The sequence below is a fragment of the Endozoicomonas sp. 8E genome (assembly GCF_032883915.1).
Taxonomy (GTDB): Bacteria; Pseudomonadota; Gammaproteobacteria; order Pseudomonadales; family Endozoicomonadaceae; genus Endozoicomonas_A.
Window position 1 is genome coordinate 6,643,240 of sequence record NZ_CP120717.1, and the last position, 57,671, is coordinate 6,700,910.

Below are 57,671 nucleotides of genomic sequence, written 5' to 3' on the forward strand. Positions count from 1 at the left end.
ATCTGCAAGCTTTTATCAACACCAATATCAACGACAGTTGCCGCTTCTGGCCTGATATTCATAGGCACGTCCATGACCTCAATCAGCCTTTGCCCCGACTCATGTTGGCATTGATCACAAGGACAGTTATCGCGAAGCCAGAAGTAATGAAATGGCTTATCGTGGAAAAACAGGTGATCACTGAACAGCTCAAGCATGGCATCCCCCTTAAACCCACGGCCTCACTTTTACTGAGTGTTTTGGCGATGAGTATTATTATTCTGACTTAAACTCAAACTTAGCGGACCATTCTTTAAGAACGGCATCGCGCTCATTGGCCATACGACCAAAATCAACGTCAGCCATGACAGCTTCAACATCGGGGTAATTTTTGACTTCGCCTTTCACGTCCTTGTGAGCGACAACCGGGTAAACCGTGTTGTAAAGCTCATTGGCTTCTTCAGAAACCGACCAGTCAGCCAGTGCTTTCGCTGCTTCGGACTTTGTATTGACCAGACCGATTGCCTCTAAATCCCAGCCAACACCTTGAGGCATCACAAGGTCTATTGGTGCGCCCTGAGTTTTCAATTTAGCGCCACGCAGAGCAAATGAAATACCAATCACCGTTTCTCCCTGGGCTGCTTCCACACAAGGCTTGGAACCAGAGTGAGTGTATTTGGCAATATTTTTATCCAGAGCCTCCATGTACGCCCAGCCCCTTTCTTCACCCATCGTTTGCAGCCAGGCAGCCACCTGAGTGTACCCTGTGCCGGAAGAGGCTGGATTAGGCATGACAATATGCCCTTTGTAGACCGGGTTCAGAAGGTCATCCCATTTTTCAGGTTTTGGCAAACCTAGTTTCTCAGCCTCTACGCTGTTGAAACAGATCGCATTAAAAAAAGCATCATGTCCGTACCAGGCTTTATCGCTTTCCGGATCCACCATACCGGATTTAAGCTCGGAGACACCTTCCGGGGTGTAGGCTTTAATAATGCCCCGATTTTTCAGTAGCGCCTGAGACGAAGCAGCCAGCCCCCACACCACATCAGCAGGAGTTCCTTTGCCTTCTGCCAGTATTCTGGCAGTGATTACTCCGGTAGAATCACGAACCCAGTTGATTGTGATATTCGGATGCTCTTTCTCAAAAGCCTCTTCGAATGTTGATAGCAGATCTGTTTCAAAGGCCGTGTAAACAGTCAACTCCTCAGGAGAATTAGCCAAAGAAGTGTTACTAACAACAGATACTGACGCCAGAGCCAGACCAGCCATCCATTTTTTCATAAGGTCATCTCCAACTAGCATCGACCTGAACCAACGACATTTTCTGGCATCACCTTACTCCGGATATGTTTCAATCAAATGAAACCTTTTTATCCATGCCTTAGTTATGACTCTCGGGGTTGGAAAAGCGCAAGAAAGGAAGATCACAAGGAGTACCTGTGACTGAAGACGACAAAAAAACCAGATAAATGGACACCTCAAAACCAGTTGGCTGTCATCATTAAAACGCCAGCATTAAATCAAGGGAAGTGTCACACAGGAGAAGAAGTGATGTTGAGCTTATGCCCGGTGGCTTCCGCATATTTTTTCAACATACCCAGACTCGGGAGCGTTTTACTGTTGGCACTCTCAAGTCGGCAGATACTGGTTTTCTGTGTACCTATTGCCTGGGCAATATCCTCTTGGGTCATTCCTGCTTCCTGCCGCATTCGAATCAGTTCACGACGGAGTGCAAAGAACTCTGCTTTTTCTTCCATCGCAGCCTGAACGTCTTCGCGCTCAAGCGCCTTCTTGCGAAATGCTTTATAACTTAAGTTTGCCATGCTGCACCTCTTTCATTCGCTTATATCCAAGGTCCAAGTCTTTTTTAGATGTTTTTTGAGTTTTTTTCTGAAACACATGCAAAATAACAACATGGTTTCCTTTCACACTGCAAAATAGACCCCTGCCTATTCCTTCAGATCCATTTGCCAAGTTGATTTTTTCATAAGGTGAGGCTGGCAAGATTGTTAACTTTGTCAAGTTCAACCATTGGCAAGGACGGTCGGCAAATTGGGATAAACCAGGGTCCGGGTTGAGCTTTTTCTTCGGACAGGTGGGTCATGGTTTCGCAATTCGTTGAGATGGTTTTCATCCATCTAACAGAGAAGCCAGCGGCTTAAAGCCACAAAAAAAACCCCGGAAAAATCCGGGGTTTTTATAGGGTGGTCTAGATTACCAGCGATTCAATATCACTCGATGATCTTGGCAACAACACCAGCACCTACAGTACGACCACCTTCACGGATAGCGAAGCGCAGACCGTCTTCCATCGCTACTGGAGCGATCAGGGTAGCTACGAAGTTAATGTTGTCACCAGGCATTACCATTTCAACGCCTTCTGGCAGTTCTACAGCACCGGTCACGTCAGTGGTACGGAAGTAGAACTGAGGACGATAGCCCTTAAAGAATGGAGTGTGACGACCACCTTCGTCCTTGGACAGAATGTAAACTTCTGCTTCGAACTTGGTGTGAGGTGTTACAGTTCCTGGCTTGATCAGACACTGACCACGCTCAACTTCTTCACGCTTGGTACCACGCAGCAGCGCACCAATGTTCTCACCTGCACGACCTTCGTCCAGCAGCTTACGGAACATTTCAACACCGGTAACAGTAGTCTTGGTAGTCTCTTTGATACCAATGATTTCTACTTCTTCACCAACAGTGATGATACCACGCTCAACACGGCCAGTTACTACAGTACCACGACCAGCGATGGAGAATACGTCCTCGATAGGCATCAGGAACGGCTGATCGATAGCGCGCTCTGGCTCAGGGATGTATTCGTCCAGGGTTTCAACCAGCTTCTTAACAGCGGAAGTACCCATTTCGTTGTCGTCTTTACCTTCCAGAGCCATCAGGGCAGAACCAGTGATGATTGGAGTGTCGTCGCCTGGGAACTCGTAAGTGTCCAGCAGTTCACGAACTTCCATTTCAACCAGTTCCAGCAGCTCTTCGTCGTCTACCATGTCAGCTTTGTTCAGGAATACCACGATGTAAGGTACGCCAACCTGACGAGACAGCAGGATGTGCTCACGAGTCTGAGGCATGGGGCCGTCAGCAGCGGAACATACCAGGATAGCGCCGTCCATCTGAGCGGCACCGGTGATCATGTTCTTAACGTAGTCGGCGTGTCCTGGGCAGTCTACGTGAGCGTAGTGACGGCTAGGAGAGTCGTACTCTACGTGAGCAGTAGAGATGGTGATACCACGCTCACGCTCTTCAGGAGCGTTATCGATCTGAGAGAAGTCTTTAGCTTCGCCACCCCATACTTCTGCACATACGCGAGTCAGTGCAGCAGTCAGAGTAGTTTTACCGTGGTCAACGTGACCGATGGTGCCGACGTTTACGTGCGGCTTCGAACGTTCAAATTTTTCCTTAGCCATTTCTCTTGACCCTTAGATAAATATCAATGGTTCGGGGTAGTGATTCTCGTGCAGCATTCTAACAGCCCTTTATGCCTGTTAGAACACCGCAGATACACTATTAACCCTGATTTTTAATGACCGCTTCAGCAATGCTGGCGGGAGCTTCGGCATACTCGCTGAATTCCATCGAGTATGTAGCACGCCCCTGAGTTGCTGAACGCAGATCTGTGGCGTAGCCGAACATTTCACCCAGTGGCACCTGAGCGTTAATAACCTTACCGGAAGGTGTGTCTTCCATACCCTGAACAATACCGCGACGACGGTTCAGGTCACCCATAACGTCACCCATGTAGTCTTCAGGTGTTACCACCTCAACCTTCATCATGGGCTCCATCAGAACAGGGTTAGCCTGTGGCGCGTATTTCTTCAGACATTGAGAAGCAGCGATTTTAAACGCCATTTCGTTGGAGTCAACATCATGGTAAGAACCATCATACAGACGAGCTTTCAGACCCAGCAGAGGGTAGCCGGCGATTACACCATTCTGCATCTGCTCTTCCAGACCCTTCTGAACAGCCGGGATGTACTCTTTGGGAATAACACCACCAACAATCTCGTTGACGAACTGAAGACCTTCTTCACCTTCTTCGGCCGGAGAGAATTCGATCACAACGTGACCGTACTGACCGCGACCACCAGACTGCTTGGCAAACTTGTGGTTAGCGTCAACGGTAGCTTTCAGCTTCTCACGGTAAGCAACCTGAGGCTTACCAATGTTCGCTTCAACTTTGAACTCGCGACGCATACGGTCAACGATGATGTCCAGATGCAGCTCACCCATACCGGAGATAATGGTCTGACCACTCTCTTCGTCGGTGTGAACACGGAAAGAAGGATCTTCCTGAGCCAGTTTACCCAAAGCGATACCCATCTTCTCCTGGTCAGCCTTGGTCTTAGGCTCAACCGCAACAGAGATTACAGGCTCTGGGAATTCCATGCGCTCCAGGGTAATAACGCTGTCCATGGCGCACAGTGTGTCACCTGTAGTCACGTCCTTCATACCGATCAGAGCAACGATATCACCCGCCAGACACTCTTTGAGCTCTTCGCGGTTGTTAGAGTGCATCTGAACCATACGACCTACACGCTCACGCTTGCCCTTAACAGGGTTGTAAACGGTGTCGCCGGAATTCAGGGTACCGGAGTAGCTACGAACGAAGGTCAGGGTACCCACGAATGGGTCGGTAGCAATTTTGAACGCCAGCGCAGAAAACGGAGCATTGTCGTCAGCTTCACGGGTTTCAACCGTGTCTTTACCGTCGTCCAGGATACCTTCGATGGCCTTAACTTCTTTCGGAGAAGGCATGTATTCGATGACAGCATCCAGAACGGCCTGTACACCCTTGTTCTTGAATGCGGAGCCGCCGAACACCGGAATAATTTCGTTAGCCAGGGTGCGAGCACGGATACCGGCCTTGATTTCTTCCTCGGAGAGTTCACCTTCTTCCAGGTACTTCTCCATCAGCTCTTCAGTGGCCTCAGCAGCCGCTTCAACCATGTACTCGTGCATTTCTGCACAGACATCGGCCATCTCGGCAGGAATGTCTTCATAGTTGAAGGTCATACCCTGGTCTGCTTCGTTCCAGATGATCGCTTTCATCTTAACCAGATCGACAACACCCTTGAACTCATCTTCAGAGCCAATGGTCATCTGCATGGGAACAGCATTTGCGTTCAGACGATCGCGCAGCTGATCCACTACCATCTGGTAGTTAGCACCGGTACGGTCCATCTTGTTAACGAAGACCATACGAGGTACTTCGTACTTGTCAGCCTGACGCCATACGGTTTCAGTCTGAGGCTGAACACCGGAGGAACCACACAGAACAACAACAGCGCCATCCAGTACACGCAGGGAACGCTCAACTTCGATGGTGAAGTCAACGTGTCCGGGAGTATCGATAATGTTGACACGATGCTCATCAAACTGAGCATCCATACCACGCCAGAAGCATGTAGTAGCAGCAGAAGTGATGGTAATACCACGCTCCTGCTCCTGCTCCATCCAGTCCATGGTAGCTGCACCGTCGTGCACCTCACCAATTTTGTGGCTCAGACCAGTGTAGAACAGCACACGTTCAGTGGTCGTTGTCTTACCCGCGTCAACATGGGCACAAATACCAATATTGCGATAGCGGTCAATAGGGGTTTTACGGGCCACGACTCAATCCTCTGATACTTAGAAACGGTAGTGAGAGAACGCTTTGTTGGCTTCAGCCATGCGATGCACGTCTTCACGCTTCTTGACAGCGGCACCCTTGTTCTCGGCAGCATCCATCAGCTCGCCAGCCAGGCGAAGATCCATGGACTTTTCACCACGCTTACGCGCAGCGTCTACCAGCCAGCGCATAGCCAGAGCTGTACGACGGCTTGGACGAACTTCTACAGGTACCTGGTAGGTAGCACCACCGACACGGCGGGACTTAACTTCTACTACAGGAGCGATGGACTCGAGCGCTTTTTCAAACTGCTCCAGAGGGTCCTTGCTGGTACGTTCCTGAACTTTGTCCAGTGCGCCATAAACGATCTTCTCGGCAACAGATTTCTTACCGGAAACCATCACATGGTTAATGAATTTTGCCAGGGTTTTGTTATGAAACTTTGGATCTGGCAGTACTTCGCGCTTGGCGACTACGCGTCTTCTTGGCATTGATAAGCCCTCTTTTCGGCCTTCAGGTAGCTCAGGAAAACTCCTGACCTTACTCTTATCAACCTACTGTTAAATTCTTGCTCTGATGAGCGTTCTCAAGTCTAGTCTCTGGACACTAGTTTCAAGCTACTGGTTCAAGACTTAGGCTTTTTGGTACCGTACTTGGAACGGCCCTGCTTACGGTCGTTAACACCCTGGGTATCCAGGCTACCGCGAACAGTGTGGTAACGAACACCTGGCAAGTCTTTTACACGACCGCCACGGATCAGAACAACACTGTGCTCCTGCAGGTTGTGACCTTCACCACCGATGTAGGAAGTCACTTCGAAGCCGTTGGTCAGACGCACACGACAAACTTTACGCAGCGCAGAGTTTGGCTTCTTGGGGGTAGTAGTGTAAACACGGGTGCATACACCGCGACGCTGTGGGCAGGCCTGCAGCGCAGGAACGTCGGTCTTTTTGACCTTACGCTTACGAGGCTTGCGAACCAGCTGGTTAATTGTTGCCATTGGCGAACTCCAGTCGTTTCTAAGTAAGTAAGAATCACCTGCGTCAGAGGAGTGCGCAGAAGATTCTTTGCTTCAACGGCAAAAGCCGGCGTAAAAACCGGCATCTACCAGCCCCTTCGAATACAGCTAGGGGCAATATAAAGCGGCGAAATTTTACGGAATGCTGGGAGTGGCGTCAAGTCTGTGGATAACACAAATCGTATAAAATGAAAGCTCGCGGGGGTAAAATCTCGTTTATTGCGACTCACTCCGTATGAACGAGTTGTGATAAAGTCCCGCCCATACCCTAGATCACCCTCAGGATTACCATGAAACGCGAACTGGCGATTGAATTCTCACGTGTGACCGAAGCGGCAGCCCTGGCTGGTTATAAGTGGCTTGGCAGAGGCGATAAGAATGCGGCTGACGGTGCAGCGGTTGAGGCCATGAGAGCCATGCTCAACAAAGTTCAGATGGATGGCGAGATTGTCATTGGTGAAGGCGAAATCGACGAAGCCCCCATGCTCTACATCGGTGAAAAAGTCGGCAAGGGTCAGGGCGAGAGTATTGATATTGCCGTTGACCCTATTGAAGGTACCCGCATGACCGCAATGGGTCAGAACAATGCTGTGGCCGTTCTGGCTGCTGGCGAGAAAGGTTCCTTCCTGAAAGCGCCCGACATGTATATGGAAAAACTGGTTGCTGGTCCTGGTGCGAAAAATGCCATCGACCTGAACCTTAGCCTTAAAGAAAACATCCATAATGTCGCCAAAGCGCTGCACAAGCCCATAGAAAATCTGACCGTTATCACACTGGCCAAGCCTCGTCACGACAGTGCCATTGAGATGATGCAAAAAATGGGCGTAAAGGTTTTTGCCCTTCCTGACGGTGATGTAGCCGCCTCTATTCTGACCTGTATGCCGGACAGCGAAGTTGACATGATGTACTGCATCGGCGGTGCACCCGAGGGCGTAATATCGGCAGCTGTGATTCGTGCACTGGGTGGCGATATGCAGGGTCGTCTGATGACCCGCGATCAAGCCAAAGGTGATACGCCTGAAAACAGGGCTGCCGGTGATGTTGAACGCAGCCGCTGTAAAGAAATGGGTATTGAGCCCGGCATTCTCTTGCGTCTGGATGATATGGCCAGTTCTGATAACGTGGTGTTCTCGGCCACCGGTATTACCAAGGGCGACCTGCTGGAAGGTGTTTCCCGCCAGGGTAACATCGCAGAAACCGAAACACTGGTGATTCGTGGCAAATCCCGTACGATCCGTCGTATCAAGTCTATCCACTATCTGGATCGTAAAGATGACGACATCAAGGGTGTCATCCTTTAACCTTGTTTTCCTCGGAGCCATTGTCTATTGAAAACAGAAATGGCTCCTCCCTTCTTTTGTTCATGGCTCTTGTCAATTAAATCTGGCACCAGTGACTGAGGGATGAGCCAGGAGAATATGCTTCAAAATTGCTCAGCAAATCATTTTAATGATTTCTTACGAGATAATTGGCAGCAACCTTGACAACAGACACGGCAGCTAAACAGAAAGCTGCGGGCTTTCCCATAAAGACAGAAGTAGCAACACCAGTAACAATACCAGTAGCAAGTTCGACAGTCCTTCCATGCTCCCATTCATGAGTACCCACGAAACCGCCGATAGTACAACTAATAAACATAGAAGCGCCAATCCCACCAGCATTGTTCTCATCTGCAACTACTGCAGCAACAGCTGTGGTAGCCCCGCCAGCAATCCCAACAAGAAGCGAGGGAGTTGGGTGAACAAGCATGTCAACAGTCTTGCAAATAAATTTAATAGTTCCTTCCAAAATAGCTACCATGCGTTCCTGCAATGGAATTTCCCCTATCTCTTTTAAATCAATATCAGTTAATTCTTTTCGACAGAAGTGGCAGTTTTTTTTGTCATTCCTTGCCAACCATTTCTGCATGCATGATCTACCAAAAGCATGCCCGCATTTTAGTTCGATGCTTTCGCAATTTACTGTGTCATAACATATTGCGCACTTAATATCATCAACTCTGCAATCACCATCCATAGCAAAACCCCCTATTATACTTTTGGCTTATTACATTATTAGATACTTATATTTGGTTTTAGTTCCTTATAAATACTTGGATTTTTAACTCGTTCTGTCATCAAGGTGTTTTTTCTCTCCCGAAAGGCGATAGATAATCCCCTTTAGGGCAATGAGGCAGGACATCAACAGGATCTTGCTCTACTGGCTGACGACACCCCGGCCACCGGAATTACCAAGGGCGACCTGCTGAAAGGTGTTTCCCGCCAAGGTAATATCGCAGAAACCGAAACACTGGTTATTCTTGGCAAATCCCGTACGATACGACGTATCCAGTCTATCCACTATCTGGATCGTAAAGACGACGACATCAAGGGTGTCATCCTTTAACCTTGTTTTCCTCCGAGCCATTGTCTATTGAAAACAGAAATGGCTCCTTCCTTCTTTTGTTCATGGCTCTTGTCAATTAAATCTCGGCAGCAGTGACTGAGGGGTCAGCCAGGAGAATATGCTCTCAAAATAGCTCAGCAAATCATTTTAATGATTTCTTACGTGATAATTGGCAACAACCCCGACAACAGACACGGCAGCTAAACAGAAAGCTCCAGGGCTTCCCATAACGGCATAAGTAGCAACACCACTAGCAATACCGGTAGCTAAACCCGTAGCAAAATCGACAGTCATTCCTTCGTACTGAGCATAGGTAGCCAAGTAACCTTCGGTAGCAAAACCAGCAATCATAGCCGCGCCTCTCCCAACATAGCCCTCATCTGCAACTGCTGCAACTGCAAATGCGGTAGCCCCGCCAGCAATCCCAATAAAAAGCGAGGGAGCCGGGTGAACAAACATGTCAACAGTCTCGCGAATAAATTTAATAGTTCGTTCTAAAATAGTTACCATGCGTTTCTGCAATGGAATTTTTTCTACCTCTATATCATCACCAGATAATTGTTCTCGACAGAGATGGCAGTTTATTTGGTTACTTCTTTCCAGCCCTAACTGCGTGCATGACCTACCAGAAGCATGTCCACAATTTAGAGTGCTTGGAGTATTGCTTTCACAATGGTTTGTATCTTGACTTATTGTTCTTATATCACCGTTAAGACTATTCATATCAAAGACCTCCTATTACATTTTTTGTTGGTTACAACATTAGATATTTAAATTTGGATTTAGTTCCGTATGAATACTTGGATTTTTAACTCGTTCTGTCATCAAGGTGTTTCTCCTCTCCCGGAAGGCGATAAATAATCCCCTTTGGGGCGATAAAGCATTGCACTGAGCAGTCGTGACAGGTAGCGTTGAATCATTGACTCAATGGATTGAGCACATGTCAACGACACTGCCGCGCCTCCTTATGATTTTTTTATCGCTTCTGCTTATCAATCTGGCCTGGGCATCGGAACCCGAGCTCTGGTATCAGAAGGTCTGGTGCGAAGGTAGAGGTGGAGAAGTTGAAGCCAGACTCGACGACGGTAGACGTGTCGATTGCATAACTGACCGTTACGCCATCGAAATGGATTTTGCCAACAAATGGCCTGAAGCCATCGGCCAGTCTCTTGCCTATGGAATGCTGACCAAAAAACAGGCGGGGATTGTGTTGATTCTGAGAAAACCATCCGACCATGAATACTGGGAACGCTTACAGCAGGTTTTGGAGCACTATAAACTACCAGTCACTACTTGGAAGCTTGGCCCCTGAAACCCTATTTTTTTCTTTAATGAAAAAAATTTAATGATTCACTCATCTTCCGGTTACCTGCTTTCGATTATTCTACGCCCACCTTTTAAACAAATGCCTATATCGATAGAAAACCGGAGACTCAAACCATGAATCCAACACTGTCTGCTTTCCTTGCTGCTTCAACGATTGCACTGACCACTGGCAACGCATTTGCTGAATACACCGGCCCCAGCAGCACACCCAGGATCAATGATGTTGCCACCATCATCGAAAGTCCGGTTGATGACTCCCAGGTAGAACTGACCGGTTACCTGACCAACAAAATCGACGATGAAACCTACACCTTTTCAGATGGCAAAGACAGCATTCAGGTAGAGATTGAATCCAGAGACATGCCTCAGGTGCAGATCAACGAAAAGACCAAAGTTAAGATTCTGGGTGAAGTAGAAAGCGGTGCTTTTGAAACAACCGAGATAGAAGTCGAAAAAATCACTGTCATCTGAACAGAGCTTCACTCTAGAAAAGGGTTGCCGGAATTCCTTTGGCAACCCTCAACCCTGTGAAGAGAAAACAATAATAATAGACAAAAAGGAACGTCTAATTAATCCACCTGATACACCAGTGTAGAACCAGAGACTTCATGACCGATAATCAATAAAGGCTTTCCAGTTGGACTGTCAGAGGCTTCCACAAACTTCATGCCTTCCGGAGAAACATCCCCCGCTTTTTCTGGCTCTCTCTCAGTATCGACAGAAAAATCACGGTTGTAGACATAGCTGACAAACTCTGCTTTTGCAGGATGAGTCACATCGTACATCAGGACACCGCCGGTTCGTTCCAGACCAATAAACGCGTACTGACGTCCATCAATCTCGCCCACAGCCAATGCCTCTGGCTCAGGACCTTTGTCGTCACTGCGGTTATCACCTTTGGTTTCTTCGTCATTATTGTTGAAGTGTTTACCCAGCACAGCTGCCGTCACTTCTTCAAAGTCACTGCCTGAGTCATAGACCAACTCACCTGTTTCGTTCCAGATAGAAAATGAGCGTGCTCCGTAGGAGTAAAGTTCTTCAAAATTGCCATCGTTATCCGAATCACCCAGTGTGTTGGTAATTTTCAGGCGAGCCAGCTTTTTCTGGTCCTTGGCTGCTTCAGCGTTAGGATGCTCACGGTCGACCTGAACTTTTTTGGCACGAACTTCTTCTGTGAATCCCAGACAACCGTCTTCGTCATCGTATTTCAACCCACCAGAATCCAGACACTGATCTTCAGAAGCAGTTTTGTACCAATAATCTCTGGCATCACCTTCGTTGGCTGTTACGACATAGGTTTTACCTTCTACGGAATAGGTAGCAATGGTATCTGGCTGATACATACCATAGACACCACTCCATTTCTGGAGGTTCACCCCCCCGTCTTTATTGCTGGCATCCATCGCAAACTGACCATAATCCTTGTAACCAAGGGGAACGATAGAATCAATGCGGGCATTGGCAATATCAACCAGTGCCAGAGCATTGTTTTCCTGCAGAGAGACGTACGCGGTTCTGGAATCATCAGAAACGGCTATGTACTCCGGCTCAAGATCCTGAGCCACAGAGGCATTACGACCAAAAACCCTGACATCCTCTGGCAGCTCGATGTTTCTGGAGTGCCCCTTGTTGAAAGCAGTGAAAGTAGCATGACGTGGTTCTTCCAGTTTGCCTTCCGAGGCAAGCTTGACGACACTCACCGAACCTTCCGGGTCAATTTTGTAATCCGATGAGGGTTCACCTTCGTTCGCTGTCAGCAGGTATTTTCCGTCGGGCGTAAAGGCCACCATATCAGGCAGTGCACCTACAACCTTATAGTCACTGAATACAGCGCCACCTTCGGAATCGAGCTTATAAAGAATAACAACGCCCTTCTTTTGTTTATCACTATTTTCAACAGCCACAGCCAGCAGATCACCATGAACAGAAACGCTATTGGCAGTGCCCAGCTTCATGCCGTCAATACTGGATTCAAGATTGATCTTGCCAACTTTTAACAGATTGGAGTCCATCGTCGGATTAGCCAGTGGCTGACCCTTGAGGGATTTACCGCTGAGAATATCAACGGTTTTATCAAGAGCGTTAACAACATAGATAGACTGACTGGCCTTATGCCAGGCCACAATCTCTGCGGCCCCTTTATGGTAACTGCCAGAAGCATATCGACCGATAGGTTCCATAGTAGGATGGGAAATTTCAGCGTTTTCCTGAACCATTGAACAGCCAGCCAGAATGAAGGGAGCAGCCAGAATGATAGCTTTGCGAGCGAGTTTCAGTTCCATTGAGGTTCCTGATTTTATTCAATTTGATCAGGGCTTTTTATAACGCTTGCAAATGACTGTTTAATGACATTTTTGGCGCAAAGACAGTTGAATTCAATCAACGTAGGCTTTGTTTCGTTCCAGCTTTGGAGAGGCGCTCGCAAAACTGCAATAATTCAAACCTGCCAGCTTAGAAAGCCTCTCTCGTGAGAATATACGCTAGTAGCGTATATTTAATAAATTAAAAGCCTCTTTGTCGAATCCACCATTTTTGCCAGACACCGGGCCGATTACCTGAGCGATGAAGCCTTCCGACTGTTTCAAACCGAGCTGATGGCTAACCCTGGCAAGGGGACATCATCCAAGGCACGGGGGGGATTGCGAAAGGTACGCTTTGCTGGCAAGGGTAAAGGCAGGTGTGGCGGCTTGCGGGTCATTTATTATTATCTGGATGAACATCAACGCTTTTATCTGCTAACCCTGTTCAGCAAAAATGAAATGACAGACCTGACTGCCAGCCAGGGGGGCAACAGTTAAGACTATTTATGGAGGCATGGCACAATGAGCAGTCGTGATTTATTCTCGGAACTCAGCTCAGCCCTTGCTGAAGCCAGGGAGCACTCAGAAGGCAAGTTGACGCTGAGAAGCCATCAGGTAGACGATAAAGGCGAGTTGAGCATCTCACCAGATGAGATTGTCAGTATTCGCGAAACGTTTAATATGTCCAGAGGCGTGTTTGCACGCTTGCTGCATACCTCTGCCCGCACCCTGGAGAACTGGGAGCAAGGGCGCAGTGTACCCAATGGTCAGGCCGTTACCCTGCTAAGGCTGGTACAGCGCCATCCTGAAACTCTTTCGTATATTGCGAGTCTTTGAACAACACTTTCAAGGAATTATGTTGCAATGGTGAGGGCCGGAACAATATCCCTAAAAAACAAACCCGGAGCAAACTCCGGGTTGTTCGCGCTCAGATAATAATCAGACTTCAAGCCTGCTCAGCAGTATTCCTTTCAACAGACTTTGGGGAAGCTTTAGTCAAACAAATAAAGCCTGCAATACCTGCTATCAGGGAGGCAATCAGAACCCCTGCTTTCGCCAGTACCAGGTCATTGGGGCTGCCAGCAAATGCCAATTCTGATATGAAGATCGACATGGTGAAACCAATTCCGCCCAAAAAGGCAACGCCGACAATATGCAGGAAGTTGCATTCATGAGGCAAATCACCCCATCCCATTTTCCAGCCTAACCAGGTGGCACCAGCAATACCAATTAACTTACCAAGCACCAGACCCAGAGTAACTCCGAGTGTGACGTTATTGAAAATCTCGGTATCTCCGGAGAATACATTAAAGGGAATACCGGCGTTAGCCAGGGCAAAAATAGGAATGACGATATAGGTAACAGGCAGGTGCAGACCCGTTTCGATTTTCTGCAGTGGAGCTTCTGCCAGACGCGCACCATTACCCAGAGCCCGAACGTAAGCCAGCACTTTTTCATTTCGCAGAACATCTTCACCTGGGCGGTAACTGCGATCAAATCGCCGAATCAGATTTTTTACCTGATAGCTGAATGCAACAGGGTCGTATTTGGGTTTAGCTGGTATGGCAAAGGCAGTAATAACTCCAGCCAGTGTCGCATGAATACCTGCTTCGTAGAGCTGCAGCCAAAGGCCAGCACCTATCAGCAGATAAGGCAGTGGACTACGGATACCGGAAGCGTTGAGAACCCATAACAATGCAGTAAATCCTGCAGCCCATATCAAAGCAAGCTGATTGATTTCGTTGGTATAGAAAACGGCAATGATCATGATAGCGCCCAGGTCATCCACGATGGCCAAGGCCACCAGGAAGGTAATCAGGCTTTTAGGAACACGACCACCCAGCAGCGCACAAGTACCGACAGCAAAGGCAATATCTGTTGCCATCGGAATGCCCCAGCCGTCTGCAGCAACGCCGCTCGGGTTGATGCCGGCATAAATCAGTGCGGGCACCACCATACCACCAATCGCCGCCATGATAGGCAATACGGCATGCTTGAGGTCGGAGAGCTCACCGACAAGAAATTCACGCTTGAGTTCGAGACCAACATGAAAAAAGAAAAAAGCCATCAAGCCATCATTGACCCAATGGTGAACAGACATCTTCAGACCACCGTCGCCGAAAGAAACTCCGGCGTAGGTTTTCAGGATCTGTTCATAAAGGGGGTACAGATTACTGTTCGCGATCACCAGAGCGATGACAGCGCAGATCATCAGAAGAATACCGCTGGTCGTTTGACGATGAATAAATTCTTCAAAAGGCGTGAGGATACGGTCAAATGCCGTCTCCCAGCGAGCGTTATAAACCTTGCCTTTTCGACCTATAAATTTTGTGAAATTATTTCCCGCCACAGCAACTCCTCAAGAGCATCAAGCCTGATGCCGTAGACTACATCATGCGCTTGTTGATGTCTTGTGAATGTTCAGTGAGTCTTTTATTTGCCTGTAGTCAGTCGTCTATTGAGGTTTTATCTCTAAACCTCTCAAGTTTAAAAAAGAGAGCTTTTCATCGTCCTGAGTCTGTTGCTGTTTAACACAGACACAGCAAGCTGTTTGTATCAACTCGATCCTCAAAAGTGCATTTCTTTATATTATTATCTTTATTATCTTTCTCGATAATTGGTAGAAAAATATAACGCCTGCTTCAGCCGCTTTATACAATCGGGTGAGCACAGCGAACGAACCGGCAGGATTTACTATGTGACTGCTTGGAAGTGTATTAGTGCTAATGTTGATTAACTTTGATCGAGGCCGAATCAAAGTAAAATTTTCAAGAGAGAATCACAGTGAAAAGATCAATGATAATATTTTTATTTATCTCGTTTATTTCTACTACTGCTGAAATAAAAAAGATTTCTAACAATCAATTTGAATACAAAAACAATCAAGGTGAAATAAGAAAAATTCTAATAGATAAACCAATAGGAATGGTGAAACATATAGCTGTCATAAGGCAAGCTATATTCACAAGATTTCTGATACGAACAAGCGATGGGAACCACTATCTACATCATGAAGCCTTCGAAGTACCAGACTCTCCATTAGCTGCACATTATAAGCAGCTCAGTGACAATCAACAAACACCATTTGTTACTACAGAGGGATTATATAACCTCGCAAGTGCAGGAACATTTCTTAACTCACAACAGCCTGCAACAGAGCCCAGGCATGTAATGATCACAACAGCTCTTATCGATGTGCAAAGAAGCAGTTCTGGCAATCAGTTATACATTCGTCCAATGCATGAAAATGACGCATTTGTCAGAGTGATGGGAGGCGTTTATTCCATTGTCTTTCAGGCTGATTTCGAATGAAATTTGCGGTCTAAGCTCAGTTTGCCTTTAAGCGCCCCAGAATGTCCTTTATTTGTCCTTTACATGTCCTATAATTGTCCAAATAGAATTTAAAGGACACACTTAAGAGACAATGATGACGTTAAGTATTGACGAGCAACTTCATGAAATCATTAAAGTTATAGAACTGAGTTCAAGAGGACTGGCTCGGAGAGAGATCTCAGTTTTACTTTCTTTTTCTTTAAATAACAAGACATTACAGAGGCGACTGAACAGCCTTTGTGCAAATGGTGTTATCGCAAAAGAAGGAAACAAAAGAACAACAAAGTACTACCCGGCTCATCTTTCCGGAACCGATAGTAAGAGACAAAATAAGGACAAATCGAGCTTAATTTTCAGCCCCAATAGCCAGAATGCTCTTTATTTGCTGGAAACACCGCTCCATGCCCGGACGAGAGTGTCCTATAACAGGGAATTTATCGAAGCTTATGTCCCTAACGAAACAAGTTATGTCCCTTATGACATTCGCAGACAGCTGTTCCTGGAAGGTAAACGCTTTGATCAACAGTTAGCCGCTGGCACCTATGCCCGTCAGATATGTCAGAGACTTCTGATTGACCTGTCTTACAACTCAAGTCGACTTGAGGGAAATACTTACTCAAAACCTGACACTCAGAAGCTGATTGAAAATGGCATTATGGCCGATGGAAAAATTCATGAAGAAACCGTGATGATTATGAATCACAAAGAAGCCATTCTGTTTCTCATTGAAAATGCAGAATTGATCAAACTCGACTGTTTTACCCTGTTCAACCTGCACAACCTCCTCTCCCAGGACTTACTGGCAAATCCACAGAGTTGCGGTAACATCCGAACAGTTACCCTCGAAATAGGAAAATCAAGTTACACGCCTCTCGAAAACCCTCATATCCTGAGAGAAATACTGGAACTGATACTGGTCAAAGCCAATAAAATAGAAGACCCATTCGAACAGAGCTTCTTTCTTCTGGTGCACCTTTCATACTTGCAGGCATTTGAAGATGTCAATAAACGCACCTCTCGCCTGACTTGTAATATCCCATTTATCAAGCAGAATCTATGCCCTCTAAGCTTTACCGATGTCCCCCGCGATGACTATATTGCCGCATTGCTGGCAATTTATGAATTTAATGACATTAGCCCTATGCTGGATCTATTTGCCTGGGCTTATCTTCGCTCCTGCAATCAGTACGAAGTTGTCAAAAAGTCACTGGGAGAGATCGATGCCTTCCGAGTCCAACACCGACAATTGAGAAAACATGTCATGGGTCAGGTCATCCGTGATAATTTACACCGTGAAGATGCGGCTCAACGTATCGAACAATTCTGCCTGAACAATGGCATCGGAGATGTTGAAAGGTTTATGGCTATGACAATGACCGACCTTAACAATCTCCATGCTGGCGCTATCATTGGCCTTGGAATATCAGAAAGCCAATTTTATATCTGGCTGGCTGGGAAATAGGCAGAAGCACTCGTTAAACCAACCTGCCCGAGTACCGGTAGCCATCGTTCTGCAAGCGCGTAATAGCAGGTTTGATGGTTTCAAGAAGACCTGCTCTCTTCGCTTTGATTAGCAAAGCTAAACTGCCAGTAATGTTCAGACCCATTCGTTCAGCCGCAGCTCGACCCATTTTTTCGTCGATCAAAAACAAGGCATCGTTTTTTTTGGCAAGGGCGATTGCCTGAGCCTCTCCTTTGTCCAGACAGGTGCTTAAAAGGCTTATCAGCTGATCTTGGCCAGGTAGATCAGGTTTTATCTGTAAAGTATTGTTGGAAATCGCCATCAAAATTGCGTCAGATCCAGGGGCTCCCTGTTTTGCCAGACACTCGTTTCTTACCGTTTCATCCATATGTCATCAGCAACAACAGGCAATACATCCAAAATATCCAGTATATCCAGGGCTGTCAAAGGGCTGCTATCAACAACAATTAGTGTCCTAAATGTTGGGTTTTTAGTGTGTCCAGGCATAACTATGAACTCAGAGAGTCCAAGTCGCGGTCAAGTTCATCAGGATCATAAACAACAACATCAATGCCCATGGTTCCCAGCACATGTATGAATTCCGTGAGTGATTTGCTGGCAATACGTGCTGCTTTTGCCAGAGTAAACAATCGGTTCTGGAACAGGTGGATAGCCAGATTGAGATCAATCCCCTGTTCCAAGAGCTTCTTTGTGAAAGGAATGCCAACCATAAGCGGAGTATCGCGTTTAGTGATCATTGCGAGCTGACCTGACTCGGCAGTACGGGAAAAATCACCACTGCGCTCACGAAGATCCCTAATCCCAAACATTTCCATAAAAGACACCCTCTCTGCTTGCAGTTATTTTGTGTCTACAAAAGATTGCACAAAAGTGAATGCTGTCTATTTCAGGCTGTTCCGGTGAGTTGCTATTGGTTGTCACGAAATTGCGTTGCATAGAAATAGCTTACCGTGTCTGCGTTAGAGCACAGCAGACTTCAGGCGAATAAAAGCCATCGTTGAACATTCACGAGACATCAACAAGCTCTATGAAAATAAGAAAGGCCACCCGAAGGCAGCCTTTCCAACTTAGCTCAACGTATAAAAACAGGCGTCAGCTTATTTTTACGCCTCGCCGAAGTTAAGAGCTTCAGACAGAGCCGCTTCAACTTCAGAAGCAGATACTTTGCTCGGTACTTCAAACTCAGGCTCTTCACGACCCTTACGACGTTCCTCGTGGTAAGTCAGACCTGTACCTGCAGGAATCAGACGACCCACAACCACGTTCTCCTTCAGACCACGCAGGTAGTCACGTTTACCGGTAACGGCTGCTTCAGTCAGTACTCTCGTAGTTTCCTGGAAGGAAGCCGCAGAGATGAAGGACTCGGTGGCCAGAGATGCTTTGGTGATGCCCAGCAGAACACGCTCGTACTTGGCAGGAATCCGATCCTGATCGCCCAGCTTCTCATTCTCTTCCAGAACAGTAGTCAGTTCTAACTGATCACCACGGATCAGAGAAGAATCACCTGTGTCGCTAACTTCAACTTTACGCAGCATCTGACGCAGGATGGTTTCGATGTGCTTGTCGTTAATCTTAACGCCCTGCAGACGGTATACGTCCTGGATTTCGTTAACGATGTAACGGGCTAGCTCACCGACGCCCAGCAGACGCAGAATGTCGTGGGGGTTGGTAGGACCGTCAGAAATGACCTCACCCTTGGTCACCTGTTCACCTTCGAACACGTTCAGGTGACGCCACTTCGGAATCAGCTCTTCATACGGATCGCTGCCATCGTTCGGGGTGATGACCAAGCGCTTCTTGCCCTTGGTCTCTTTACCAAAGCCGATGGTGCCGGTGATTTCCGCAAGGATAGAGTGCTCTTTAGGCTTACGGGCTTCAAACAGGTCGGCCACTCGTGGCAGACCACCGGTGATGTCCTTGTTACCGCCGGACTGCTGTGGAATACGGGCAACTACGTCACCAATTTCTACCGTCGCGCCGTCGGCCAGGTTCACCAGAGCATTCGCAGGCAGGAAGTACTGAGCGGTTACATCAGTATTAGGCAGCTTCAGTTCTTTGCCGTTGGCATCCAGCAACTGGATAGCAGGACGGATATCCTTTCCAGCAGATGGACGATCCTTAGGATCCAGAACTTCGATGTTAGACAAACCGGTCAGCTCATCTGTCTGAGTCTTGACGGTAATGCCTTCTTCCATACCCAGGAATTTAACAATACCGGACAGTTCGGTCACGATCGGGTGGGTGTGTGGGTCCCACTTGGCCACTATCTGACCGGCTTCTACGTCAACACCGTCCTTAACAGACAGAACCGCACCGTATGGCAGCTTGTAACGCTCACGCTCACGTCCGAATTCATCAGCAATAGCCAGCTGACCAGAACGGCTTACAGCAACCAGAGAACCGTCTTTACGCTCAACGTGCTTCAGGTTCAGCAGACGGGCAGTACCCTTGTTCTTAACAGAGATGTTGTCCTGTGCAGATGCACGGGATGCAGCACCACCAATGTGGAAGGTACGCATGGTCAGCTGGGTACCGGGCTCACCGATTGACTGGGCAGCGATAACGCCGACCGCTTCCCCTTTGTTAACCAGGTGTCCGCGACCCAGGTCACGACCATAACACTTGGAACAGATGCCGTAACGGGTTTCACAGGTAATTGGAGAACGAACCCTGACTTCGTCAACGTTCATCAGTTCCAGACGCTTAACCCAGGCCTCATCAATCAGGGTACCGGCAGGTACGGCGATTTCATTCTCTGCACCCGGCTTGAGTACGTCTTCAGCAACCACACGACCCAGAATACGTTCACCGAGAGGTTCTACAACTTCACCACCTTCGATGTGCGGTGTCATCTGCAGGCCACGGACAGTGCCACAGTCGTCTTCTGTCACTACCAGATCCTGGGCGACGTCTACCAGACGACGGGTCAGGTAACCGGAGTTCGCTGTTTTCAGAGCAGTATCCGCCAGACCTTTACGAGCACCGTGAGTAGAGATGAAGTATTGCAGTACGTTCAGACCTTCACGGAAGTTTGCGGTAATCGGCGTTTCGATGATGGAGCCATCAGGCTTGGCCATCAGACCGCGCATACCGGCCAGCTGACGAATCTGTGCAGCACTACCACGAGCACCGGAGTCGGCCATCATGTAAACGCTGTTGAAGGATTCCTGCTCTTCCTCTTCACCCTGACGGTTAACCACGGTATCGGATTTCAGGTTGTCCATCATGCGCTTGGCCAGCAATTCGTTGGCACGGGACCAGATGTCGATTACCTTGTTGTACTTCTCACCCTGGGTCACCAGACCGGAAGCAAACTGGTTTTCAATCTCACGCACTTCTTCGTTAGCGTCATCAATGATACGGCTCTTGTCACCCGGGATAACAAAGTCGTTAACACCAATGGAGGAACCGGAAATCGTTGCATAGTGGAAGCCCATGTACAGCATCTGGTCAGCAAAGATAACGGTTTCCTTGAGACCCACGTTGCGGTAACAGGTATTCAGCAGACGGGAGATCGCCTTCTTCTTCATGGTCTGGTTGACCAGTTCGAAAGGCAGACCTTCAGGTACGATTTCCCATAACAGGATACGACCAATGGTGGTATCTGCCAGGAAAGCATTGCTGTGCTCTACGCCGTCGTCGTCTTTGTACTTTTCAGCAACACGTACCTTGATACGGGCATGGAGATCAGCATGACCGGTACGGTAGGCACGCAGGGCTTCGTTAACGTCAACGAAGGCCATGCCTTCACCCTTGGCGTTAATACGGTCACGGGTGATGTAGTAAAGACCCAGTACTACGTCCTGAGAAGGTACGATAATAGGCTCGCCACTTGCTGGTGCCAGAATGTTGTTGGTAGACATCATCAGGGCACGGGCTTCCAGCTGGGCTTCCAGAGTCAGAGGTACGTGTACCGCCATCTGGTCACCATCGAAGTCAGCGTTATAAGCCGCACACACCAGTGGGTGCAGTTGAATCGCCTTACCTTCGATCAGAACCGGTTCGAACGCCTGGATACCGAGACGGTGCAGTGTAGGTGCACGGTTCAGCATCACCGGGTGTTCACGGATTACGTCAGCCAGAACGTCCCAAACCTCAGGGGTTTCACGCTCTACCATCTTCTTGGCAGCTTTGATGGTGGTTGCCAGACCTTTGGCTTCCAACTTGCCGAAGATGAATGGCTTGAACAGTTCCAGAGCCATTTTCTTGGGCAGACCACACTGATGCAGACGCAGGGTAGGACCTACGGTGATTACAGAACGGCCAGAGTAGTCAACACGCTTACCGAGCAGGTTCTGACGGAAACGGCCCTGTTTACCCTTGATCATGTCAGCCAGGGATTTCAAAGGACGCTTGTTGGAACCAGTGATAGCACGACCGCGACGACCATTATCCAGCAGCGCGTCTACAGACTCCTGCAGCATACGCTTTTCATTGCGGACAATGATGTCCGGAGCATTAAGATCGAGCAGACGCTTCAGACGGTTGTTACGGTTGATCACACGACGGTACAGGTCATTCAGGTCGGACGTCGCAAAACGACCACCATCCAACGGCACCAGAGGACGCAGATCGGGTGGCAGAACCGGCAGCACAGTCAGAATCATCCACTCAGGGTTGTTACCTGATTTGTGGAATGCTTCCAGCAGTTTCAGACGCTTGCTCAGTTTCTTCAGTTTGGTTTCGGAGTTGGTCTGAGGAATTTCTTCACGCAGCATGTCAACTTCTTCACCCAGCTCGATGTCTGCCAACAGAGCCTTGATGGCTTCAGCACCCATACGGGCATCAAAGTCGTCACCAAACTCTTCCAGAGCCTCGTAGTACTGCTCATCATTCAGCAGCTGGTTCTTCTCCAGGGTCGTCATACCCGGATCAATCACTACGTAAGACTCAAAGTAAAGTACCCGCTCAATATCTCGCAGGGTCATGTCCAGCAACAGACCGATACGGGATGGCAGGGATTTCAGGAACCAGATGTGAGCAACAGGGCTAGCCAGTTCTATGTGACCCATACGGTCACGACGAACTTTCGCCAGGGCCACTTCTACACCACATTTTTCACAGATGACACCACGGTGCTTAAGACGCTTGTATTTACCGCACAGGCACTCGTAGTCCTTGACCGGACCAAAAATCTTGGCACAGAAAAGGCCGTCACGCTCAGGCTTGAACGTACGGTAGTTGATTGTTTCCGGCTTTTTAACTTCACCGTAAGACCAGGAACGTACCATTTCTGGGGAAGCCAGACCGATACGAATCGAGTCAAACTCTTCAGTTTGGCCCTGAGTCTTGAGTAGATTCAGTAGGTCTTTCAAGATCGCATCTCCTCGATCCACCCGCCGGCCAGACTAGGCCCGACCAGCAGATTTCACGTATTCGTTATTCGGTGTCCAGCTCAATGTCGATACCCAGAGAGCGAATCTCTTTCAACAGCACGTTGAAGGATTCGGGCATTCCGGCTTCCATTCGATGATCACCATCGACAATGTTTTTATACATCTTGGTACGCCCGGTCACATCATCAGACTTAACAGTCAGCATTTCCTGCAGGGTGTAGGCAGCACCGTAGGCTTCCAGTGCCCATACCTCCATCTCACCGAAACGCTGACCACCAAACTGGGCCTTACCACCCAGCGGTTGCTGGGTAACCAGAGAGTAAGAACCTGTAGAACGTGCGTGCATTTTATCATCAACCAGGTGGTTGAGCTTCAGCATGTACATGTAGCCCACAGTGACAGGACGGTCAAAGGCATCGCCAGTACGGCCGTCGTGCAATCTTACCTGACCTGTGTCGCTCAGGTCTGCCAGACGCAGCAGTTCCTTCACTTCAGACTCTTTGGCTCCATCGAATACTGAAGTAGCCATCGGTACACCGCCGCGCAGGTTGTTGGCCAGCTCCATGACTTCTTCGTCAGTGAACTTGTCCAGCTCCTCAACACGTCCGCCACCCACTCCGTTGTATACCTGATCCAGGAATTCACGGACTTCAGCGACTTTCTTCTGGGACTCGATCATGCGGTTGATCTTGTGACCCAGACCACGCGCCGCGGCACCCAGGTGAGTTTCCAGAACCTGCCCTACGTTCATCCGAGACGGTACACCCAGAGGGTTCAGTACGATATCAACCGGATTACCTTCTTCATCATAGGGCATGTCTTCGACAGGCATGATGATGGAGATAACACCCTTGTTACCGTGACGACCCGCCATTTTGTCACCGGGCTGGATACGACGCTTGATAGCCAGGTAAACCTTGACGATTTTCAGGACGCCAGGCGCCATGTCGTCACCGGTCTGCAGCTTTTTCTTCTTGTCTTCGAAGCGCTCGTCGAGCTGTGCACGACGTTCTTTCAACTGTTCTTTAGCCAGATCCAGCTGTTCATTCAGCGCTTCGTCAGACATGGACAGACGGAACCACTGTTCGTGTTCCAGACCATTGAGGAACTCGTCAGTGATAGTGTTGCCCTTGCTCAGGCCAGGACCACGGTCAACAGGCTGACCACGCAGAGCTTCACGCAAACGGTCGAAGGTATCTTCTTCGACGATACGGAACTCTTCGTTCAAGTCCTTGCGGTATTCGTCCAGAGCCGCCTTTTCGATGCCCTGGGCACGACTGTCTTTTTCAACGCCGTCGCGGGTGAATACCTGTACGTCGATAACGGTACCCTTGACAGAAGTTGGCACACGCAAAGAAGTATCTTTAACGTCGGAAGCCTTCTCACCGAAGATCGCACGCAGCAGTTTTTCTTCCGGAGTCAGCTGGGTTTCGCCTTTAGGAGTTACCTTACCGACCAGAATGTCACCGGCACCAACTTCAGCACCAACATGAACAATACCGGCTTCATCCAGTTTGTTCAGCGCAGACTCACCGACATTAGGAATATCAGAAGTAATTTCTTCTGGTCCCAGCTTGGTGTCACGAGCGACACAGGTCAGTTCCTGAATATGGATCGTGGTGAAGCGGTCTTCCTGTACGACACGCTCGGAAATAAGGATCGAGTCCTCAAAGTTGTAACCGTTCCATGGCATGAACGCTACACGCATGTTCTGACCCAGAGCCAGCTCACCCATGTCTACAGATGGGCCGTCAGCCAGAATATCACCACGGGCGATGGTTTCACCGGCACGAACCAGAGAACGCTGGTTGATACAGGTATTCTGGTTAGAACGGGTATACTTGGTCAGGTTGTAGATATCGACACCGGCTTCACCGGGCTGCAGCTCGTCGTTGTTGACACGAACAACAATCTTGGCAGCGTCAACGGTATCAATCACACCGCCACGTTGAGCAACAACACAAACACCGGAGTCAGAAGCTACGTTACGCTCCATGCCGGTACCTACCAGAGGCTTGTCGGCCCGCAGGGTTGGAACGGCCTGACGTTGCATGTTCGATCCCATCAAGGCGCGGTTTGCATCGTCGTGCTCGAGGAATGGAATAAGGGATGCTGCAACGGAAACCACCTGCTTGGTCGAAACGTCCATGTACTGGACTTTTTCAGGCCCCATCAGAGTAAATTCGTTACGATGACGAACGTTAACCAGTTCTTCCGTCAGGTTATTACTGTCGTCCATCTTGGCAGAGGCCTGAGCGATAACGTACTCACCTTCTTCGATGGCAGACAGGTAATCGATCTCATCCGTTACTTTACCATCCACAACTCTGCGGTATGGCGACTCCAGGAAACCATAGTCGTTAGTACGGGCATAGGTTGCCAGAGAGTTAATCAGACCGATGTTCGGACCTTCAGGCGTTTCGATAGGGCATACACGACCGTAGTGGGTCGGATGTACGTCCCGAACTTCAAAACCGGCACGCTCACGGGTCAAACCCCCTGGGCCGAGTGCTGATACACGACGCTTGTGAGTCACCTCGGACAGCGGGTTGTTCTGGTCCATAAACTGGGACAGCTGGCTGGAACCGAAGAATTCCTTGATAGCCGCTGCAACAGGCTTGGCGTTGATCAGATCCTGAGGCATCAGGCCTTCAGACTCTGCCAGACTCAGACGTTCCTTAACGGCACGCTCAACACGAACCAGGCCGACACGGAACTGGTTTTCAGCCATTTCACCCACAGAACGGACGCGACGGTTACCCAGATGGTCGATATCGTCACAGATACCCTGACCATTTCTGATGTCTACCAGCGTCTTCAGAACATCAACAATGTCAGCGTTGTCCAGAACACCGGAACCGATGTCTTCTTCACGACCCAAACGACGGTTGAATTTCATACGACCTACTGCAGAGAGGTCATAACGCTCTGCAGAGAAGAACAGGTTACCAAACAGGGTTTCTGCTGCTTCTTGAGTGGGTGGCTCGCCGGGACGCATCATGCGGTAGATTTCTACCAGAGCTTCCAGACGGTTTGTAGTAGTGTCACTGCGCAGCGTGTCGGAAATGTATGAACCGCAATCCAGTTCATTGATGTACAGGGTTTCAACCTGTTTGATACCAGCTGCCAGCAGCTTTTCGTATACTTCCAGAGTAATTTCTGTGTTGCAGTCAACAATGATCTCACCGGTCGCGGAATCTACAACGGTTTTGGCCAAAACCTTTCCGAAAATATACTCAACAGGAGCTTCCAGCTGTTCAATATTGGCTTTTTTCAGCTGACGGATGTGACGCGCAGTAACACGACGCCCCTGTTCAACCAGAACATTACCTTCACCGTCTTTAATGTCAAAGCTTGCAGCTTCACCACGCAGACGCTCGGCGGCAAACTCGGTACTGACATTTTCAGAACCGATGCTGAAATCTACAGTATCGAAGAAGTAATTCAGGATCTCTTCATTACTCATGCCCAGGGCACGCAGAAGGATCGTAGCAGGCAGCTTACGACGACGGTCAATACGCACGTAGAGCATGTCCTTCGGATCGAACTCGAAGTCCAGCCATGAGCCACGGTAAGGAATGACACGGGCGGAGTACAGCAGCTTGCCTGAAGAGTGTGTCTTACCACGGTCGTGGTCAAAGAATACACCAGGAGAACGATGAAGCTGAGATACGATAACACGCTCAGTACCATTGATTACAAAAGTACCGTTCTCAGTCATGAGCGGAATTTCGCCCATGTAAACTTCTTGTTCCTTGATATCTTTGATTGCCTTGTTGGCAGAATCTTTGTCATAAATGATCAGGCGCACTTTCACACGCAGAGGTACTGCGTAAGTTACACCACGAAGTTGACATTCCTTGACATCAAACGCAGGAGTACCGAGCCTGTAGCTCACGTATTCCAGCGCCGCATTTCCAGAGTAGCTTACGATTGGAAATACGGATTTGAATGCAGCATGAAGACCGATGTCTTCACGTGCGGTCGGCTCTTTTCCGGACTGCAGCAGCTTGTGATAAGAATCAAGCTGAATCGCCAGAAGATAGGGCACATTCATGACATGCGGCAGTTTGCCGAAGTCTTTGCGGATGCGTTTTTTCTCTGTATACGAGTATGCCATCAGCGTTCCCCAGCTTGGTCACCTGGTTCTGGCTTCAGACCGTCTGGTCTGGCCATCTAGGTTTATTGAGGGCGGGTGGCCCCCTTTTGATACCCAATTAAAAAACGGTGATTTCAACCGTTACCGTTGCATGAGCTCTAGCGTCCAGAACGAAAGTGGGACTTTCATTCTGAGAATCTGACCGGTAATTGCGCTCTGATGGATCTTGATCTGAGCTGTCGATTTCCGGTAAGGCTCCCACTCTGCCAATGACACTGCAACTTTCTCGGATTGATGAAGACTCAATTCTGCGGCAACACATGGTGCAACCTGTGCCACTACCGATCTGGACCCCATCAATTTATTGAGCCATCGAACACTGCCATCCAGCAAGGAACGATATAGCTCATACAACGGAAAAAGGCCGGTGCCATAAAGGCACCAGCCACCTGAGTCTATTATGCAATAGGCTCTGGATATTTCAACGCTGTCGTAGAATTACTTAACTTCTACGGAAGCGCCAGCTTCTTCCAGCTGCTTCTTCAGGTCTTCAGCTTCATCCTTGCTCACACCTTCTTTCAGAGGAGCAGGAGCGCCGTCTACAACAGCTTTAGCTTCTTTCAGACCCAGGCCAGTCGCGCCGCGAACAACCTTGATTACGTTTACTTTCTTGTCGCCAGCAGCAGTCAGAATTACGTCAAATTCAGTCTGTTCGGCAGCAGCAGCGCCAGCGTCGCCAGCAGCAGCAGGAGCAGCAGCAACTGCAGCAGCAGCAGAAACGCCGAACTTCTCTTCCATAGCTTCAACCAGCTCAACAACGTCCATTACGGACATTTCAGCGATTGCATTCAGGATATCTTCTTTAGACAGAGCCATTGTATGTCTCCAAAAATCTTTTTTGGGGTAAAACCCCGGAATTCATTAAATAAGAGAAAAACCAGCCCGCTGGAGAGCACCCGAATCAAGGGCTTTCCAAGCGCTAAGGGCTTCCCATGCGCTAAGGGCTTTATGCCAGCCAAAAGGCTTAAGCGGCTTTCTTTTTCTCGTCTGCAACAGCTGCCATTACACGTGTAATGCTGCTTGGGAACTCGTTCAGAGTTCTTGCCAGCTTGGTTACAGGTGCAATCATTACACTCATCAGCATCGCGCGAGCCTGATCCAGAGTAGGCATCTTGGCCAGAACATCAATCTGTTCTGCGCCCAGAAGCTGTCCAGAGATGGACAGAGCCTTAACTTCCAGAGCATCGTTCTCTTTAGCGAAGTCCTTAATCAGACGCGCGGCAGCGCCCGGATCTTCCTGAGAGAAGGCCAGCACAGTTGGACCAACCAGAGAATCTTGCAGGCACTCAAAATCAGTACCTTCAACAGCGCGCCTGGCCAGGGTATTACGTACAACCTTCAGGTATACGTTACCTTCACGAGCCTGCTTACGCAGTTGAGTCATCTGGTCAACCGTGAGACCACGGTAGTCCGCGATTACAGCCGACAGAGCGCTTTGTGCAGCCTCGCTGACTTCGGCGACAATCGCCTTCTTGTCTTCGAGTCCTAACGCCATTGGCTTTACTCCAAATTATGAACTTAACACCCGGCTATTCAGCCATTGAGTAACCGGGCAGTTACAATACGGTGAAGGGTTAATAACAAAATACTAAAACAGTCTTTTGTATTACTCACCGTCTACGCAGGAAATTAAGCGTCGATCTTTTTGTCAGGCCTCCTGGCCCAACCCTGATTTAACAGGCACAAATCTTCACACCTACGATCTTTGACGGCCTCCGAAAACCAGAGACCCCAAAGTCTTTCGGACACTGCAGATATCCTGCCTGCAGCTTTCCACTATTCATTTACCAGCTCAGGGCTGACTATCAGATCAGAGCTGTTTTCAGCAAAGCTGTGAATGTTAGATATTCAGGGAGCTCATGTCGATAGTCAGACCCGGACCCATGGTAGAGGACAGAGTGACCTTCTTCATGTAAACACCCTTGCTGGAAGAAGGCTTCAGCTTCTTCAATTCAGCCAGCAGTGCTTCAGCGTTCTCTTGCAGGGAGCCCGCTTCAAAATCGATCTTACCGATGCCTGCGTGGATAATACCGTTCTTGTCAGTACGGAAACGAACCTGACCGGCTTTGGCGTTTTTAACCGCTTCAGCAACATTTGGAGTAACGGTACCCACTTTTGGGTTGGGCATCAGGCCGCGTGGCCCCAGAATCTGGCCAAGCTGACCTACAACGCGCATCGCATCCGGAGAAGCGATAACTACGTCAAAATTCATTTCGCCCGCTTTAACCTGAGCAGCCAGATCGTCCATACCAACGATCTCAGCACCAGCTTCTTTAGCTGCTTCAGCGTTAGCACCCTGTGTGAATACAGCAACACGAACGTCTTTGCCAGTACCTGCAGGCAGAACGGTAGAGCCACGGACAACCTGATCAGATTTACGAGGATCCACACCCAGGTTCACAGAAATCTCAACAGATTCTTTGAACTTAACGCTGGATACTTCTTTCAGAACGTTAGCAGCTTCTTCGAAGGAGTAAGCCTTTTCAGCTACAACCTTCTCAGCAATCATCTTGGCGCGCTTGGTCATCTTAGCCATTATTCCACACCCTCCACGTTGACACCCATGGAACGAGCAGAACCAGCAATGGTACGGACTGCCGCATCTTCGTCTGCTGCAGTCAGATCAGGCTCTTTAATCTTGGCCACTTCCAGCAGCTGCTCACGAGTAGCAGCACCCACTTTTTCAGTGTTAGGGCGACCGGAGCCTTTCTTCAACTTCAGAACTTTCTTCAGCAGTACAGATGCAGGCGGAGTCTTGGTCTCAAAGGTGAAGCTACGATCGCCGTATACGGTAATTATTACCGGAATCGGCATACCAGCATCCATCTCTTGAGTCTTTGCGTTGAACGCCTTACAAAACTCCATGATGTTCACGCCGTGTTGACCCAGAGCAGGACCAACAGGTGGTGAAGGATTAGCTTTACCTGCAGGAACCTGCAGTTTGATGTAAGCTTCGACTTTTTTAGCCATATCAACCTCAACAATGGGTCATCGCTTTAGCAGTTATTACCGGCTTTCACCAGAAGCATCCGCCTCAGCTACCCGTTCCGGGCTTACGCCCTTCAGATAAAAACCCCGCACTGCTTACGCAGCACAGGGTCTTGAATTTTTTAAAGCCTGTTATGCCTCAAGACCCGCTCAAGACTGATCAAACTTTTTCAACCTGGACAAACTCCAGCTCAACCGGTGTAGAGCGACCGAAGATCATTACTGCAACATGCAAACGACTCTTCTCATAGTTGACTTCTTCCACCACACCATTGAAGTCTGCAAACGGCCCATCAATAACTCTAACCATCTCACCAGGTTCGAACAACGTCTTGGGACGTGGCTTCTCAACACCTTCCTGAACACGCTGCAGTATGGCATCCGCTTCTTTTTCGGTGATAGGCGCAGGCTTGTCCGCCGTACCACCAATAAAACCCATGACTCGAGGAGTATCTTTAATAAGATGCCAGCTATCTTCGTTCATTTCCATCTGGACTAATACATATCCAGGGAAGAATTTACGCTCACTTTTGCGCTTCTGACCGTTTCTGATTTCAACCACTTCTTCGGTAGGCACCAGAATCTCACCAAAGAGATCCTCCATACCGTGAAGCTTTACGCGCTCAATCAGCGAACGCATCACCTGCTTTTCGTAGCCGGAGTAGGCATGAACCACATACCAACGTTTCGCCATTATTTATCCCTATCCAATCAGGCTGCTGATGATCCAGCCTAGCAGAGAATCAAGCGCCCACAAAATGAGCCCCATAATAACAACCACAGCTACAACGATCAGCGTGGTCTGAACAGTTTCCTGACGAGTTGGCCAGACTACTTTGCGAATCTCAACCTTAGCTTCTTTGACCAGCGTCCAAAAAGCATCACCTTTTACAGTCTGAAGCGCAACAAACCCGGCCACTACAGCCAGAACCACCAAAGCCAGCGCTCTGTAGAGAACAGAATACTCACCAAAGTAAACATTCCCACCAACACCAGCAGCCAGCAGAACTGCCACTAGAGCCCACATGAGGCCATCCAGTCGTCCTTTAGATGCTACTTCAGGTTTTCCACTCATCGGTTGACTTTCTCTATTCGGAAAAGCTTTGCCAGAAAAAATACTGACATAACATAGAAATGGCAGGCCAGGAGGGAATCGAACCCCCAACCCCCGGTTTTGGAGACCGGTGCTCTACCAATTGAACTACTGGCCTGTATCTTTGAGCAGTCTTGTGATACCTACCCCGATACAAGGACCGATCTATTATAATCGACCCCAATCAAGCTGAAAAGTCTTATTCTTTTTTAAACCTCATAATCAGAGGCAACGAACAGGAGGAATTCACCCCCTTTACATTATATGGAGCTCTTGAGCAGATTTGAACTGCCGACCTCACCCTTACCAAGGGTGCGCTCTACCAACTGAGCTACAAGAGCACTTAAATCAGAATTAATGGAGCGGGTAGCGGGGATCGAACCCGCATCATCAGCTTGGAAGGCTGAGGTTCTACCATTGAACTATACCCGCAAAGCAGGACCTACATCATGCAGTATGCCCACTTATCAAGCCAACTTACAAGAAAGAAGACTTAGAGATCTGGTGGTGGGGGCTGGATTCGAACCAGCGAAGCTTTCGCGTCAGATTTACAGTCTGATCCCTTTGGCCGCTCGGGAACCCCACCAAGTGCTGCGCTATTCTATTCAGGAGCAATTCAATGTCAAGCCCCTACCCTGCCAACCATGCAGAAAGCTTGTCTTGTTTAGCCGCCCTGAAGCGCAGGCGTATATTAGTGAATCGAATCGTCGGATGCAACGCTTTTGCAGTTTTTTTCCAGCATTTTCAGATCTTTGTACTCGTCAGCCTGCCTCTCCCAAAAACCAGCACTTAACTTCTTTGCTTCTGAATCTGTCATCTCCAGCCAGAACGTTTCAGGCTCACGGGGTAACTTTTTGATAGCAGGCTCATAACCCGCTTCTTGTACACGACGACTGACTTCATTCGCCGAAACTTCTTTACTGAATAACCCCAGAGATATGCCATTAGCCAGCTCACCCTGGGTAATCACAAAACTGTCTATTCCCTGCCCCTGCAACTCTCTTAATAACCTTATTGCTGACTGCCGATTACTTCGGGGGGGAATATGCACCCAGTAGTCAGCAAGTACTACCTCGTTGTCAGAACGCTCCCTGCTTGAAACCCCCAGAGAAAAGAGTTTTTGCTGAAGATGGTCTGCTTTTGCAGAGGATTCAAAAGGCCCCACAACAAGACACTGGGCTTCAGCGACTTTCTTTGCCGTTTTTTTCTCCCGCGTTTGCGCAGGGAGTTCTGATGCTATTTCAGAGAGCAGCATCAATCTTTTACCTGCCTGCACAGGAACTTCGGCATCTGCTTTTACAGCCCGGTAGGGCTTATGGGACTGATGATAATAGCCCCAGACAAAATAGCCGGCATTGGCGAAGATTAGAACCAGGACGATCCAGCGCATACTAAAAACCGAATTTTGAAAGTTAAACTCTATTAATAGCTTCTATAAGTAGCTTCTATATACAGTATGACTTCCCATTAATTTTAAATCTGGGTAATTAATAAACATTATTGTCTTTCAGAGGCAATCGAGAGTCCATCCAGAACCAGCTCTTCAATCAGCACCTGTTCTATTTCTTCCTTTATGTGAGTTTGCAACAAAGGAGCATCGCCTCCGGTCAGAAACAAACGGGCGCCAGGCCATTTGAGACAGGTCTCGTTAATGAAAGCTACCGCCATGGCCAGAACACCATGATTAATACATTCTGAAGTGACGGTTCCCAATGCGGTTGCTTCTGCAGGATGCTCAATGTTACCGAGATTGGCCGTATTGACGGCCAGAACTTTTTTCATCAAACGGATACCAGGAACAATGAATCCTCCCTGGTGGTTTCCCTGACCATCAATCACATCCACTGTAATAGCTGTACCACAACTAACAACGACTTTAGTATTGTCGAGAGAATGAGCATGTGCCGCCAGCATGGCCAGCCACCGGTCTACACCCAACCTTTCTACTTCTTTATAGATAACTGTAAGACCAGAAAAGCTTTTCCGGGTTTTAGCAATAAATGGCTCCACGCCGGTAGCTTCTGACAAAATGCGCATTAACTGCTCTAATCTTGCGTTCCCTGAGACTGTTGAAATAGCAATAAAATCAAGAGCCCCCAACTCTTTCAGAAGCAGGGACAAGATAATCTGCCAGTCAGCATCATTATGAATGAAGCCCGATTGAACGGAAGCACCACCGGCCATCAGACGCCATTTAAGCCGAGTATTTCCGGCATCCAGCTGCAGCTGTCTATTCATGAGCTCGTTCATGATTGGCGTAATGACACTTCTCCACCATTAAAAATATGAAGACCAGAAACTGTCTTGAGCAGCAGCCCCCCCTGATCATCTACTCCCATATAACGCCCTGTTACGGATCGGTTAGAAGCCATTAATGTAACTTCTTTGCCACGAAAGGCGTCGTATTCGCACCATTGCTCCCTGAAGAGTCTGAAGCCACCTTGTCCAAATCCATCAAGCAAATGAGTCAGGGTATTGATTAACTGCCCTGCGAGCGCATTTCGGCTCACCGTCTTGCCACACACCCGGAAAAGGTCAACAGTCGGCTGACCCACTGACTCCAGCTGCTCATCACTTAAACGGACATTAATGCCTATTCCGATCACCACTTCACACTCACCCGTAGGATCTCCATGGACTTCCAGTAACACACCACAGAGTTTTTTACCCTGCCAGAGAACGTCATTGGGCCATTTAAGCTTTAATTCTCTGGCTCCCAATGTTTCCAGTGCTTTCACAACGGCCAGACCTACCGCAAGACTGAGCCCCTCCAGCGAAGCCGTTCCCTCGCCGCTCCGCCAAAGGGCAGACAAGCTTATTGTTGAACCAAAAGGACTGCTCCACACTCGACCCCGTCGCCCCCGCCCTTTTGCTTGATACTCCGCCAAACAAAAACAGATGACTCCGGCAGGAACCGGCCCCAGGTTACGAACAAGGTCATTGGTTGATTCCGTAATAAAGCAGGTATGGACTTCAGATTTATTTCGAACGTCTACATCCAGAGTGCTCTCAATCTTTTTATTATCAAGAAGCTCAATACCACTGCCGAGACGGTAACCTTTACCTCGCACAGAATCCAGTATCAGGCCAAGCTCTTCAACCGCTTTCAGTTTTTTCCAGACGGCTGCCCGACTGATCCCAAGCTGCTCACCCAGATCTTCACCGGAATGAAACTGCCCGTCCGCCAACAAGCCCAGTAATCTGTCCATCAACCACTCCCAACAACTGTGAGCTGATAATATGCGCTTCATTCCTGCTGCTCAAATCATTCGGCGAGTCAGATACTACTTTTTAAAATTCAGGGTTAGCAGCAAATTTTTCATCTAGGATATTGGAAGTTCACATCGGGTGTTATAGATCGCTATACGAAACTGCCAGGAGATCAGCAAGCCAAACAAGAAGCCTTTAAACCCGGAAGCGCTATCCGGTTCTTGAGGAGTCTTTTCTCTCTATTTTCACTGTTTTCTCTCATGACCACCGGGTCTGGAAAACTGTCCAAAGCATTGAAAAACAGAGTTGAGAAAAACGATGAATATTAAGAAGAGTCTGATTATTTCAAGTCTGACTATCTCACTGGTAACAAGTTGCCTAAAGGCACAGACTCAAGCACCTGGCTCGATTCAGCCAACAGAAATTCCTCCTCAATTTTTCTATGAAATTGACATAGATCCGAACCAGCCACAGGCAATACCTACTTCAACGCCCACTGCCATCCCACCGACACCCTGTGGACCCAACAGGGCTTTGAGTATTGCATGGAATAAAAACAGTACGCTCATAGCTGTAGGAATAGGTAGCGGCCATAACTACTGCGGTGTTACAGGAACCCTGCTCATCTTTGATATAAGTCCAGGATACCCCAGACTCCTGCGTTCCGTGCCAGCAACAGAATGGGTAGAAAGCGTTACTTTCAGCCCCGACGGCACTCGACTGGTAACCGGAGGGGATGATGATAAGGTCAATGTTTTTGAAGGGCTGAGCCCGTTCAACCGCCTGCAAATCCTGACCGATGGGCAAAACGATATAGAAGTTGTTACCATTAACTCCAACGGCACCCTGCTGGCAGCCGGGGGGAGAGATACAAATGTGAGGCTTTATCTTAAAAACAGCACAAATCTGTTCAACTTCGTGAAAACCTTGCCCCAGGCAAGAAGCTATATACAAGACGCTGACTTCCACCCCATCAACGGCCAGCTGGCAGTCGCCGACCGTAACAATTGGGTAAGAATTTACAGCGGGATCAGACCGTATACCCACCTGAAAAACGTCTTTATTCGGGGCGCCAGGATACTGGCTTTTGCCTACAACCCCAACGGCACCCTGCTGGCAACCGCGGATGATCAAAAAAAGATCACGCTTTTAAACGGGACGCATCCTGGCAACCCTCTGCAAACCTTTACCGCACCGATGCGGGTAGCTAGCATTGCCTTCAACCGAAAAGGTACCCAACTGCTGGTTGGGGATATAAATGGATATGTGAATATTTATAGAATCACACCGTTATCCAACCTGTTAATGGACAAACTGCCGTTCGTAAAGTCACCGTTGCCAGCACACGCTCTTGCATTCAGCCCCGACGGTAAATGGCTGTCAGTCGGGAGAACAGAGATCGCGATGTACAGAGTCGATGGTGTAAGAGCGCCTACAACTCAAGCCAGCACAACTGAAGCGATTACAACAACAGTCAATACAACAGAGGCCATTACAATAGAAAACTGTACAGAAGCCAGCCCGGTAACCAGAATAAAAAGTAGCACCGAAATGGGTAATTCTTCGACGCTTACAGCCGTTTCGTTATTCGCATTACTAACAGCGGCTCTTCAGGGCATGGTACTGCAATGATGTTTCCGGGAAGCCATCTGGCCAATTCAGCCTCTGGCATGGTTGATCTTTTGGCATGATCTGACCTTCCGAAAAACAAACAGCAGACTCATGTTATTCAGTCTGCATCCAGCTGCTCGAATTATGTTCTTTCACCAAGACCCGGCTTATACTCAATCGTAAACGATCAACCCGGATACTCTTTTTTCCAACTCTGAATGAACAGCGGGTTTTTCTTCCAGAAGCGCGGAAGCGCTGCCGGGTTCTGAAGCAGTCTCATCTCGCTATTTTCACTGTTTTTCATCATGGCCACACCGGCTCAGGAAACGGTCCGAATTATTCAAAGCCGGAGCTCTGGAGAAAGGTAATGAACTTTTGGAAGCATCTGGCTATTACGAGTCTGATTATCTCACTGCCGCTAAGCTGTTTACAGGCTCAAACGTCGCGCTTGATTGGACCAACAGAAATACCTCCTCAATTTTTCTATGAAATTGACATAGATCCAAACCAGCCACAGGCAATACCTACTTCAACGCCCACTGCCATCCCACCGACACCTTGTGGACCCAACAGGGCTTTGAGTATTGCATGGAATAAAAACAGTACGCTCATAGCTGTAGGAATAGGTACCGGCCATAGCTACTGCGGTGTTACAGGAACCCTGCTCATCTTTGATATGAGCTCAGGATACCCCAGACTCCTGCGTTCCGTGCCAGCAACAGACTGGGTAGAAAGCGTTACTTTCAGTCCCGACGGCACTCGGCTGGTAACCGGAGGGGATGATAATACGGTCAATGTTTTTGAAGGGCTGAGCCCGTTCAAACACCTGCAAACCCTGACCGAAGGGCAAAGAGATATAGAAGTTGTTGCCATTAACCCCAACGGCACCCTGCTGGCAGCCGGAGGGGAAGATACAAATGTGAGGCTTTATCTTAAAAACAGCACAAACCTGTTCAACTTCGTGAAAACCTTGCCCCAGGCAAGAAGCTATATACAAGACGCTCAATTCCACCCCATCAACGGCCAGCTGGCAGTCGTCGACCGTAACAACTGGGTAAGAATTTACAGCGGGATCAGCCCGTATAACCACCTGAAAAACGTCTTTATTCCGGGCGCCAGGAAACTGGCTTTTGCCTACAACCCCGACGGCACCCTGCTGGCAACCGTGGATGATCAAAAAAAGATCACGTTTATAAACGGGACGCACCCTGGCAACCCTCTGCAAACCTTTATCGCACCGAGACGGGTAACTAGCATTGCCTTCAACCGAAAAGGCACCCAACTGCTGGTTGGGCATACAAATGGATATGTGAGTATTTATAGAATCACACCGACATCCAACGTGTTCACTGACACTCTGCAGTTCGTAAAGTCACCGTTCCCAGCATTCGCTCTTGCATTCAGCCCCGACGGTAAATGGCTGTCAGTCGGAAGAACAGAGATCGCGATGTACAGGGTCGATGGTGTAAGAGCGCCTACAGCTCAAGCCAGCACAACTGAAGCGATTACAACAACAGTCAATACAACAACAGTCAATACAACAGAGGCCATTACAATAGAAAACTGTACAGAAGCCAGCCCGGTAACCAGAATAAAAAGTAGCACCGAAATGGGTAATTCTTCGACGCTTACAGCCGTTTCGTTAATCGCATTACTAACAGCGGCTCTTCAGGGCATGGTACTGCAATGATGTTTCCGGGAAGCCATCTGGCCAATTCAGACTCTGGCATGGTTGATCTTTTGGCATGATCCGACCTTCCAGAAAACAAACAGCAGACTCATGTTATTCGGCCTGCATCCAGCTGCTCGTATGATTTTCCTTGGCTTGCTCGACACGCTCTGCATATACTTGCGCTCTGGAAGAACAGGCAGGAAGTTTGTCATGAGTATTTTCAAATCCCACATTGTCCAAATGGAAGCCTACAACCCTCCTCTGGAAGGCCGGGGCCCTCATGACCACCTGCTACTGGACTTTAATGAACGTACCCTGCCCGTTTGCCCTTCAGTAAAAGAGGCCATGATTGATTTCATTCAGGCTGATCGCCTGCAGTGTTATCCATCTTATGGGAACATTGCTGCAAAGATTGCCAGATACTGCAATGTTGAGGCTGATCAGCTGATGATCACCAATGGCTCCGACCAGGGTATCGAACTGATCATCCGCTCAGCCTGTCGTGAAGGTGAAGAAGCCATTATTCCCCGTCCCTCATTCGCCATGTATCAGCAGGTGGCCAGGGTAGAAAACCTCAACATTATTGAGCCTGCGTATTCCAAAGACAATGGCTTCCCCAGACAGGCTGTGCTTGATGTTATTTCTGATAAAACCCGGCTTATAGTAATTTCCAATCCCAACAACCCAAGTGGCACTATTGTGGCGAGGGAAGACATTCTTGAAATTGCCGCCGCTGCCCCCAACGCCGCCATTCTTGTGGATGAATGTTATTTTGAATACACGCAGCAAACAGTGGCAGATGCCGTTGAGCAATACCCCAATCTGCTGATTACCCGCACCTTCTCAAAAACCTGGGGCTTACCTTCTGTCCGTCTTGGTTATGTCATCAGTAATAGTGAGAATATACGAGCACTGCTGAATGTTCGCGGTCCGTACGACGTTAATCAGCTGGCAGTGGTTGCGATAGATGCAGCGCTTTCCAACCCGGGCTATACCGAACAGTATGTTAAAGAAGTGATGGAAGTCTCCAAACCCATGTTTGAAGATTTTCTGAACAGCAAAGGAATTGATTACTGGCCCAGTGTCGCCAACTTTATCTGGACATTCCCGAACAACCCGGATGAGATCGAAAAACACCTCCGGTCTCACCATATACTGGTTCGACCAAAGGCCGATGATAGTGGCAAAACAGGCTTGAGAATTAATCTGGGCAACAAGGCTCAGACTGAGTCTCTTATCCAAACCTGGTCCCGGATAATATGATTAGCGATACTCAATCACAGGTTTCCCCAAATGCGCAGGAGGCTGATAGCCTCTTGGCAATTTATAGTTTCGCCAATCAAAATCAGGGTTGAACTCTCTCTGCCCATCAATCATATCTCTCATTGAAGGCGATTCGTTGATATAGATCGCTGTCAAATCATCAGACCTCCAACCGTTATCATCAGATAGCTCCTGCAGCTCGATAAATCGCTCAAAACTGATATCAGGACCTCTTCCATCTCCAGACGTGAACATTTCCCGATTGGCAGCAAAGTCCACCCTGTAAATCATCGGCTTAGCGCCATAGAAGTGGAATGTCGTATAGGGTATGCCTCGTTCATCAGCGGCTTTTTCAACAGACTCCAGCATGCCCTCCACGTCGTCCACCATGACGATATGTTGTGCCGGATGCCCGGATTTGTCGAGGTAGTGATGCAAGCCCTGCCCCTTAGTTTTCAGTGGCCCCGTTTGGACTTTTACCGTGATTGCATCATCAAACAGATTTCTGTCGAGTTGTGTTTCCTCAATTTTTTTTCTCAAAGAGTCTTCGTCATTGGCGGTAAGCAGAATAATTCTGGCATTGCCCGGACCCGCCTTTGTTCGGATATCCTGAATGATTTTGACCGTATCAGGATTGACCAGACGTCTCTCTTGACGACCCTCGGCCACTATATCTTTGGCGATGAGCGTCTCATCCAAATCGAAACAGACCAGGACCGGTTCACCGGGTTTGATATGTGCCAGCACTTCCCTAATGTTTTGTGATTTCTGCACTCTACCTGACTCACGGACTTTCAGAGCTTCTGGTAAAGCACTCGCTGCTTCAGATACTGTGACCTCGGCAGGTGGAACCATGACTGCCTGATCAGCTGGCAGCTCATTCTGCCCCCAGGTCATGACCTGACGCCCCCGGCCCATCAAATTCAGCTTGATATCATCTTTGACTTCTTTAGCCCTCCCCCTGAGAGCGCGGTTTTCTGTTTTCCAGTTATTATCCGGGAATGCCTGTTTCAGGTTTCTTTCAATCTCCAGAGGACCAAGACCTGAATCGGGTCGTATCTGAGCCAGTTCCTGCGAAGCAAGCTTTATGTTATTGGCAGCAGGATCAGAAAGCCTCAACATCTCATGCATCAATGCTTTCATGTCTTCTGCTCTGGAAACTTGCGCCTGGTCCATTCTCATCTGCAGAGAGATCAGCTGGCTGCGTTTGAGCTTCAATCCCCCCCAGAGGAAATCCCAACCCGCTTCAGAGAAACATCTGGACAGATCCGCTTCTACCTCCGCTGGACTCAATTGGACTTCAGGTCGAATCTGGACCAATTCCTCAGCAGCCTGCTTTCGACTTTGTGATGCAGCGGGAGATAACTTCCATAAGTCGTTCATTAGTTGTTTCATTGCAGTCGGCTTACTTATCGGTTGAGCATTGATCACCTGTTGCTCAGCCTTGTCGATATTAGCCTGTAGCCTCATATCGACATCGGGACCACAATATTCATTCCACTCCCGTTCTGTTGGAAAGGCTGCATTAAAGTTGGTTTCCTGAACATCCCTCATTGCCTGATCAATCTGTACATATCTGCCTCTGAGCTGTTGAAATGCCTCATAAGCCATACGACGACTGCTTCTTTGCTCAGGTGACAGAAGCACCAGATTCTTTATCAGATCACGGCATGACTCTTGCCCTTTTTTTGGATCGAAGACATCAAAACGATGCTTCAAAGGCTCAACTTCAGCGGGTCTTCTCAGCTGGTAGGTGCCATCCCACAAAGAAGGCCACAGCTCACGTCCCGGAGCTCTCTCCAGACCTTTGATAATTTCAGCCCTGGCAGGCGCCCCATTGACATGGGTGGATAACCAGTCAGCAGCTGCTTCAATACTTCCCTGCCACTGTTCAGGTACCTTATCCAGCTGCTCAAACACGCCTATCAGATGGCCATAATTTCGATCACTGGCCAGACAAAGGTTGGTGCTGTCAATCTCCCTGTCATATTGCTCATCACTGACAAACTCTGGAGAATAGGCCTGGATGGAGACACTTTTGAAGTAATCCCTGGCTTCATCCGTCGGTGTTCCATCGGGATTAAGCACAGGGAACATCTGTCGGTTTTGCGCGTCCACTACGATAAATCGCCCGGATGACTTCAGTCTTTGCAGAAAGGTGTAATGACCGGCACCACCACTTTTGCCTGATTTCAGGACAACATACCGGTCACTATCAAACGCCTCGGCTAATGGCCTTTTGGCGGTACCGGGCTGTCTCTGCTGGCCTTTTTTGATGGCTTCGAAAAACTGCTCGACACGACTCTGAAATTCATGGTGATGCTGTTGTTCATCAATACCGTCGATCTGGGCCCAACCCACAATAGGCGTCGTCTGACTGCTATCAAAAGGAATCTCTATTGGCGTTGAAATGGCCTGGACCTGGTTGTACCCCTTGCCTCTGGCAAAATGCTCCAGAGAGTTGGCAAAGCCCTGACAGTTTGAATTACCCGCTGCCTGTCTCTTATAGAGTTCGGATACAACGTTATTGAGGAGTTCAAATTCAACTTCTTCATCGGCTGAAATCAGGGTCTGCCCGTGGATTGTCAATTCATCCAGATCGGCGAGGCGATTGACTCTGTCAGCGCCAAAAGTTCCAGCCTCTATCTGTCGTATGGCTTCATCCTTATCAATCCGTCCGTACTGGTATTCAAGATCAATTTTGGAACGGTTATAACCACGGTCAATATCTTCCTTAATCTGGTTAAATGCTTCTGCCTCCATATGTTGCACATTAATGAGCATCTGTCGACGTTCTGCTTCCACATTGCGCACAGCATCCTCAAAAGAAACTGCATGAACCCTATGCTGATTAAACCGGTCACTGACAACCCGGTCGGGTTGCTGGCCGGATGGCTGTATACGATCCCACTGAGCTTTCATGGTCAGGAATTGTTGTTGAGCGTCGTCCATTTCCGGCAACTGCCATGAAGACTGCTCAGAGGGCATAGCACTCGCGGCAGAAGCTTCTGGCTGTTTTTCAGGAACAGGGGGCGGTGTCTTGACTGTCTGCTGGACAACAGACGCTCCATCCGTTGTTGGAATCCCCTTTTTGGCCATTACCACAATTTTTCCGGAAAACTCACGGATGTAATCTTGCTGACGACGACTTCTGTTCAAAACTCCCTGAGCCAGCGCCCCATCGGTATTTAAAAGATGAACAGCCACTGCAAGGTCTGCATCCCTTATATCCGGGTTGAATGCCCTGGCTTTTTTAAAGGCTTCCAGCTGTTCCCTTGTTGCTGGTTGCTGAGGGCCAACAAACTCCTGACTCAATGGGCTCAAACCCATTTGCCTATAATCGTCGTCCAGCTCGTCACTGATGTCATGGGGCTCTGCAGAAGATTGCCTCAGGTAGCTATACATGTCCTCAAGGCTGGTAAACACAGGTATTAATTCGTTGTCGTCCTTTACCGTCTTTGGAGCAGCCTCTGAAGCTGCCTGAACATCTTCTCCGGGGAGAACGCCGTACAGGAATTTACCCTCATTGACCGTGCGCCCCAATTCGTTGAGCAGAGGATCATCAAATTTCATATTATCCAGGCAGGCATTGACCATTTCATCGGTCATCACTTTATCCCGATAAGCCTGTTTCATATCCTGAACGGTCAAACTGTATTGTCTGTCTCCGAGAATATCCACAAATATCTGACATGCCCTGTGAACCAGCTTCTCTCTGATTTGCGGCGGAGTAATGGCAGAAAGGCGTTGAGACTCAGTGACTTTATCAGGTGCGTCACGACGGCGGGCATTCGCCCGCTCCCGTCTGGTAAATCGAAGCTCTCTGGGAGGGTTTGTCTTGAAATAATCAATGGCCTGATCCATAACGTTAAAATATTGGTCCAGATCGCCAGTATGCCCGGAAGTGAAAACACTTTTGCGAGTTGCATCCGTTCCTGAATGAAGTAACGTAACCTCATAAGGCTGCTCTTCATCAGGAGCCCGATGTTTCGCACATTGAATCCGGATATCGACTTTCTCGGACTCCATAAAGTCCCTTAAATGGGCTTCCCAGTCATCTTTGTCTCGGGCTTTGGTGGTCAAACAAAATTTTGAGATCAGGTTTTCGACGGCTGCCTGTATTTCATTATCCGGCGCTTTTTTCAGGAGTAGCTGAACCAGCTCAACCTCAGCCTCATGCAGAACGGTCATACTGGCCTGGTTTAAGGCTACAAATTCATCATTCCAGGCACTGGCCTTTCTTGGCGCAGCCGAATCTATGATGGATACATCCCTTTTTAACAGCGGGGTTTTAGCCCCGGTGGCCGTCCGGACTTCACGACTAACGCCCACCAGCTCAGGCTTATCCATGAGTTCATTGTGTCGCTGATAATAAATGCTTACGGAGCGACAAAAGGCATTGTACTTATCAGACGGCCCCAGAACCCAGCCGACTTTTTCCGATGACAAGCGACCATTATCAAGAATGGGGTATTTGCCTTGAACGTCTTTATTGGATTGATAAAAATCTAGAAATGATAGAGGAGAAAACGGAACCACTATGACCTCCTTGTCATTGGCACAGCTAAACATTTCCAAAAGCTTAGCAAGCTACGGTTACGTCACTTATTCGACAGGTGACAGGGAGTCAGCCAGAGGACTGACTCCCGAAGTTTATTTTCAGGCAGTTTCTTCCAGTTCACGCACGTCCTGGGTCATGCGCATAGGGCAGAAATCAGGTCCGCACATGGAGCAGAACTCAGACTCTTTCGCACCTTCCTGAGGTAATGTCTCATCGTGATAGGCTTTGGCCGTATCAGGGTCCAGAGCCAGGTTAAACTGATCCAGCCAGCGGAATTCGAAGCGCGCCTTGGACAGGGCATTATCCCGAACCTGGGCAGCGGGATGACCTTTGGCCAAATCAGCAGCATGAGCGGCAATTTTATAAGCAATCAGACCGGCTTTTACATCATCTCTGTCAGGCAGACCCAGATGCTCTTTGGGTGTGACATAACAGAGCATGGCACAGCCATACCAGCCGATCATGGCAGCACCAATGCCTGAAGTAATATGGTCATAGCCGGGTGCCACATCGGTAGTCAAAGGCCCAAGGGTATAGAAAGGCGCTTCATGACAATGCTCCAGTTGCATCTCCATGTTTTCCTTAATGAGGTGCATGGGCACATGGCCCGGTCCTTCAATCATGACCTGAACATCGTATTCCCAGGCAATCTTTGTCAGTTCCCCAAGGGTTTTCAGTTCGCCAAACTGTGCTTCATCGTTGGCATCGGCGATAGAACCGGGGCGCAATCCATCCCCCAGAGACAGGCTGATATCATACGCCTGACAGATCTGACACAGCTCCCGAAAATTGTCGTAGAGGAAATTCTCGGCATCATGCATCTCTGCCCACTGACCCAGAATACCTCCGCCCCGGGAAACAATGCCTGTCACCCTGTTTCTGGTTTTAGCGACATGTTCCCTGAGGACACCGGCATGGATCGTCATGTAATCCACACCCTGCTCTGCCTGCTCAATAATGGTGTCTTTCATGACTTCCCAGCTCAGGTCTTTCACTTTGCCCCTGACCTTTTCCAGAGCCTGATAGATAGGCACAGTGCCAATAGGCACGGGCGAGTTCCTGATGATCCACTCACGGGTTTCATGGATGTTCTTGCCTGTGGATAAGTCCATCACTGTATCGCCACCCCAGCGAACCGACCAGAGCATCTTTTCAACTTCTTCTTCAATGGAAGAGGTCACCGCAGAGTTGCCAATATTGGCATTGATCTTCACCAGAAAGTTACGCCCGATAATCATGGGCTCGGACTCAGGGTGATTAATGTTGGCGGGAATAATGGCGCGCCCTTCAGCGACTTCCTTTCTGACAAACTCCGGGGTGATATGAGAGCCGTCAGTGCGCCCCATACTTTCACGAATCGCAATAAACTCCATTTCCGGAGTGATTATCCCCTTCCTGGCATAATGCAGCTGGGAGACATTCTGGCCAGCCCTGGCCCTGCGGGGCGTTCTCAGTGCTTTGAAACGAATCTCTTGCAGACGCAGGTCGAACTGACGGGAGCGGGCAAATTCCGAGGAGCGATCGTCGAGCAGCTCAGTATCTGCTCTCTCTTCAATCCACCGTGAGCGCAAACCAGGCAGACCCTGATTCAAATCATGAGGAACGCCGGTCTCTGTGTAACTGCCCGAAGTATCATAAATACGCACCGGTTCATTCTTGCCACCACCAAAACGTTCGGGGGTATCGTGCAGGTGAACTTCCCTCATACCCACACGAATGTCTTCGCGACTGCCTGTTACATAGGTTTTTTGGGAGTTGGGAAAAGGGCGACAGGCGTCCATTAACAACTGCCGGTCAAAACCGGACGCATTTTTCTCGCAAGCCATCGTTTCAGTATCCTTCACGTTGAGTTCATGACGGTTTCGATATAGCTTGCCGGATAGGCCATCTTGTTCCCTTCGCAGGTGTTAACCTGAGCAGGTTCTACGGATTCCGAAAAACAGCAATTCGGTCTCAGCCTGTGGCGCTCCGACAAGATTGCCGGAAAGTATAAGTAGATTTCTAAAAGGTTAATAGTATAAAGGCACAAAAAAACCAAGGGTTTATTCAGCTGTAGTCGCCTGAAAGCTCCTTACACAGCTGGGTTCTGAAGGTCTGCAAGAAGTCACTGTGACGTGCGGCCATTTTACGCCCGGGCTCTGTTTTCATGGTCTTCTGAATCTGTAAAAGCTTGATTTCAAAATGGTCCAGTGAGTACTGACGATCGTTCAGTGCCCTGTTTTTCCCCATAGGATCGTCAGGATCAAAGAGTTTCTGGCCCAGCTTGCCACCCGTATAAAAACAGCGGGCAATACCAATCGCGCCCAATGCTTCCATCCTGTCGGCATCCTGAACCACTTCAGCTTCCAGAGTTTCAGGGGTGATATTAGCGGAGTAACTGTGCGTTTTTACTGCATGACACACGGCACCCGTCAACTCTTCTGGAAAGGCCAGAGATTTCAGGCAGACTTCAGTCTCTTCAGCCGCCAGGGTGGAAGCCCTGGAGCGCTCCGGATGGTTTTTTGGCAACACCACAATGTCGTGAAAATAGCAGGCAGCAAGAACCACCAGCCGGTTAATGTCAAAATGCCCCTCATCCATCAACTGTTGAGCGGTTTTCCAGACCCGCTGAAAATGGGAAATGTCGTGAGAGGCATCATCGCAGTCCCTGTTTTGCAGGTATTCGACAAAACGTTCTTCCCAGCTTTTCAGAAGTGCAGGCTCATTAAAGTTCATGATTCAGGATCCACAGGCCTTTGGTAGCGTTGACAGGTGCTGCTGTTAATAGTCGGGGAATCATGCAAAAAATTGTGCGTGTGGACAACCACTCTGTCCGGGTGAATATCCACCAGATTATAAACCGGAGGCTCTGGCGAAACAGAGTCTGGCTTGGGGTTATCAAAATCAAAAGGTGTCTGGTGTACCAGTGAAGGTGGGCATGAAAAGCTGATCCCCTGCCAACTGCCTGCAACAGAGCGGTGCAAATGCCCCAGGAACAAATGCCTGATCCGTTCCTTATGGGGCTTGATCACTGACCAGAGTGCTTCTGAGTTGATCAGATTGTCCCTGTCCATGCTCGCCAACCCCGTTTCAAAAGGAGGATGGTGCATAAACAGACAAACCGGTTTGCCTGATGCCTTCAGTTCATGTCTCAGCCATGCCAGTCTTTGCTCACAGAGAAAACCACTGCGCTTTCTGTCATCCAGAGTATCCAGACAGATCAGGTTGACCCCTTCTGTTTCGAGCTTAAACTGGATAAAACCTTCCTTCTGCCTTGGGTGACTCGGAAAAACATCCAGAAAATTCTGCCTGTGATCATGATTGCCCATCAGGCAATAAGCCGGAAAAGGCAACCTGTCCAACTCTTCTTTCAAGGCTCTATAAGCCTCTTTCTCGCCCCAGTGAGTCAGGTCACCGGTAATAATGCAGGCGCTGGATTCCGGCACTTGCTGCACAAGTGTATCGACACAGTGTTGCAGCCTTGCCTGTGGGTCAATGTCGTAATTCAACATACCCGCCGGAACCAACTGGGGATCAGAAAAGTGTACAAATCGATAGGCCATAAAATGCAATCCCGTCATTATTCTCAACTTAAATGATCGCACGGAAAAGCTATCGCTTTAGTAGGAGTTTGTTTACAACTTCTATGGTGTATTCAGGCTAATGAGAATGGCTGAGAGCTTCTACCGAACTCAGAGAAAACCGGGCAACCGTTAAATTACACCAGCCCTCATAACCCGCCAGACTCATGCCCAGCGACTCAATCACATCGATGGCAAATTCGTTCTCGGGTGAAGCAAAAGAGATGATTTCCTTGAAGCCCAATCTTTTGAACCCCAGGTCGGTCACAGCTTCAGCCGCTTCGATGACCAGCCCACGGCCGCGATACTCCTGACTGAATCGCCAGCTCATTTCTATGGTATCGCCATATGCCGAAAATCCACAGTTGCCAATCAGCCTGTTACTCTCTTTCAGTACTACTGCCCAACGAGACCAGCCTTTATGGTCAAGTTCGATCTGAAAACGCCAGAGATCCGTTTCTGCTTCGTTGGCCGGGGAGTGAGTACTGTAATGCAGTTCTTTGTGAACTGCTCCAATGATATCGGCGTACGGCTTCAAGTCTGCTTCCTGCCAGGTTCGCAGGATCAGTCGGGGTGTTTCGGCAACAATCAGCACATGAGACTCCAGAAACTTCATCACCAGGCAAGATAAGGTTTAGTCGATTTTTTCACTTTAACCAGAATCTGCACCCATTAAATAAAAGAGTACCGCTTTCTTCGACCCTGAACTGATAAAAAAAGTTCGCCAGATCGAACGTTTTTTTCCCAGACACGATAAACTGAGTACAAAATGACTCCCGGCTCTTATTCACTCCAGAACCGCCGATGAAACTTAAAGGAACCTGGGCAACTATGAGGTCTGGCATTGAATCCTGAATTTCTGGACTACCTGAATAGAAAAGATGAAAGCTTCAGTTGGCGCTGCCTTGAAACCTCTCATTGCGAAGAGTTTCCAGCCGTCTCCATTAGCCATTTAGAACTGATTTCCCAGACTTGGCAGGAAGGCATACGGTTTGGCCTCCGTCAGCCGGAATGGCAACACCGCCTCACACTTTACTGGCCTGAAGAAGGTTCAGAGAGTCCCTGTCTGCTAATGATTAATGGTGGATCAAGGCACGATCCTTCCCTTGAACTCACTCCCTCACATAATGTCGATGGCGCACGATTATGCCAACTCACCAAAACCCCGGTAGCCGTTCTCAAAGATGTTCCCAACCAACCTTTGACCTTTGAGGATGGTGTTCCCAGGTCGGAGGATGATCTTGTTGCTTTTTCCTGGCAAGCCTTTCTGGAAGATCCTGAACACAATGGTTTTATGCCCATTCAATGGCCCATGGTGAAAAGTGTTATCCGGGCCATGGATGCTTTGTGCGAGTTCAGCGAAGACTTCGGTAAAAAAGAGTGCTCCCGAATAGATGACTTCATTATCGCCGGAGCTTCCAAACGAGGCTGGATTTCATGGTTGACGGCAGCCGCTGACCAGAGGGTCACGGCCCTTATTCCAATGGTGATCGATACATTGAACGTACAAGCCTGCATGAATCATCATCTGAATGTTTATGGCGGCTTTGCCAGCGCCATTAGCGATTATGCAGACAGTGATCATGACATTCTTTCAAGCCTGGAATCCAAGGGTATGCAGCAATTGCTCAATGATATCGACCCCTTCGTCTATAGAAGCCAGCTCCATGTGCCTGCATTTATTGTCAACGCCAGTTGCGATGAGTTCTTTCCACCGGACTCTGCCCGATTTTATTACCCGAAGTTATCTGAATTAACCTGGCTGAGGTATTTACCGAATGCCAGCCATTACCTGGGCCGGGACAGTGACGTAAACACCGATGAAATCATGGCTTCTGTCTTTGGTGCGCTGATCTCGGAGCAGGATATGCCTGCCATGAACTGGCAACTGCTGGATGAAGGCGGTCTGGAAATCAGAACCAGCCTTGAACCTAAATTAGCCCGAGCCTGGGTTTGCCATAACCCTGAGGCCAGAGACTTCCGAAAAGATATACTGCAACAGGCAGGTATTCGCTATCAGGCAACCCGGATAGAACCTGTCGTCTCAATGCCCTGGACTTATCAGTTTTGCCCTGCAACGCCAGAGAATGGATGGACTGCGTTCTTCATTGAGCTGATCTTCGACAATGCGCCTTATCCGGATCTGATCCTGACATCAGGCGTTCGGGTGACTCCTGACGTTTATCCTTAGGACAAAAAAGGATAACCGGACAGCCCATCAGGAGGCTATTCAGACTTTTTCATATCCCGGTACTGTTTCAGTTTATCCCGCAACTCCTTGCGTGACTCTCGATAGGTTTGCATCTGCTGATCGTTCAGTACCGTCGCCAGTCTCTTATTGGTTTCATCTCTGTTTTCCCTCAGAGCCTTGGCTTTTGTGAGACGGTTCTCGTCGGTGGCCCGAATTTTTTTCAGATTCTCCCTACTGTCCTTCAGTATCACTTTTACCTTGGGTTTTTGTTCATTGGTGAGATTGAGTTTTTGCTCCAGCTGGCTATATGCTTCTTCCATATTCATGGGTGCTTCACTGGGAGCCGCTTCTACTCCGACTGAGCAAAATAGCAGCAGGACGGAAACCAGCCATAAACAGATAACCGGGCTCCCTGCTGACGAATGATTGTCCATTGAATAAAAAGATGCTCCGGGTTTCATAGCAATTCCTCCTGTGAAACAGACAATTCATCCACACCTTAAAGAGTGAGAAGGTGTGTCATACATAACATGAAAGGTGCCTGCCATGTCAATATGGAAAACCCAAGCTACTCCGGAAAGCGTGAATCAGAAATGCGAAGACAGTATGTGCAGCCATGTGGGTATTAATATAGTCGAAATAGGCGACAACTTTATTCGCGGCACCATGCCGGTAGACGAGAGAACCAAACAGCCCCTTGGTTTTTTACATGGTGGCGCCTCGGTGGTTCTGGCTGAATCGCTTGGCAGCATTGCAGCCAACCTCTGTTGCGCAAAAGATCAATATTGTGTCGGTCTTGAGATCAATGCGAACCATCTCAAGTCAGCCACTTCGGGACGGGTGACCGGCACCGCCAGAGCCGTTCACATTGGCAGAAGCACACAAGTCTGGGACATCAGGATCGAAAATGAACAAGGGCAGCTTACCTGTATTTCGAGAATTACCATGGCCGCAGTCAGCAGATAAAAGGCAGATACCGGATGTTTCTGTATCTGCTTCAGGGACTGACGTCTTGTTTTTTTGGGAAAAAATCACAGTCGGGACTTGATCAGGCTCTCCAACTTCACCTGATCTCTGGCAAAATTACGAATGCCTTCGGCCAGTTTTTCTGTGGCCATCGCATCTTCGTTCATTGCCCAGCGGAAGGCCTGTTCGTTCAGTACCACTTTTTCATGACTGGATGTGGCGCTCTCCGAAGACAGCTTCCGAACAACCGTCGCTTCTGTTTTCTCCAGATCATTCAGCAGACCCGGGCCGATCGTCAGACAATCACAACCCGCCAGCTCAATAATCTCACCTGTGTTTCGGAAGCTGGCACCCATGACCACAGTATTGTAGCCATGCTGCTTGTAGTAGTTGTATATGCGGGTCACAGAAACCACGCCCGGATCCTCAGCCGATTCAAAGTCACGACCTTCAGCTTTTTTGTACCAGTCGAGGATACGGCCAACGAACGGAGAAATCAGGAATACTCCGGCTTCAGCACAGGCCTGAGCCTGGGCAAAGTTGAACAACAGAGTCAAATTGCAACGGATGCCTTCACGCTCCAGAATCTTCGCAGCTTCAATGCCTTCCCAGGTAGAAGCGATCTTGATGAGCAGACGCTCAGGGTCCGCGCCCTGCTCGCGGTAGAGGGCGACCAGCTCACGAGCCTTGGCAATGGTCGCATCCTTATCAAAGGATAAACGAGCATCAACTTCTGTTGAGACAACACCCGGTACGACCTGTTGAACTTCTTTACCAATCGCTACTGCCAGCCAATCGCAGGCATGCCTGACCTGCACCACTTTATCATCAGTTTTGGATTTGCCGTACTCCAGAGCGCTATTAAAAAGTGGCTCATAAGCAGGAAGCTCAGCCGCTTTCAGAATAAGGGATGGATTGGTTGTAGCATCCACGGGCTGATATCGACGAATGGCTTCGATATCACCGGTGTCTGCCACTACTTTCGTCATACCCTTGAGTTGCTCTAGCTGATTCATTGAACTTTCGATCCTCATTTTTTATTTTGGCAATCATTTTCCTTAAAATAGTCAACAACTGTTCATCAGGGACTACTCAGGACTGCATCTGCATTTAACCGTCTAAATATCCAGATATACAGGGCTGTTTTACAGACTGGCGTTCAACCAATGTTGAACGCAGCGTCTTTACCTCAGGCTTTCCGCCCGGGTTCTCTATGCGTGTAATCAACGTATCCGCAGCCAGCCTGCCTAGCTCTGCCTTTGGCTGATGAATCGTGGTCAAAGGCGGCGATGTATACGACGCAAGTTCAATATCATCGTAACCTATCACGGATATATCATCCGGAATCCTGTAACCCCGGGACTGGAGTGCACAAATCACTCCCATGGCCATCAGGTCATTACCAACAAACAGAGCTGATGGTGGCTGCTGGCCATCACCCAGATTGTCTAGCAGATGATTGGCTGCTTCAAAACCACTTTCTGCTGTCAAACGTCCTTCAACAATCCAGCCATTCTCGAGCGGTATTCCAGACTCTTCCAATGCCCGTTGATAGCCCGACAATCTCTGTGAGCTCGGCGACAATGTTGCAGGGCCGCTGATGCAGCCGATGGAGCGATGACCATTATCCAGCAGGTGACGAGTCGCCTCATAACCGCCCTGCTCCGGATCTTCCATAATGACATCGGCTTCCAGTCCCGGAGCCTGACAGTCCAGGATAACCAAAGGCCACTGGCAACGCTCACGCAGCATTTCAAAAAATCCCGGATCACTGTGAGCGGACATCACCAACAAACCATCAATGCGCTTTTCTTCCAGGGTTCGCAAATAAGATGCCTGTTTATCCAGATTGTTATCGGAGTTACAAAGAACCAGATGATAACCCCGCTCATAACAGGTGGCTTCGACACCGTGAATCACCTCGGCAAAAAACGGGTTGGCATTGGAACCCGTTAGCATGCCAATGGTGTAAGTTTTATTCGTTTTTAAACTGCGGGCAACAGCGCTGGGCTTATAGTTCAGTGCTTCAACCGCTTTTCTGACCCGGAATGCCTTATCTTCACTGACAAACCGGGTATCGTTCAGAACATGAGAGACCGTTGAGATGGAAACTCCTGCCTGCTTTGCAACATCCTTGATCGTTGCCATAGCTTCGCTCTCTACCGTTCTATCAAAATCTGTTGTACTTCTGGATAGTGCCTAATGTACTCTGCCAGAAACTGTTCTGTTTCATCCCTTTCCGGGATAGATGTCTGCGCACCGCGGCGAGTCACAGAAATGCCTGCTGCGGCATTGGCAAAACGTGCAGCACTGTCGATGTCTGCTCCTTCAGCCAGCTTCACCAGCAGTGCACCATTAAAAGTATCGCCGGCAGCGGTGGTGTCGGTTGCTGATATTTCAAAACCGGGAACGATTCGAGCCCCTCTCTGATCGGAAATCAGGGCACCCATTCTTCCCATAGTGATAACAACCATAGAAATTCCCTTTTCATGCAGAACTGAGGCAGCCTGACAGGCACTTTCCGGGTCATGGACAGCAACACCTGTCAGCAGTTCTGCTTCTGTCTGATTAGGCGTAATCATGTCAACCCTGGCCAACAATTCATCAGACAATGGACGTGCAGGTGCCGGGTTAAGAACCACAGTAACACCACTGCTCCGGGCCAGTTTTGCGGCCTCAAGAATAGAGGCTTCTGGCGTTTCCAACTGCATGAGCAGGTAGTCTGATCCGGCGATCCCGGCTTTCTGCTCCCGAACCCGCTCCGGGGTTAATGCTGCATTAGCTTCAGCAGCAATACCAATGCAATTTTCTGCACACCCATCCACAAAAATCAAAGCGACTCCGGTATTCACACCTTCCACCTGTTCAACCAGAGAAGTATTGATACCGTCTTCTGCGAACTTATCGACAATCTCCCGGCCAAAAGCGTCTTGTCCTACACAGGCAAAAAAGTGGGTGTTGCCACCCAGTCTGGCGCTGGCGACGGCCTGATTGGCACCCTTACCACCAGGAATAACATCGTAGCGACTGCCGGTGACGGTCTCACCGGGACGGGGAAAAGCCTCCACTTTCAACACATGGTCTGCATTCACACTGCCAAGAACAAGAATCTGTTTAGTCATGAACCTATCTCTGTGTCCAATACAATGACCAGACCAGGGGCCTGGTCATATTCATTGTCAGCTCAGGGCTGTTTTGTAATCAGCTTCAGCTCAACCGGCGTATAGACTTCCACTTCTTCGCCCCTGATAGCCTTGTCTGCGGTTTCCACACCCACTTCACCTATCATGGATGCCTGCTGGGCAATAGTGGCAGCCAGACCACCGTCCTCAACAGACTTGATACCTTCATCCGTTCCGTCAAAGCCGACGACGATGACGTCTTTTTTTGCAGCTTGTACTGCCTTTAGAGCACCCAGCGCCATTTCATCGTTCTGGGCAAAAATAGCTTTTACATCGGGATGAGCCTGCAACAGGTTCTCGGTAACATTCAGAGCTTTGGTACGATCAAAATCTGCTGGTTGACTGGCCACCAGCTCCAGCTTGGTGCCCTTGATGGCTTTCATGAAACCTTCACCACGTTCACGGGCAGCCGAAGTGCCCGGAACACCTTCAAGCTGAATCACCTGACCTTCACCGCCCAGCTTCCTGGCAATAAATTCACCGGCCATTTCACCACCGGCAACGTTGTCGGAAGCTACATGAGAAACCAAATCGCCACCATTGGCTCCACGATCCAGAGTGACTACTGGAATTTTTGCACGATTGGCAGCACTGACAGAGTTGGCTGCAGCGTCAGAATCAGCAGGGTTCAGCAGAATGGCATCGACACCACGTACCGTCAGATCTTCAGTGTTGGTCATTTCCCTGGCGGAATCATTCTGGGAATCCAGAATCACCAGGTCATACCCCAACTCCTGAGCTTTTTTCTCAACCCCTTCTTTCAGGGTGACAAAGAAGGGGTTGTTCAGGGTAGACACCACCAGCGCCATCGATTTTTGATCGGAATCATCGGATGATTCAGTACCCGTAGTGCCTTCTTCAGGCTTGCTGCAGCCTGTCAGGACCAGCCCTGCGGTCAGGGCAACGGCCAGTATTTTTTTCATGGAGAAGATCATGGACAACAACCTCGTGGTTCCGATTGTTTGGCCGGTTTAAACCAGCTTTATATAGACAGACGGCCACTTCCACAACTGGAAGTAGCCCTCTTCTCAAGACTGTTTGGAGGAACGGGTATCTACCAAAACAGCCAGAAGGATAACGAGAGCCTTGGCAATCAGCTGGTAGTAGGAAGAAACATTGAGCAGATTCAGGGCGTTGTTCAGGATGCCGATGATCAGCACACCAACCAGAGTACCGGTGATCCGTCCTTTACCACCTGTCAGACTGGTTCCACCCAGCACTACCGCAGCAATTGCATCCAGCTCGTAGCTGCTACCCGCTGTAGGCTGAGCCGAAGCCAGACGACTGGTGACAATCAACCCTGCCAGAGCGGAGAGACCGCCAGAAATGGAATAAACAGCCAGCTTGATACGATCGACGTTGATACCGGACAGACGAGTAGCAGATTCGTTACCACCCAGAGCATAGACGTAACGACCCAGTCGTGTGTGATTTAACACGAACCACGCTGCCAAAAATGTGAACGCCATCAGGTAAATCGGAAAGGGAATACCAAACAGATAGCCGCTACCGATAAATGAGAAGGCATCAGAAGCAGCACCGCTGCCTGCAGAGATGGGTCGACCTTCGGTGAATACCATAGTGGCCCCACGGAGCAAAGTCATTGTCGCCAGTGTTGCTATAAATGCCTGAACCCTTCCCTTGGCAATAATCAAACCACTCATGGCTCCCATTGCAGCACCTCCAGCGAGAGTCAGGGTCACCACCAGCATGATGTTGAAGTCCATGCCGATCAGAGTTGCCGCCAGAGCACCACTCAGTGCCAGAATGGAGCCGACGGCCAGATCGATACCACTGGTCAGGATGACAAAGGTCATACCCACCGCAATGATGGCGTTAATAGAAGTCTGTCGCAGAATATTCAGCATATTGATGGTACTGAAGAAGCTGTCACTGATCATGGAGACAGCTACCATGAAGATCAGCAGGGCAATGACAGATTTATATTCGAACAGGAATTCTTTATTGATACGGAATTTGCGACCGCTACTTTTTATAAGCTCAGGGCTTCGTATACCTGCCTGTAAGGTTTTTTCAGTCATGATATTTCCTCTTTACGCTGCTTTACCGACAGCACAACGCATCAATTTTTCCTGGCTGGCTTCCTGGCGATCAAATTCACCGGTAATGCTTCCTTCATGCATCACCAGAACCCGGTCACTCATGCCCAGAACTTCTGGCATATCAGACGACACCAGTAAAATACTCATGCCCTTGATCTTGAATTCATTGATAAGCTGGTAGATTTCTTTCTTGGCGCCAACATCGACGCCACGGGTTGGCTCGTCCAGGATCAGCACTCTTGGATTGATCATCAAACCTTTGGCGATAGCCACTTTTTGCTGGTTACCGCCACTGAGGTTCTTGATCAGCTGTTTAGCCGTAGGCGTTTTGATATTAAAGGCTTTAATAAAGTGCTGAACCGAGTCCATCTCGTGATTGCGATCAATCTTGCCGCTGACACTCTGGAACTGTTCCAGACTGCAGAGGCTCATGTTTTCAGAAACCGAAAGCTCCAGAACAAGACCATCACCTTTGCGGTCTTCAGAGATGTACACAATCCCTGCCTGCAAACCTTCCGCCGGAGTTTTAATGCGTTTTGCTTCACCCGCTACCCGGATTTCGCCAGACTCGGCGGCATTGGCACCGTAAAGGGCTTTCATCAGCTCGGTACGACCAGCACCCATCAGACCTGAGATCCCGAGGATTTCACCTTCTTTGAGCTGGAAACTGACTTCTTTAACACCGGGGGCAGAAAGGTTTTCCACCTCCAGTGTCAGGGCACCGGCTTCTACTTCAATACGGGGATACTGTTCTTCAAGGGAACGACCTACCATCTGTTCGATGATGTCGTCCTCAGTCAGCTGTGATACAGGTGTTTCAGCAATAAAACGACCATCTCTCATGATGGTGGCATCATCACAGATCTGGAAAATTTCCTGCAGACGGTGCGAAATATAAACAATGCCCCTGCCTTCAGAACGCAGCTGACGAATCACCTTAAACAGACTTTCAGTCTCTTTATCGGTCAGAGCATCTGTCGGCTCGTCCATCACAATCACCTGTGATGAAAACGACAGTGCCTTGGCAATTTCTACCATTTGCTGAACGCCAATACTCAGCTTGCCCACCGGTGTAGAAGGGTCAAACTGCACATCGAGCATATCGAGCAGCTTCTGTGCTTCCTCACGCACAGTTTTCCAGTCAATTCTGCCGAATCGACCCATGGGTTCACGCCCCAGAAAAATATTCTCGGCAATAGACAGTTCAGGAATCAGGTTCAGCTCCTGATGAATAATGCTGACACCGCGTTCCCGGGAATCCCCGGGCCCCCTGAAAGCCACATCATTCCCGTGGTACTTCAGCTCGCCTTCATCACGGCTGTAGATACCCGTCATAACCTTCATGAGAGTCGATTTACCAGCACCGTTTTCACCCAACAGTGCCATTACCCGGCCTGGGTAAATATTCAGGCTGGCGCCATCCAGAGCCCGGACACCGGGAAATGTCTTGACGACATCTTTCATCTGGAAAACAGGTTCAGATTTTGACTGGGTACTCACTTCATCCCCCTAAAAGCTGCTAACAATGACATTTTCAGTAGTATGAAACCGACGGTATTTCACGTTCATGCTTTTAATCAGCTACAGATGCTTTAAAAAGCAACGCCAGATTTCAGAATGACATTGGCATAGGGTGTGCGTTCCCCGGTACGAACCACCGCCTTACTGAGGTCAGACTGAGCCTTGAAACACTCATGGCTGACCTGGACGACTTTGACAGGAGCCCCCTGTTCTTCTGCTAAAAGTTGAATCCGCTCTGCGAATTGCTGATACAACTCCGGACTGACGTGGATAAACTCTTTGGCAATGATGATCTCTTCTACGACCGTTTCAGAAAGCACCACATCCAGAGTATCCAGAAAACCCGGAACACCATGGGTCAAAGCCAGATCAATTCGCTCGACACTTTCACCAATGGGCAGTCCGCAATCGCAGACAGTCAACCCCTGCCCGTGCCCCAGGCTGGCAATGGCCCCGGAAAGCTGTGGGTTGAGAAGTCTGGTCTTTTTCATACTGGCCACCGTTGGTTGTTTCAGCGAGCCTTTTTCAAAAGAAAGCTCATGGCTATCAGGTTCGCATTAAGTGCTGAGTTTTAAGGTTCAGAAAAACGTTTGCGCAAACGTTTTTTTCGCCGCAACTATAACGATTCGACTGTGGATTAAAATTGACATAGGTCAATCAGAAACAAAGCCGCACAGATAAAAACACGAATGGGGCTATGGGAAATGCCGATTCGACAAGAAATTAACAGACATGAAAATGAAGGCTGTCAAAAGGGTTAAAAACAGTTCGCAGAAATCTATTATAATATAAAATAATCTTATATAATCTCAAGCATGGATAAGAGATTAGTGAAGATAGGTGAG

The 57,671-nt window shown here is 48.8% G+C and carries 53 protein-coding genes, 4 tRNA genes and 1 riboswitch (2 of these 58 only partly in view); of the genes, 14 read left to right on the forward strand and 43 right to left on the reverse strand.

What is annotated here, in order from left to right; translation table 11 throughout:
* From P6910_RS23555 to rpsL, 8 genes are all read right to left on the reverse strand, one after another.
* Positions 1-197, reverse strand: the 5' end (the start) of a protein-coding gene (locus tag P6910_RS23555; protein ID WP_317143679.1) for a TauD/TfdA family dioxygenase. It extends 862 nt beyond the left edge of the window; only the first 197 of its 1,059 coding nucleotides appear in the window; the start codon lies at positions 195-197; its stop codon lies off the left edge, out of view.
* Between the two features lie 58 nt (positions 198-255).
* A complete protein-coding gene (locus P6910_RS23560) occupies positions 256-1,260 on the reverse strand; it encodes a putative 2-aminoethylphosphonate ABC transporter substrate-binding protein (protein WP_317143680.1) in 1,005 nt (334 codons plus the stop codon).
* Positions 1,261-1,511: 251 nt separating this feature from the next.
* Positions 1,512-1,802, reverse strand: coding sequence for a helix-turn-helix transcriptional regulator (locus P6910_RS23565; RefSeq protein WP_317143681.1), 291 nt, complete (start codon positions 1,800-1,802; stop codon positions 1,512-1,514).
* Positions 1,783-2,007: a type II toxin-antitoxin system RelE/ParE family toxin gene (locus P6910_RS23570; RefSeq protein WP_317143682.1), complete on the reverse strand. Its 225-nt coding sequence runs from the start codon at positions 2,005-2,007 to the stop codon at positions 1,783-1,785. Before P6910_RS23570 ends, P6910_RS23565 begins: the two co-directional genes overlap by 20 nt.
* A gap of 203 nt (positions 2,008-2,210) precedes the next feature.
* Positions 2,211-3,404: an elongation factor Tu gene (gene tuf / locus P6910_RS23575; RefSeq protein ID WP_257254328.1), complete on the reverse strand. Its 1,194-nt coding sequence runs from the start codon at positions 3,402-3,404 to the stop codon at positions 2,211-2,213.
* A 100-nt stretch (positions 3,405-3,504) separates the two neighbouring features.
* Entirely contained in the window at positions 3,505-5,607 is a 2,103-nt protein-coding gene (fusA, locus tag P6910_RS23580; RefSeq protein ID WP_317143683.1) for an elongation factor G, read from the reverse strand.
* Positions 5,608-5,625: 18 nt separating this feature from the next.
* On the reverse strand, positions 5,626-6,096 hold the full coding sequence (gene rpsG, locus P6910_RS23585) for a 30S ribosomal protein S7 (protein ID WP_252177337.1): 471 nt from the start codon (positions 6,094-6,096) through the stop codon (positions 5,626-5,628).
* A 134-nt stretch (positions 6,097-6,230) separates the two neighbouring features.
* The gene (gene rpsL / locus P6910_RS23590; protein ID WP_034841716.1) at positions 6,231-6,605 is read right to left on the reverse strand and encodes a 30S ribosomal protein S12; all 375 of its coding nucleotides are present in this window, start codon (positions 6,603-6,605) and stop codon (positions 6,231-6,233) included.
* 308 nt (positions 6,606-6,913) lie between these two features.
* Between rpsL and glpX the strand changes: the two genes are divergently transcribed.
* A complete protein-coding gene (gene glpX / locus P6910_RS23595; RefSeq protein WP_317143684.1) occupies positions 6,914-7,924 on the forward strand; it encodes a class II fructose-bisphosphatase in 1,011 nt (336 codons plus the stop codon).
* A 145-nt stretch (positions 7,925-8,069) separates the two neighbouring features.
* Here glpX and P6910_RS23600 read toward each other — a convergent pair whose 3' ends face one another.
* Positions 8,070-8,639, reverse strand: a complete 570-nt coding sequence (locus P6910_RS23600; protein ID WP_317143685.1) for an RING finger domain-containing protein — start codon at positions 8,637-8,639, stop codon at positions 8,070-8,072.
* A gap of 255 nt (positions 8,640-8,894) precedes the next feature.
* Between P6910_RS23600 and P6910_RS23605 the strand changes: the two genes are divergently transcribed.
* Positions 8,895-9,008 (forward strand): hypothetical protein, encoded by a 114-nt coding sequence (locus tag P6910_RS23605; protein ID WP_317146586.1) that lies wholly within the window; start codon positions 8,895-8,897, stop codon positions 9,006-9,008.
* Positions 9,009-9,155: 147 nt separating this feature from the next.
* Here P6910_RS23605 and P6910_RS23610 read toward each other — a convergent pair whose 3' ends face one another.
* Both P6910_RS23610 and P6910_RS23615 read right to left on the reverse strand, forming a co-directional pair.
* Positions 9,156-9,731, reverse strand: coding sequence for a hypothetical protein (locus P6910_RS23610; protein WP_317143686.1), 576 nt, complete (start codon positions 9,729-9,731; stop codon positions 9,156-9,158).
* 101 nt (positions 9,732-9,832) lie between these two features.
* A complete protein-coding gene (locus P6910_RS23615; RefSeq protein WP_317143687.1) occupies positions 9,833-9,961 on the reverse strand; it encodes a hypothetical protein in 129 nt (42 codons plus the stop codon).
* Here P6910_RS23615 and P6910_RS23620 point away from each other — a divergent pair.
* Both P6910_RS23620 and P6910_RS23625 read left to right on the forward strand, forming a co-directional pair.
* On the forward strand, positions 9,949-10,320 hold the full coding sequence (locus P6910_RS23620; protein WP_317143688.1) for a hypothetical protein: 372 nt from the start codon (positions 9,949-9,951) through the stop codon (positions 10,318-10,320). The two genes, P6910_RS23615 and P6910_RS23620, sit on opposite strands and share 13 nt — an antisense overlap.
* 128 nt (positions 10,321-10,448) lie before the next feature.
* The gene (locus P6910_RS23625) at positions 10,449-10,805 is read left to right on the forward strand and encodes a NirD/YgiW/YdeI family stress tolerance protein (RefSeq protein ID WP_317143689.1); all 357 of its coding nucleotides are present in this window, start codon (positions 10,449-10,451) and stop codon (positions 10,803-10,805) included.
* Between the two features lie 98 nt (positions 10,806-10,903).
* On the opposite strand, the gene P6910_RS23630 is transcribed toward P6910_RS23625, so the two are convergent.
* On the reverse strand, positions 10,904-12,616 hold the full coding sequence (locus P6910_RS23630; protein ID WP_317143690.1) for a choice-of-anchor I family protein: 1,713 nt from the start codon (positions 12,614-12,616) through the stop codon (positions 10,904-10,906).
* A gap of 312 nt (positions 12,617-12,928) precedes the next feature.
* Here P6910_RS23630 and P6910_RS23635 point away from each other — a divergent pair, with 312 nt between their 5' ends.
* Positions 12,929-13,132 (forward strand): hypothetical protein, encoded by a 204-nt coding sequence (locus P6910_RS23635; RefSeq protein WP_317143691.1) that lies wholly within the window; start codon positions 12,929-12,931, stop codon positions 13,130-13,132.
* A 24-nt stretch (positions 13,133-13,156) separates the two neighbouring features.
* Positions 13,157-13,471, forward strand: coding sequence for a helix-turn-helix domain-containing protein (locus tag P6910_RS23640; protein WP_317143692.1), 315 nt, complete (start codon positions 13,157-13,159; stop codon positions 13,469-13,471).
* Between the two features lie 109 nt (positions 13,472-13,580).
* On the opposite strand, the gene nhaA is transcribed toward P6910_RS23640, so the two are convergent.
* Positions 13,581-14,846: a Na+/H+ antiporter NhaA gene (gene nhaA / locus P6910_RS23645; RefSeq protein ID WP_317146587.1), complete on the reverse strand. Its 1,266-nt coding sequence runs from the start codon at positions 14,844-14,846 to the stop codon at positions 13,581-13,583.
* 572 nt (positions 14,847-15,418) lie between these two features.
* Here nhaA and P6910_RS23650 point away from each other — a divergent pair.
* Together P6910_RS23650 and P6910_RS23655 are read left to right on the forward strand one after the other, a co-directional pair.
* Positions 15,419-15,946 (forward strand): hypothetical protein, encoded by a 528-nt coding sequence (locus P6910_RS23650; protein WP_317143693.1) that lies wholly within the window; start codon positions 15,419-15,421, stop codon positions 15,944-15,946.
* 112 nt (positions 15,947-16,058) lie between these two features.
* A complete protein-coding gene (locus tag P6910_RS23655) occupies positions 16,059-17,429 on the forward strand; it encodes a Fic family protein (protein ID WP_317143694.1) in 1,371 nt (456 codons plus the stop codon).
* A 13-nt stretch (positions 17,430-17,442) separates the two neighbouring features.
* Here the strand turns inward: P6910_RS23655 and P6910_RS23660 are convergent, their stop codons facing one another.
* The 17 genes from P6910_RS23660 to birA form a co-directional block, all read right to left on the reverse strand.
* On the reverse strand, positions 17,443-17,817 hold the full coding sequence (locus P6910_RS23660) for a DUF3368 domain-containing protein (RefSeq protein WP_317143695.1): 375 nt from the start codon (positions 17,815-17,817) through the stop codon (positions 17,443-17,445).
* A 121-nt stretch (positions 17,818-17,938) separates the two neighbouring features.
* Positions 17,939-18,265, reverse strand: a complete 327-nt coding sequence (locus tag P6910_RS23665; RefSeq protein ID WP_317143696.1) for a UPF0175 family protein — start codon at positions 18,263-18,265, stop codon at positions 17,939-17,941.
* Between the two features lie 288 nt (positions 18,266-18,553).
* A complete protein-coding gene (rpoC, locus tag P6910_RS23670) occupies positions 18,554-22,765 on the reverse strand; it encodes a DNA-directed RNA polymerase subunit beta' (RefSeq protein WP_317143697.1) in 4,212 nt (1,403 codons plus the stop codon).
* A gap of 64 nt (positions 22,766-22,829) precedes the next feature.
* The gene (gene rpoB, locus P6910_RS23675) at positions 22,830-26,906 is read right to left on the reverse strand and encodes a DNA-directed RNA polymerase subunit beta (protein ID WP_317143698.1); all 4,077 of its coding nucleotides are present in this window, start codon (positions 26,904-26,906) and stop codon (positions 22,830-22,832) included.
* A 477-nt stretch (positions 26,907-27,383) separates the two neighbouring features.
* Positions 27,384-27,761, reverse strand: a complete 378-nt coding sequence (gene rplL / locus P6910_RS23680) for a 50S ribosomal protein L7/L12 (protein WP_317143699.1) — start codon at positions 27,759-27,761, stop codon at positions 27,384-27,386.
* A 148-nt stretch (positions 27,762-27,909) separates the two neighbouring features.
* Complete coding sequence (gene rplJ / locus P6910_RS23685) at positions 27,910-28,440, reverse strand: 50S ribosomal protein L10 (RefSeq protein ID WP_317143700.1); 531 nt, start codon at positions 28,438-28,440, stop codon at positions 27,910-27,912.
* 345 nt (positions 28,441-28,785) lie between these two features.
* Positions 28,786-29,481 carry a 50S ribosomal protein L1 gene (gene rplA, locus P6910_RS23690; RefSeq protein WP_317143701.1) on the reverse strand — a complete coding sequence of 232 codons (696 nt, stop codon included), beginning with the start codon at positions 29,479-29,481 and terminating at the stop codon, positions 28,786-28,788.
* Positions 29,481-29,915 carry a 50S ribosomal protein L11 gene (gene rplK, locus P6910_RS23695; RefSeq protein WP_317143702.1) on the reverse strand — a complete coding sequence of 145 codons (435 nt, stop codon included), beginning with the start codon at positions 29,913-29,915 and terminating at the stop codon, positions 29,481-29,483. Before rplK ends, rplA begins: the two co-directional genes overlap by 1 nt.
* A 178-nt stretch (positions 29,916-30,093) precedes the next feature.
* Positions 30,094-30,627 (reverse strand): transcription termination/antitermination protein NusG, encoded by a 534-nt coding sequence (nusG, locus tag P6910_RS23700; protein ID WP_317143703.1) that lies wholly within the window; start codon positions 30,625-30,627, stop codon positions 30,094-30,096.
* Positions 30,628-30,636: 9 nt separating this feature from the next.
* Positions 30,637-31,008: a preprotein translocase subunit SecE gene (gene secE, locus P6910_RS23705; protein ID WP_317143704.1), complete on the reverse strand. Its 372-nt coding sequence runs from the start codon at positions 31,006-31,008 to the stop codon at positions 30,637-30,639.
* 60 nt (positions 31,009-31,068) lie between these two features.
* Positions 31,069-31,144 (reverse strand) — tRNA-Trp (locus P6910_RS23710).
* A gap of 147 nt (positions 31,145-31,291) precedes the next feature.
* Positions 31,292-31,367 (reverse strand) — tRNA-Thr (locus tag P6910_RS23715).
* 17 nt (positions 31,368-31,384) lie between these two features.
* A tRNA-Gly gene (locus P6910_RS23720) sits at positions 31,385-31,458 on the reverse strand.
* Between the two features lie 70 nt (positions 31,459-31,528).
* Positions 31,529-31,612 (reverse strand) — tRNA-Tyr (locus tag P6910_RS23725).
* A gap of 105 nt (positions 31,613-31,717) precedes the next feature.
* On the reverse strand, positions 31,718-32,416 hold the full coding sequence (locus P6910_RS23730) for a hypothetical protein (protein WP_317143705.1): 699 nt from the start codon (positions 32,414-32,416) through the stop codon (positions 31,718-31,720).
* 107 nt (positions 32,417-32,523) lie between these two features.
* Positions 32,524-33,264 carry a type III pantothenate kinase gene (locus P6910_RS23735; protein WP_317143706.1) on the reverse strand — a complete coding sequence of 247 codons (741 nt, stop codon included), beginning with the start codon at positions 33,262-33,264 and terminating at the stop codon, positions 32,524-32,526.
* A gap of 8 nt (positions 33,265-33,272) precedes the next feature.
* Positions 33,273-34,235 carry a bifunctional biotin--[acetyl-CoA-carboxylase] ligase/biotin operon repressor BirA gene (birA, locus tag P6910_RS23740; protein WP_317143707.1) on the reverse strand — a complete coding sequence of 321 codons (963 nt, stop codon included), beginning with the start codon at positions 34,233-34,235 and terminating at the stop codon, positions 33,273-33,275.
* Positions 34,236-34,554: 319 nt separating this feature from the next.
* Here birA and P6910_RS23745 point away from each other — a divergent pair, with 319 nt between their 5' ends.
* The 3 genes from P6910_RS23745 (at position 34,555) to P6910_RS23755 (ending at position 38,782) form a co-directional block, all read left to right on the forward strand.
* Positions 34,555-35,868, forward strand: a complete 1,314-nt coding sequence (locus P6910_RS23745) for a hypothetical protein (protein WP_317143708.1) — start codon at positions 34,555-34,557, stop codon at positions 35,866-35,868.
* Between the two features lie 346 nt (positions 35,869-36,214).
* Positions 36,215-37,537, forward strand: coding sequence for a hypothetical protein (locus P6910_RS23750; RefSeq protein ID WP_317143709.1), 1,323 nt, complete (start codon positions 36,215-36,217; stop codon positions 37,535-37,537).
* A 192-nt stretch (positions 37,538-37,729) separates the two neighbouring features.
* A complete protein-coding gene (locus tag P6910_RS23755) occupies positions 37,730-38,782 on the forward strand; it encodes a histidinol-phosphate transaminase (RefSeq protein WP_317143710.1) in 1,053 nt (350 codons plus the stop codon).
* On the opposite strand, the gene P6910_RS23760 is transcribed toward P6910_RS23755, so the two are convergent.
* The 5 genes from P6910_RS23760 to P6910_RS23780 form a co-directional block, all read right to left on the reverse strand.
* Positions 38,783-43,321 carry a DUF2608 domain-containing protein gene (locus P6910_RS23760; RefSeq protein WP_317143711.1) on the reverse strand — a complete coding sequence of 1,513 codons (4,539 nt, stop codon included), beginning with the start codon at positions 43,319-43,321 and terminating at the stop codon, positions 38,783-38,785.
* A 120-nt stretch (positions 43,322-43,441) separates the two neighbouring features.
* Positions 43,442-45,169, reverse strand: coding sequence for a phosphomethylpyrimidine synthase ThiC (thiC, locus tag P6910_RS23765; protein WP_317143712.1), 1,728 nt, complete (start codon positions 45,167-45,169; stop codon positions 43,442-43,444).
* A 50-nt stretch (positions 45,170-45,219) separates the two neighbouring features.
* A riboswitch (TPP riboswitch) is annotated at positions 45,220-45,324 on the reverse strand.
* Between the two features lie 65 nt (positions 45,325-45,389).
* Positions 45,390-46,058, reverse strand: coding sequence for a phosphohydrolase (locus tag P6910_RS23770; protein WP_317143713.1), 669 nt, complete (start codon positions 46,056-46,058; stop codon positions 45,390-45,392).
* The gene (locus P6910_RS23775) at positions 46,055-46,885 is read right to left on the reverse strand and encodes a phosphodiesterase (protein ID WP_317143714.1); all 831 of its coding nucleotides are present in this window, start codon (positions 46,883-46,885) and stop codon (positions 46,055-46,057) included. The genes P6910_RS23770 and P6910_RS23775 overlap by 4 nt, the downstream gene beginning before the upstream one ends.
* A gap of 97 nt (positions 46,886-46,982) precedes the next feature.
* Positions 46,983-47,498, reverse strand: a complete 516-nt coding sequence (locus tag P6910_RS23780) for a GNAT family N-acetyltransferase (protein WP_317143715.1) — start codon at positions 47,496-47,498, stop codon at positions 46,983-46,985.
* Between the two features lie 249 nt (positions 47,499-47,747).
* On the opposite strand from P6910_RS23780, the gene P6910_RS23785 reads away from it, so the two are divergent.
* On the forward strand, positions 47,748-49,094 hold the full coding sequence (locus tag P6910_RS23785; protein WP_317143716.1) for a PhoPQ-activated protein PqaA family protein: 1,347 nt from the start codon (positions 47,748-47,750) through the stop codon (positions 49,092-49,094).
* Between the two features lie 35 nt (positions 49,095-49,129).
* Here P6910_RS23785 and P6910_RS23790 read toward each other — a convergent pair whose 3' ends face one another.
* Positions 49,130-49,555, reverse strand: coding sequence for a hypothetical protein (locus P6910_RS23790; protein ID WP_317143717.1), 426 nt, complete (start codon positions 49,553-49,555; stop codon positions 49,130-49,132).
* An 85-nt stretch (positions 49,556-49,640) separates the two neighbouring features.
* Here P6910_RS23790 and P6910_RS23795 point away from each other — a divergent pair, with 85 nt between their 5' ends.
* Complete coding sequence (locus P6910_RS23795) at positions 49,641-50,060, forward strand: hotdog fold thioesterase (RefSeq protein ID WP_317143718.1); 420 nt, start codon at positions 49,641-49,643, stop codon at positions 50,058-50,060.
* 65 nt (positions 50,061-50,125) lie between these two features.
* Here the strand turns inward: P6910_RS23795 and tal are convergent, their stop codons facing one another.
* From tal to rbsD, 7 genes are all read right to left on the reverse strand, one after another.
* A complete protein-coding gene (tal, locus tag P6910_RS23800) occupies positions 50,126-51,076 on the reverse strand; it encodes a transaldolase (protein WP_317143719.1) in 951 nt (316 codons plus the stop codon).
* Between the two features lie 94 nt (positions 51,077-51,170).
* Positions 51,171-52,208 carry a LacI family DNA-binding transcriptional regulator gene (locus P6910_RS23805; RefSeq protein ID WP_317143720.1) on the reverse strand — a complete coding sequence of 346 codons (1,038 nt, stop codon included), beginning with the start codon at positions 52,206-52,208 and terminating at the stop codon, positions 51,171-51,173.
* An 11-nt stretch (positions 52,209-52,219) separates the two neighbouring features.
* Positions 52,220-53,182, reverse strand: a complete 963-nt coding sequence (gene rbsK, locus P6910_RS23810; RefSeq protein WP_317143721.1) for a ribokinase — start codon at positions 53,180-53,182, stop codon at positions 52,220-52,222.
* Between the two features lie 62 nt (positions 53,183-53,244).
* Complete coding sequence (gene rbsB / locus P6910_RS23815) at positions 53,245-54,165, reverse strand: ribose ABC transporter substrate-binding protein RbsB (protein WP_317143722.1); 921 nt, start codon at positions 54,163-54,165, stop codon at positions 53,245-53,247.
* Between the two features lie 105 nt (positions 54,166-54,270).
* Complete coding sequence (rbsC, locus tag P6910_RS23820) at positions 54,271-55,284, reverse strand: ribose ABC transporter permease (protein ID WP_317143723.1); 1,014 nt, start codon at positions 55,282-55,284, stop codon at positions 54,271-54,273.
* Between the two features lie 12 nt (positions 55,285-55,296).
* Positions 55,297-56,805: a ribose ABC transporter ATP-binding protein RbsA gene (rbsA, locus tag P6910_RS23825; protein ID WP_317143724.1), complete on the reverse strand. Its 1,509-nt coding sequence runs from the start codon at positions 56,803-56,805 to the stop codon at positions 55,297-55,299.
* A gap of 92 nt (positions 56,806-56,897) precedes the next feature.
* Positions 56,898-57,317: a D-ribose pyranase gene (gene rbsD, locus P6910_RS23830; protein ID WP_317143725.1), complete on the reverse strand. Its 420-nt coding sequence runs from the start codon at positions 57,315-57,317 to the stop codon at positions 56,898-56,900.
* A gap of 324 nt (positions 57,318-57,641) precedes the next feature.
* Here rbsD and P6910_RS23835 point away from each other — a divergent pair, with 324 nt between their 5' ends.
* A protein-coding gene (locus P6910_RS23835; RefSeq protein ID WP_317143726.1) for an IS607 family transposase crosses the window boundary here: on the forward strand, positions 57,642-57,671 show its start. The gene runs 585 nt beyond the window's last position; the window shows 30 of its 615 coding nt (coding positions 1-30); it begins with the start codon at positions 57,642-57,644; the stop codon falls past the right edge of the window.

Coding starts and splice junctions, on each gene's coding strand:
- P6910_RS23560 (WP_317143680.1), bottom strand. CDS start 1,260: ATGAAAAAATGGATGGCTGGTCTGGCTCTGGCGTCAGTATCTGTTGTT.
- P6910_RS23565 (WP_317143681.1), bottom strand. CDS start 1,802: ATGGCAAACTTAAGTTATAAAGCATTTCGCAAGAAGGCGCTTGAGCGC.
- tuf (WP_257254328.1), bottom strand. CDS start 3,404: ATGGCTAAGGAAAAATTTGAACGTTCGAAGCCGCACGTAAACGTCGGC.
- rpsG (WP_252177337.1), bottom strand. CDS start 6,096: ATGCCAAGAAGACGCGTAGTCGCCAAGCGCGAAGTACTGCCAGATCCA.
- rpsL (WP_034841716.1), bottom strand. CDS start 6,605: ATGGCAACAATTAACCAGCTGGTTCGCAAGCCTCGTAAGCGTAAGGTC.
- glpX (WP_317143684.1), top strand. CDS start 6,914: ATGAAACGCGAACTGGCGATTGAATTCTCACGTGTGACCGAAGCGGCA.
- P6910_RS23600 (WP_317143685.1), bottom strand. CDS start 8,639: ATGGATGGTGATTGCAGAGTTGATGATATTAAGTGCGCAATATGTTAT.
- P6910_RS23610 (WP_317143686.1), bottom strand. CDS start 9,731: ATGAATAGTCTTAACGGTGATATAAGAACAATAAGTCAAGATACAAAC.
- P6910_RS23620 (WP_317143688.1), top strand. CDS start 9,949: ATGTCAACGACACTGCCGCGCCTCCTTATGATTTTTTTATCGCTTCTG.
- P6910_RS23625 (WP_317143689.1), top strand. CDS start 10,449: ATGAATCCAACACTGTCTGCTTTCCTTGCTGCTTCAACGATTGCACTG.
- P6910_RS23630 (WP_317143690.1), bottom strand. CDS start 12,616: ATGGAACTGAAACTCGCTCGCAAAGCTATCATTCTGGCTGCTCCCTTC.
- P6910_RS23635 (WP_317143691.1), top strand. CDS start 12,929: ATGGCTAACCCTGGCAAGGGGACATCATCCAAGGCACGGGGGGGATTG.
- P6910_RS23640 (WP_317143692.1), top strand. CDS start 13,157: ATGAGCAGTCGTGATTTATTCTCGGAACTCAGCTCAGCCCTTGCTGAA.
- nhaA (WP_317146587.1), bottom strand. CDS start 14,846: ATGATCTGCGCTGTCATCGCTCTGGTGATCGCGAACAGTAATCTGTAC.
- P6910_RS23655 (WP_317143694.1), top strand. CDS start 16,059: ATGATGACGTTAAGTATTGACGAGCAACTTCATGAAATCATTAAAGTT.
- P6910_RS23660 (WP_317143695.1), bottom strand. CDS start 17,817: ATGGATGAAACGGTAAGAAACGAGTGTCTGGCAAAACAGGGAGCCCCT.
- P6910_RS23665 (WP_317143696.1), bottom strand. CDS start 18,265: ATGGAAATGTTTGGGATTAGGGATCTTCGTGAGCGCAGTGGTGATTTT.
- rpoB (WP_317143698.1), bottom strand. CDS start 26,906: ATGGCATACTCGTATACAGAGAAAAAACGCATCCGCAAAGACTTCGGC.
- rplL (WP_317143699.1), bottom strand. CDS start 27,761: ATGGCTCTGTCTAAAGAAGATATCCTGAATGCAATCGCTGAAATGTCC.
- rplJ (WP_317143700.1), bottom strand. CDS start 28,440: ATGGCGTTAGGACTCGAAGACAAGAAGGCGATTGTCGCCGAAGTCAGC.
- rplA (WP_317143701.1), bottom strand. CDS start 29,481: ATGGCTAAGATGACCAAGCGCGCCAAGATGATTGCTGAGAAGGTTGTA.
- rplK (WP_317143702.1), bottom strand. CDS start 29,915: ATGGCTAAAAAAGTCGAAGCTTACATCAAACTGCAGGTTCCTGCAGGT.
- nusG (WP_317143703.1), bottom strand. CDS start 30,627: ATGGCGAAACGTTGGTATGTGGTTCATGCCTACTCCGGCTACGAAAAG.
- secE (WP_317143704.1), bottom strand. CDS start 31,008: ATGAGTGGAAAACCTGAAGTAGCATCTAAAGGACGACTGGATGGCCTC.
- P6910_RS23730 (WP_317143705.1), bottom strand. CDS start 32,416: ATGCGCTGGATCGTCCTGGTTCTAATCTTCGCCAATGCCGGCTATTTT.
- P6910_RS23735 (WP_317143706.1), bottom strand. CDS start 33,264: ATGAATAGACAGCTGCAGCTGGATGCCGGAAATACTCGGCTTAAATGG.
- birA (WP_317143707.1), bottom strand. CDS start 34,235: ATGGACAGATTACTGGGCTTGTTGGCGGACGGGCAGTTTCATTCCGGT.
- P6910_RS23745 (WP_317143708.1), top strand. CDS start 34,555: ATGAATATTAAGAAGAGTCTGATTATTTCAAGTCTGACTATCTCACTG.
- P6910_RS23750 (WP_317143709.1), top strand. CDS start 36,215: ATGAACTTTTGGAAGCATCTGGCTATTACGAGTCTGATTATCTCACTG.
- P6910_RS23755 (WP_317143710.1), top strand. CDS start 37,730: ATGAGTATTTTCAAATCCCACATTGTCCAAATGGAAGCCTACAACCCT.
- thiC (WP_317143712.1), bottom strand. CDS start 45,169: ATGGCTTGCGAGAAAAATGCGTCCGGTTTTGACCGGCAGTTGTTAATG.
- P6910_RS23770 (WP_317143713.1), bottom strand. CDS start 46,058: ATGAACTTTAATGAGCCTGCACTTCTGAAAAGCTGGGAAGAACGTTTT.
- P6910_RS23775 (WP_317143714.1), bottom strand. CDS start 46,885: ATGGCCTATCGATTTGTACACTTTTCTGATCCCCAGTTGGTTCCGGCG.
- P6910_RS23790 (WP_317143717.1), bottom strand. CDS start 49,555: ATGAAACCCGGAGCATCTTTTTATTCAATGGACAATCATTCGTCAGCA.
- P6910_RS23795 (WP_317143718.1), top strand. CDS start 49,641: ATGTCAATATGGAAAACCCAAGCTACTCCGGAAAGCGTGAATCAGAAA.
- tal (WP_317143719.1), bottom strand. CDS start 51,076: ATGAATCAGCTAGAGCAACTCAAGGGTATGACGAAAGTAGTGGCAGAC.
- P6910_RS23805 (WP_317143720.1), bottom strand. CDS start 52,208: ATGGCAACGATCAAGGATGTTGCAAAGCAGGCAGGAGTTTCCATCTCA.
- rbsK (WP_317143721.1), bottom strand. CDS start 53,182: ATGACTAAACAGATTCTTGTTCTTGGCAGTGTGAATGCAGACCATGTG.
- rbsB (WP_317143722.1), bottom strand. CDS start 54,165: ATGAAAAAAATACTGGCCGTTGCCCTGACCGCAGGGCTGGTCCTGACA.
- rbsC (WP_317143723.1), bottom strand. CDS start 55,284: ATGACTGAAAAAACCTTACAGGCAGGTATACGAAGCCCTGAGCTTATA.
- rbsD (WP_317143725.1), bottom strand. CDS start 57,317: ATGAAAAAGACCAGACTTCTCAACCCACAGCTTTCCGGGGCCATTGCC.